The following is a 55,144-nucleotide window of genomic DNA, read 5'->3' on the forward strand; positions in this document are numbered from 1 at the left end:
CGGCTTGGTCGCGGAATCCGCTACCTTGAAGACCACGGCGTTGTGCTCGCTGAGCAGCGTCGCCTTTTCGGTGATGTGGGGAGCCACGATCACGTCATAGTGACGCGTGTCGATTGCGTCCTTAGCCATTGAAACGCGCCTCCAGCTTTTCGACCGCGGCGCGCGTCAGCACCAGCGTATCATGCTTCAGGATGTCGTAGACATTGGCGCCGACGGCGGGGAGCACGTTCACGCCGACCAGGTTGGCCGAAGCGCGGGCGAAACCTTCGTTCACCTGCTCACCGTCGATCACCAGCACCTTCTTGCCGAAGCCCGCCTTGGCGAGCTGGCCAGCCAGCGCCTTGGTCTTGGCGTCCTTCAGCTCCAGGCTGTCGACGACCACCAGACCCTGTTGGGCCTTGGCGGAGAGCGCCATCTTGAGGCCGAGCGCGCGAACCTTCTTGTTCAGCGAGATATTGAACTCGCGAACGCGCGGGCCGTGCGCCTTGCCGCCGCCGATGAACACGGGCGCCTTGCGGTCGCCGTGACGGGCGGTGCCGCCGCCCTTCTGGCGGCCGAACTTCTTGCCGGTGCGGGCGACGTCGGAACGTTCGCGCGCCTTGCGGGCGATGCCGCGACGGTTTTCAAGCTGCCACGTCACGACGCGATGCAGGATGTCGGTGCGCGGCGCGATGCCGAACACGTCATCCGAAAGCTCGACGTCGCCAGCGGCGCTACCGTCCAGATTGAGGACCTGAACCTTCACGACTTAGCCCTCCTGGCCTTCGGTCGACTCGACCGCCGCGACGTCTGCCGCAGGCGTGTCGGCCGGAGCCGCATCGTTGTTGTTGGCGACCTGCTTGAGGCCGGCGGGGTACGGGGCTTCCGCGTGGCGATCGACCTTCACGGCGTCGCGGACGAGCAGCCAGCCGTTCTTCGCGCCCGGGACCGAGCCCTTGACGAAGATCAGCCCGCGTTCGTCGTCGGTGCGGACGACTTCGAGGTTCTGCTGGGTGCGCTGACGGTCGCCCATGTGGCCGGCCATCTTCTTGTTCTTGAAGACGCGGCCCGGATCCTGGCGGTTACCGGTCGAACCGTGGGCACGGTGCGAGATCGAGACGCCGTGCGTCGCGCGCATACCGCCGAAACCCCAGCGCTTCATGGCGCCGGCAAAGCCCTTGCCCTGCGTGTGACCGGTGATGTCGACATACTGCCCGGCGACGAAGTGCGAAGCGGCGATGGTGGAGCCGACATCGAGCAGCGCGTCGTCAGCGACGCGGAACTCGGCGACCTGCATCTTCAGCTCGACTTCCGCCTTCGCGAAATGTTCGCGCTGCGGCTTGGCGACGTTCTTCTGCTTGGCCTGGCCTGCACCCAGCTGCAGCGCGACGTAACCGTCGCGGTCTGCGGTGCGGACCGAAACCACCTGGCAATTTTCAAGCGAAAGGACGGTGACCGGCACGTGCCGACCATCTTCCTGGAAAAGGCGGGTCATCCCGACCTTCTTCGCGATCACGCCGGTGCGCATGATCCAATACTCCATCACAGAGGCCTGCGAGGCCCATCCCCGCAGGCGTGTTCAGCCCGTATTGTGAAGCATGCCCCGTCCGGGCTGAGTGCCCCCGCATAACGGGAGCGAACGGGGGACGCTTGCCCGGCCAGTTGCCCCGAAGGACGAGTGCCGGAGGTATCCCAAGAATGAAAAGCTTCAGCTTTTCGTTCGCTGCCCTCGCGAAAGCGAGGACCTCGGGCCGGTTTGAAGAACCTGAGAGGTTCGATCCGGCCTCTTGAGACCCCCGCTTGCGCGGGGGCTGAAACGCAAGCTGGGTTACGCCAGCTTGATCTCGACGTTGACGCCGGCCGCGAGGTCCAGCTTCATCAGCGCGTCGACAGTGGCCGCGTTGGGCTGCACGATGTCGAGCAGGCGCTTGTAGGTGCGGACCTCGAACTGCTCACGCGACTTCTTGTCGATGTGCGGTCCACGGTTGACGCAGAACTTCTCGATGCGCGTCGGCAGCGGAATGGGACCCCGGATGAGAGCGCCGGTGCGGCGCGCGGTGTCCGCGATTTCTCCAGTGGCCTGGTCAAGTACGCGATGATCAAAGGCCTTGAGGCGAATGCGGATATTCTGGGCTTCCATGTCCGTTTACCGATGCGAAAGAGCAAAAACAAAACCGGCCATCCCACCCATCATCCCGAAGGAGAAAGCGGGCCGACCGATCAAAAAACCGGCCGGCGGGAGAGCGAATCTCCCGCCGGTGCGCGGCCTATATTACTTCGTGATCTTGCTGACAACCCCCGAACCGACGGTCCGGCCGCCTTCGCGGATGGCGAAGCGAAGACCTTCGTCCATGGCGATCGGCGCGATCAGCTTGACCGACAGCGTGATGTTGTCGCCCGGCATCACCATTTCGGTGCCTTCGGGAAGAACGACTTCACCCGTCACGTCGGTGGTGCGGAAGTAGAACTGCGGGCGGTAGTTGGCGAAGAACGGCGTGTGACGGCCACCTTCGTCCTTCGACAGCACGTAGACTTCGGCCGAGAATTCGGTGTGCGGCGTCACCGAACCGGGCTTGGCGAGAACCTGGCCACGCTCGACTTCTTCACGCTTGATACCACGGATCAGCGCACCGATGTTGTCGCCGGCTTCGCCCTGGTCGAGCAGCTTGCGGAACATTTCGACGCCGGTAACGGTGGTCTTCGCGGTGTCCTTGAGGCCGATGATCTCGACTTCTTCACCCACCTTGATGATGCCGGTTTCAATACGGCCGGTGACGACCGTACCACGACCCGAGATCGAGAACACGTCTTCGACGGGCATCAGGAAGGGCTTGTCGGTCGGGCGCGGCGGCTGCGGGATGTAGCTGTCGACAGCGGCCATCAGCTCGTTGATCGAGTTCTTGCCGATCTCGTCGTTGCGACCTTCGAGAGCGGCCAGAGCCGAACCCTTGATGATCGGAATATCGTCGCCCGGGAAATCGTACGACGACAGCAGTTCGCGCACTTCCAGCTCGACCAGCTCGAGGATTTCCTCGTCGTCGACCTGGTCGACCTTGTTCATGTACACGACCAGCGCCGGCACGCCGACCTGGCGGGCGAGCAGGATGTGTTCGCGGGTCTGCGGCATCGGGCCGTCAGCGGCGTTCACGACCAGGATCGCGCCGTCCATCTGGGCGGCACCGGTGATCATGTTCTTCACGTAGTCGGCGTGACCCGGGCAGTCGACGTGCGCGTAGTGACGGTTGGCCGTCTCGTACTCGACGTGGGCGGTCGAGATCGTGATGCCGCGCTCGCGCTCTTCCGGAGCCTTGTCGATGTTGGCATAGTCGGTGAACGTCGCGCCACCGGTTTCCGCGAGCACCTTGGTGATCGCGGCGGTCAGCGTGGTCTTGCCATGGTCGACGTGACCGATGGTGCCGATGTTGCAGTGCGGCTTGTTCCGCTCAAACTTAGCCTTGGCCATTGTTCAAACCTTCTTTTCACTAGCTGTTGATTGCTGTTGGAGACGGCACCCGCCAGACTCGCGCCAGAAAATCAGGCGCCGCCCCTAGCCTGATCCGCGGGATCAGGCAAGCTTTCCTATGTTCCCCCGATCGGACCCGATCAGGCGAGCTTCGACTTCAGTTCGGTCGCGACGTTCGCCGGCACTTCATCGTAGTGCGAGAACTGCATCGTGTACTGCGCGCGGCCCTGGGTGAAGGACCGCAGCTGGTTCACGTAGCCGAACATGTTGGCCAGCGGCACCATCGCCTCGACCACCTGGGCGTTGCCCCGGCTGTCGGTGCCCTGGATCTGGCCACGGCGGGAGTTGATGTCGCCGATCACGTCGCCCATGAACTCTTCCGGCGTCACGACCTCGACCTTCATGATCGGTTCGAGGACCTTGATGCCAGACTTCTGGGCCACTTCGCGCATCGCGCCACGGCCGGCGATTTCGAAGGCCAGGGCCGACGAGTCGACGTCGTGGTAGGCACCGTCGTAAAGCAGGATTTCGAAGTCGATGATCGGGAAGCCGATCAGCGATCCGGTCTCCGCCGTCTCACGCATGCCCTTCTCGATCGCGGGGATATATTCCTTCGGAATGTTACCGCCCTTGATCTCGTCCTTGAAGGTGATGCCCGAACCGCGCTCGCCCGGCGTGACCTTGACCTTCACGCGGCCGAACTGACCCGTACCGCCCGACTGCTTCTTGTGGGTGTAGTCGATGTCGACCGGCTTCGCGAGGTATTCGCGATAGGCCACCTGCGGAGCACCGACGTTGGCTTCCACCTTGAACTCGCGACGCATGCGGTCGACGAGGATTTCGAGGTGGAGTTCGCCCATGCCCTTGATGATGGTCTGGCCGGATTCGTGGTCGGTCGAAACGCGGAACGAAGGGTCTTCGGCCGAGAGACGGTTGAGCGCGATGCCCATCTTCTCCTGGTCGGCCTTGGTCTTCGGCTCCACCGAAAGCTCGATCACCGGCTCGGGGAATTCCATCCGCTCCAGAATGATCGGCGACTTTTCCGAACACAGCGTATCGCCCGTGGTGGTCTCCTTGAGACCGGCCAGCGCCACGATGTCGCCCGCATAGGCCGTATCGATGTCCTCGCGGTTGTTGGAGTGCATCAGCAGCATGCGGCCGACCTTCTCCTTCTTGTTCTTCACCGAATTCAGGTAGCTGCCCTTGGTCAGCGTGCCCGAATAGATGCGGGTGAAGGTCAGCGAACCGACGAAGGGATCGTTCATGATCTTGAACGCGAGCGCCGAGAACGGGGCATCGTCCGCGGTCGGACGGCTGTCCGGCTCGTCCGTGTCGGGGTTCACGCCCTGCACGTCGGGAATGTCGAGCGGCGAAGGCAGGTAATCGACGACGGCGTCGAGCAGGGGCTGCACGCCCTTGTTCTTGAACGCCGAGCCGCACAGCACCGGCACGAACGCCTGGCCCAGCGTGCCCTTGCGGATCAGCGCCTTGAGCGTCGCCACGTCGGGCTCGTTGCCTTCGAGGTAGGCTTCCATCGCGTCGTCGTCCTGTTCGACGGCGAGTTCGACCAGCTTCGAGCGGTATTCGGCGGCTTCGTCGGCCATGTCCGCCGGGATTTCTTCATAGAAGAACTCGGCGCCCAGCGATTCGTCCTTCCAGATGATCGCGCGGTTCTCGACCAGGTCGACGAGACCCTTGAAATCGCTTTCCGCGCCGATCGGCAGATAGAGCACGGCCGGGGTCGCGCCCAGGCGATCGATGATCGTCTGCACGCAGTACTTGAAGTTCGCGCCGGTGCGGTCGAGCTTGTTGATGAAGCACATGCGCGGCACGTTGTACTTGTCGGCCTGACGCCACACCGTTTCCGACTGCGGCTCAACGCCGGCAACGCCGTCGAACGCGGCAACCGCGCCGTCCAGCACGCGCAGCGAACGCTCGACTTCGATGGTGAAGTCGACGTGGCCGGGGGTGTCGATGATGTTCAGGCGATGGTCGTTCCAGAAGCAGGTCGTCGCGGCCGACGTGATCGTGATGCCGCGTTCCTGTTCCTGCTCCATCCAGTCCATGGTCGCGGCGCCGTCGTGCACTTCGCCGATCTTGTAGGACTTGCCGGTGTAGTAGAGGATGCGCTCGGTCGTCGTCGTCTTGCCGGCGTCGATGTGCGCCATGATGCCGAAGTTGCGATAGCGCTCGAGCGGATGGCTGCGGGCCATGGGGGTTTCCTTGGGTTCCGGAGGGGCCTGATGGATTCAGGCCCGCCCCATATGGTTACTTGCGTGACCGTTTAAAGACGGGCGGCCCTGCCAGCCGGTGACGGCGGCGGGGCTGCCGGCCTTTTTACCACCGGTAGTGGCTGAACGCGCGGTTCGCGTCGGCCATGCGGTGGGTGTCTTCGCGCTTCTTCACGGCGTTGCCGCGGTTGTTGGCGGCGTCGAGCAGCTCGGCCGAAAGGCGCGCCGACATCGTCGTTTCCGAACGGTTGCGCGCGGCCGTGATCAGCCAGCGGATCGCCAGCGCCTGGGCGCGTTCCGGACGGACTTCGACGGGGACCTGGTAGGTCGCACCGCCGACGCGGCGCGAACGCACTTCGATCTGCGGCTTCACGTTGTTCAGCGCATCGTGGAACAGCTGCACCGGATCCGCCTTGGCGCGGGTCTGCATGGTGTCGAGCGCACCGTAGACGATGCTTTCCGCGACCGACTTCTTGCCGTCGAGCATGAGGTTGTTCATGAACTTCGACAGGACCTGATCACCGAACTTGGGATCGGGCAGGATGACCCGCTTTTCGGGCCTACGACGACGAGACATCTTGAATTCCTTCTGATCGGGCCAGCGGCCCACATCCACCGACCGGCAGGGCGCGGCCCATCGGCGCGCGCCTGCCCGGGATTAGCTCACTTCGGACGCTTCGCGCCGTACTTCGAGCGGCTCTGCTTGCGGTCCTTCACGCCCTGCGTGTCGAGCACGCCGCGCAGCACGTGATAGCGCACGCCCGGAAGGTCGCGCACACGGCCGCCGCGGATCAGCACCACCGAGTGCTCCTGCAGGTTGTGGCCTTCGCCCGGGATGTAGGAAATGACTTCGCGCTGGTTGGTCAGGCGAATCTTGGCGACCTTGCGAAGCGCCGAGTTCGGCTTCTTCGGAGTCGTCGTGTAAACGCGGGTGCAGACGCCGCGCTTCTGCGGGTTCTGCTCCATGGCAGGGACCTTGCTCTTGGCCTTCTGCGGGACGCGACCCTTGCGGATCAGCTGGTTGATAGTGGGCATGAAGTACTCTTCACCTTGATTGTGGCACGGCCGGCAAAGGTGAAGGGTCAAAAGTCCGCCGGATGGAAGGCTGCGGGCAAATGCCCCGGCCCAACCCTGCATGCGCAGGGTCCTCGGCGAGCCTGAAACGCTCCACCCGGGCAAACAGCGCCGGGTTACTTTGACGGATTGCATGGCAGGCGGACACCACGATGATTCGCGCGCCCGGCCCAACGGCGAAAGCCCCAAGACCAACGGAAAACCGCCGCCCGAGGCTTGCATACGCACCGGCAATGTTCAGCTCTACAGACGATAGCAGGTCTTGCGACCCGATCGACCGAGCGCGCCATTACGAGGAAACCGCCGGAACGTCAAGGACAGGCCCCGCGCGGGCAGCGGCACGCAACAGCGAACAGGGCGTTCCGAACGGAACGACTCCGCCTCTTTAAATCCACTATTTTGGTAGAGATTTCACTTCGACGCGCGGTCGATCGATGGTATGTTGCATCATTACGATGATCGTCCCACCCCGGACGGCCGGGACAAACGGGACGACGCAAGCCGAGAGAGGTGTGCCGATGGTCCACGTTGATGAACACGGTAACTGGCGAACGGGCGCCGCCATGCGTCTGGTCGAAGGGAGACTAGGCGGAAAACTGGGCGGAAAACTGGGCGGAAGACTGGGCACGGCCGCCGCCGTGACGGCGCTGCATGTCGGCATCGGCATGGCGCTGCTGTCCACTTTCGCGGGCGGGGTGATCGCGGAAACGGTTCGCGATGCCTTGCCGACGATGTGGTTCGCCCCGCCTGCCCCTCCGCCCAAGCCATTGCCCACGCTCGAACCGAAAGCCGCGCGCGACAAGCAGGAGATCAAAGTTCCCGACAAGGGCATCGACCTCGACGCCGGCAAGGACCTGTTCCTGGGAGCCAATGACAAGGTAACTCCTGTCGATCCGGGAACCCTGACGATCAGCGGTGGCGATCTTGGCGGCGATGTCGGCGGCCTCGGACCGACACCGACGCCCTCGCCCATGTTCACGCCCAAGGCGGCCCGTCCTCGCGGCGATGCCGGCCTGTGGATCACCCGCAACGATTACCCCACCCGCGCGATCCGTGAAAACTGGGAAGGCCTCACCAGGTTGCGGCTGGGCATAGACGCCGACGGGCGGGTCACCGGCTGCGAAGTGATCGGCAGCAGCGGGCATGACGAACTCGACCGCGCGGCCTGCGCCAAAGTAAGCGCACGCGCCCGGTTCGATCCCGCCACCGACAAGGATGGCGCGAAAACCGCCGGCAGCTTTACCACAGCGATCCGCTGGCAGATCACCGACTGACCGCACGGGAAGGGGCGCCGCATCCGGGTCGGCGTCCCTTACCCGGCATCGGCGCTCCCGGGCACCGGCGTTCCCCGGCAACCTCGGCGTGCGCCATCACCGGGAACCGGTAAGGGTTCCGATCGTTGCGCCACCATATTCCAAGCCAATCGGGGGAAGCTTCATGACCTTTCGCATCAAATCCTCGCTGACCGCGGCCATTGCGGTCGCCGCCCTCGCCGCTACCTCGCCGGCGCAGGCGCGCGATTGCAGCAAGCGGATCAGCAAGACCGGCGGCGCGGTGATCGGCGCGGTCGGCGGTGCAGTGCTCGGCAAGGTCATCGCGGGCGGAACCGCCGGCACGCTGATCGGCGCGGCGGCGGGTGGCGTTGCAGGCCATGAAATCGCCCGCAAGAACAAGAACAAGTGCCGCTACGAACGCCGGCGCTGACCACGAACGGCATCAGATTCCGAGGCTGGACGCATTCACGCCATCGCCGATGTTGGCCAGCATCGCGTCGAGGAAATCATCCATCGCCGCATTTCCCCGGACGGTCAGCCGCACGAAGGTGCGTCGGCCGTCCTTGCCGTCGCTCTCGCGCTCCACGAAACCGCGGGCTTCCAGAATACGCAGCCATCGCAGCGCGGTGGTCGGGGGCACATGCGCCCCGATACAGGCGCTGGTGGTCGGCACACGCCGGCTTTCGCGCCCGGCAACGTAGAGATCCAGCAGTATGTCCCACGTCGGCTCGCCGAACAGGTCGGCGGGGAACAGGCGGCTTCGGCGCCGCCGCGCGGCGTAGAGTTCACGGGCGAGAGTGATCCGCGCGTCGTGCTGCGCATCGGCACCGCGCAAGGCGCTTCCCGCCTCCGCGGTCATGCCGCCAGCATAGACGGCATTGCCGTTCGCCACCGTGGTCTGTTCGCCGCTGGGCATCGCGCGGCCTTTCGCCGCGCGGATGTGAGGTACGGTCATGTAACGGGAATATCCCTAAAAATGGGGCGGTGGGCTGGCCTTCAGGCCCACCGCCAGCATTGATACGGGCCAATCCGGCGTTCCCGGTTCATGTGGGCCACGGTCCCGATCAACAGGACCATCAGCTGCAACAGGAATGGCATCTGCGTGAGCACCCAGTACGCACGCCGGGCCATCGTCAGATCCCACAGCTTGGCGACATGCCCTACCATCACGATCATCTGGCCGGCGCCAACGAGCAGGGGCCACCCGCGGTTGGCGTAGAGGGCGATCGACAGCAGCGCGCAGAACGCCCAGCTATCGATCACGACGTGGCCGGGATTGACCGCGTACCACACGGGGTCACCGAACACCGCGTGGTTGACGAGATCAAGGACGAACGTCGACAGCAGGACCGCAGCCGTCAGTCGCTCCGGCTCGCCGCCCTTGCGGGCGGCAACAAGCACGACAGCGAAGAGGAGGATGCGGGTCAGCCAGATGTAGGACATGCCTGTTCACATGAAACGGACGGATCGGCCACCGGAAAGCATCAGGCCGCGACCCCGGTCACGACCGCGGGTTCATCGAGGCTCGCATTGACCGGGGGGCAGCCATCGTTGCCACCGTTCGTCTCCACCGCAATCTCGCTGAGACGGCCGTGGACGCGGGCAAGTTCGCCGCCGGCCGTGAGCATCGATTGCTGGCTCTTCGCCAACCGCAGAAGCGCATCCTGCCCCATGAACGGCGCCGCACCGCTTTCGCGTCGTGCGCTGACCATCGTGGCGAAAAGCCGTGCCTGCCGGATCAGTGCCTCGTCAAGCGCACCTTCGGCATCGTGGAGATCCCGCGTGATACGCATCTGTGCAACCTGGGTATTCATCGTCATCGTCGTACCCTCCTCTCAGCGGCAAAGATCGCGCCGCTGCCATTGCAGCATCGTGGAGGAGATGCGACGGCGGGTCAGTGATCGATGATCGTCGAAAGCTGGGCGAACATGGTCAGCCCCCCCAGCACGATCAGAATCAGGAACAATGCGATCGCCACGATCGCGCCAAGCCGAAGCAGGGTTCCGTATGGCCCGTCGAACATCTCCGGGAGGACATGATAGGCCGTGTCGCCAGGCGCCTTTCCGGAGACGAAGGCCATTGCCTGGCCCGTCGCCGAAAACCTTGCCTGCATCGCCTCGGTCTCGCCCCCCGGGGGCTTGACCGTGGCGACGGTCTGAACCGCCTCACCGGCCGGCATCGTGACTTCCCGGACCGGATCGTGCGCTTCCTCGCCGTCACCGTCGATGTGGGAGAAATCATATACGGGCTGTTCGTATATCGTCTTGAGCCGCCGATAGGCCTGCGCCACCTCGTTGCGCGTGGCGACGCCCAGCTTACCGCGCGCCAGCAATATCCGCTGGTCCACGGTATGTGGCGAAATGCCGAGCAGGCGCGAAATTTCCTTCGAGGTCTTGTGCTGGATCAGCAGATCCAAAACTTCCCGCTGCTTCGACGTCAGCGCCGCCAAGGGGTTGCCCCCATTCTCTTCGGCACCGCTTGTCATCGCTTCAACGTCCATCCATTCGACCCGCCACAAACCTTCGCCCGATCGATCCGAGAACCAATTTGAACTAATCGGCGACTAAATCCAAACAAAGATTAACGATATTTTCGGAGGTATTGCACCGTCACGGAGCAAGCCTCCCGCCTGCGCGCCTGAGGACTTCCGCCGCATGCCCGTTGCGAAGCGCCTCTTTCCGCCGGTACATGGTCTTCGGCACGCAGGGGGAAAGACGTGGAGCGCCAGTTGTTTTCGCGACGACGGAGCCGATTGCTGGCGCTGAGCCGGCTGATGCTGGCCCTTATCTTCATCGCCGCGGTCTGGCTCGATCCAGTGCAACCGACACGTTCGGTCGCCGCCACCTACACCCTTCTGATCGCCTATGCTGCGTGGTGCGGGTTCGCCACCGTCATCGCCTTCCGCAGCTGGTGGTACGATTTCCGGCTGGCCCGGCTGATGCACGTCATCGATATCGCGATCTTCACGGCCGCGACCTACATGACCGAATCCGCCTTCAAGGAATTTTCCAGCCCGTTCATCGTCTTTGCATCGTTCATCCTGATTGGCGCCTCGCTGCGCTGGGGATGGCGCGGCGTGCTCTGGACGGCGCTGGCACTGGTGCTGCTGAATTTCGCGCTCGGCCTGCTGATGCATTCCCTTCACCTCAGCATCGATCCCTACCGTTTCAGCCGGCGGCAGGGCTACACGATCGGGCTGGCGATCATGATGCTCTGGCTGAGCACCGGCGGCGACCGGGCCAGCGCGCCGCGATTGCCGGAACCGCCGGGGCTGCCGGGCCTGCGCCACGACGCGATCATGACAACGATCCTCGACCACGCGCGCACCGTGCTGGGTGCCACGGGCGGCGCCATCGCGCTGGCGGACGGCGAGGAGCCGTGGGTGGAAATCATGATCGCCAGCGGAAGTGCCACACGGGCGCTGCGCGTCGGCCCCGGCCCGCTGCTGACCGAAATCGAGATTTCCTGCCGCCCCACCCTGTTCGACGGCCAGCGGCACCGCCAGTTGTGGCTGGACACCGATGGAATGGTCATCCACGCGAGCGAACGGCACGTCTGGCATCTCGCCACGCTGTGCGAGGTGAAAGAAGGCCTTGCCGCCTCGATCGGTGCGGCCCGCGGACCCGGCCAGCTTCTGCTGTGGGGCATCCGCGGCATCTCGCCCGATGACCTGCCGCTGCTGGCGCAAATGACGCGCGATGCCGAACAGGCGCTTGATCGCGAGGACGTGGCGATGCTGGCGCGCGCGCGGGAAGTTTCGAACCTGCGCAACGCCCTTGCCCGGGACTTGCACGATAGCGTCGCACAGTTTCTCGCCGGCACGCTGTTCCGGCTGGAGGCGTTGCGGCGCTGGATCCGCGAGGGCAACGATCCCGACACCGAAATTGTCGCGATCAAGGAAGCGCTGCGGCGCGAACAGGCGCAAATGCGCAGGATGATCGAGCGCCTGCGCCTTGGCGAAAAGGGGGATCGTCGGACCGATCTGACCGAGGAGCTTGGCACGCTGCTGGAAGAACTGGGGCATCACTGGGCCATCGAAACCCGGCTGGATGCGCCACCCGGTCCGTTGCTTGTCCCGATGGATCTGGCGCACGAGATACGCCAGATCACAAGAGAGGCCGTGGCGAATGCGGTTCGGCACGGTCGGTGTCGTCTTATAGGGGTTAACCTTATTCAAGACGATGGAACGCTCAAGATGATTGTCAGCGATGACGGCTCCGGTTTCCCCGCCGACAAGGCGCACGCCACCCCCCGTTCGATCAGCGAGCGGGTAGAGGCGCTGGGCGGCATGCTGGCCATCGACAACAGTGCGCGGGGCGTGACCCTGCGCATCGCGCTTCCGGAAAGGACGGGCGCATGATCCCGATTCTTGTGGCTGACGATCACGGCTTCATCCGCGCCGGCGTGGAAGCGGTTTTGCGCGGCACGCCCTTCCAGGTAGTCGCTACCGCCGCCAGCGGGGAGGAAGCGCTGGCCGCGATCGAGCAGCACAATCCCGCCGTGGTGCTGCTGGACATCAACATGCCCGGCCTGAATGGCGTGGCGGCATTGGAAGCGCTGCGCGAAAAAGGCGACGAACGTCCGGTCGTGCTGCTCACCGCCGAGATCACCGATCGGCAGCTCATGGCCGTCATGCGGGCGGGCGTGCAGGGCATCGTGTCCAAGGATGGCGCGGAAAGCGAGCTGGTCCAGGTGCTGGAACGGGTCCATGCCGGCGAAAAGGCAATCGCCCCGGCCTTCCTGCAACGCGCGCTCGATTTGTCGCTCAAGCCCGTCGTCAACCCTTTCGCCAAGCTCAACGCGCGCGAGCGCGACATTACCAGGCTCGTGGCCAAGGGCATGCGGAACCGGGAAATAGGGCAGCAGCTGAACATCGGCGAGGGGACCGTGAAGGTCTATCTCCATGCCATATATCAGAAGCTGAACATCGAGAACCGCACCGAACTGGCGCTGATGGTGGTCAACGACGAGATCGGTTGAAGCGCGCGTGCGGCGCGCCCTACAAATGCACCCCGACCAGTTGCGACCGGACTGACGGAATCGTTACGGCCACATTGTTCAGCAGCGTTCCGCGCTCCCCGATCTCCAGTATGGTGTTGCCGAACACACCACGCATGGCCTCGATCGCGATTTCATCGGCGGTCCGGTGCGCGAAGGCAAGTAACGCGGTGCCGCTGCGATGGCTGAAGCGGTAACGGTTGCCCCGCCGCTCGAAGTGCCACGCATCCGATGCCGGTCGCCATTCGCTGTCCTTCACGATCAGATCCGGTTCCTCGTCCACGGCGCCCAACACCAGGCTCATCACGATCGGTCCGCCGGGCACCGGCTGCGGCCGGAACGACAGCAATGGCCGGGCATCGACGGTGATCGGACAATAGGTACCCGTCATCCTCGCCCCGCCCGGAAAGACGATGTCCGGAATCTGCTCCTCGACGGTGAACAGCAGCGGGGAGCGATCCAGGCCTGCCTGGATCGCAACCGGCACGTCACGCAACCGCGCGATCGTTTCCGCCGGCACGCCGCCCCGCTCGATGATTGCCATGCAGTCCGGGCAAAGCAGGAACGCGGGCGAAGCCTCTTCCCCGCCCGCGCGGCAAAAACAGGCGATGGTGCAACCGCATCGTACGCACGCGCCACCGGATCGAGAGCGAGCCTCTGTCCGTTCGGCCTCGGAAATGGGCAATGCGATCGCAACCGGCATGACAGATCCCCCGTACGGCACGATTCCCTGCGCGCCGCCTTCGCCTGCCACCATCTTCCCCGATCAGGATCTTGCTGCCCTGGGCGCCGATTTGGCGGTGGGAACGGCCCGGAGTCAAGCCCGCCGCCCGCTTCCCTCGCCCGCGTCCGTCAGCCGTGGCGCGCCAGCAGCGGCCCCAGATATTGCCCGGTGAAGCTGCGCGGATTCTTCGCCACGTCTTCCGGTGTGCCTTCGGCCACGATCTCGCCGCCGCGCACGCCACCTTCCGGCCCCATGTCGATGATCCAGTCGGCGGTCTTGATCACGTCCAGGTTGTGTTCGATCACGACCACGCTGTTGCCCTGTTCGACCAGCCGGTGCAGCACTTCCAGCAGCTTGCGCACGTCCTCGAAGTGGAGGCCGGTGGTCGGTTCGTCGAGGATGTAGAGCGTCTGCCCGGTGGAGCGGCGCGACAGTTCCTTGGCCAATTTCACGCGCTGCGCCTCGCCGCCCGAGAGCGTTGTTGCCTGCTGGCCGACCTTGACGTAGCCGAGCCCCACTTCGTTCAGCATGTGCATCCGGTCGCGGATCGGCGGCACCGCCTTGAAGAATTCCTCGGCGTCCTCGATCGTCATGTCGAGCACGTCGGCGATCGAGTGCCCCTTGAACTTCACTTCCAGCGTTTCGCGGTTGTAGCGCTTGCCGCCGCATTCCTCGCACGTCACGTACACGTCGGGCAGGAAGTGCATCTCGATCTTGATCAGGCCATCGCCCTGGCAGGATTCGCACCGGCCGCCCTTCACGTTGAAGCTGAAGCGCCCGGCCTTGTAGCCGCGCGCCTCGGATTCCGGGAGCCCGGCGAACCAGTCGCGGATCAGGGTGAACGCGCCGGTATAAGTGGCGGGGTTTGACCGCGGCGTGCGGCCAATCGGCGACTGGTCGATCTCGATCACCTTGTCGCAGGCTTCGAGCCCCTTGATGGCGTCGTGCGGCCCGGCGATCACCCGCGCGCCATTGAGCACGCGCGCGGCGCCTGCCTGCAGCGTGTCGATCGTCAGCGACGACTTGCCCGAGCCGGAAACCCCGGTGATGCAGGTGAACGTGCCGAGCGGAATGCGCGCGGTGACGTTGCGCAGGTTGTTGGCCCGCGCGCCCTCCACCACCAGGTCCAGCCCGTTGCCCTTGCGGCGGTGCGCCGGCACGTCGATACGGCGCGCGCCCGTCAGGTACTGGCCGGTGAGGCTGGCCTTGCTCTTGAGAATGTCCTTGAGCGTGCCCTGCGCCACGATCTCGCCGCCATGGACGCCCGCGCCGGGGCCGAGATCGACGACCCAGTCGGCCGTGCGGATCGCGTCCTCGTCATGCTCCACCACGATCACCGTGTTGCCAAGGTCGCGCAGGCGCTTGAGCGTTTCGAGCAGGCGGTCGTTGTCGCGCTGGTGCAGCCCGATCGAGGGTTCGTCGAGCACATAGAGCACGCCCGAAAGGCCCGAACCGATCTGGCTGGCCAAGCGGATGCGCTGGCTTTCCCCGCCCGACAGCGTGCCCGACGTGCGATCGAGATTGAGGTAATCGAGGCCGACGTTGTTGAGGAAGCCCAGCCGCTCATTGATTTCCTTGAGGATCGCCTTGGCGATCTGGCGCTGCTGGTCGGTCAGTTTCTCCTCCAGCGTGGAGAACCACGCCAGCGCGTCGGCCACCGAACGGCGGGTGGACATCGAGATGTCCTCGCTCGCGATCTTCACCGCCAGCGCCTCGGGCTTGAGGCGCGCCCCGCCGCAGGTCTCGCACGGCTGCGCGGTCTGGAACTTGCCCAGTTCCTCGCGCATCCACGCGCTTTCGGTCTGGAGCATGCGGCGGTTGAGATTGCCGATCACCCCTTCGAACGCCTTGGTGACGGTGTAGCTCTTCTTGCCATCGACGAAGGTCAGCGGCACGGCCTTGCCGCCGGTGCCATAGAGGATCACCAGCCGCACCTCGCCGGGCAGCTTCTCCCACGGCGTTTCCAGGCTGAACCCGAAATGCGCGGCGAGGCTGGACAGCACCTGCATGTAATAGGGCGACGGCGGATTGGACTTGGCCCAGGGCACGACCGCGCCCTGCTTGAGGCTCAGCGCCTCGTTGGGCACGACCAGTTGCGGATCGAACAGCAGCTTCTCGCCCAGGCCATCGCAGGCCGGGCACGCGCCCTGCGGGGCGTTGAACGAGAACAGGCGCGGCTCGATCGATTCGATGGTGAAGCCGCTGACCGGGCAGGCGAACTTTTCGCTGAACACGATGCGGTTGGGCGGCAGGCCCGCGCCTTTCAGATTCTTGCCCTTGGCCTGCGCCTCCTCCTCGCGCCCCGGCACCACGCCATCCGCCAGATCGATATAGGCCAGCCCCTCGGCCAGCTTGAGCGCCTGTTCGAAGCTGTCGGCCAGCCGGGTCTGGATGCCATCCCGCACGGCGATGCGATCGACCACCACCTCGATATCGTGCTTGTACTTCTTGTCGAGCGCGGGGGCTTCCTCGATCGCGTAGAGCTCGCCGTCGATGCGGACACGGGTGTAGCCCGCCTTCTGCCATTCCAGCAGTTCCTTGCGGTATTCTCCCTTGCGGCCACGCACCACCGGCGCCAGCAGATAGGCGCGCGTGCCTTCGGGCAGGGCCATCACGCGATCGACCATCTGGCTGACCGTCTGCGCGCTGATCGGCAGGCCGGTGGCCGGAGAATAGGGCACGCCCACGCGCGCCCACAGCAGGCGCATGTAGTCGTAGATCTCGGTGACCGTCGCCACGGTCGAGCGCGGGTTGCGGCTGGTGGTCTTCTGCTCGATCGAGATCGCGGGGCTGAGGCCGTCGATGTGCTCGACATCCGGCTTCTGCATCATCTCGAGAAACTGGCGGGCATAGGCCGACAGCGATTCAACGTAGCGGCGCTGCCCTTCGGCATAGATCGTATCGAACGCCAGCGAGGATTTGCCCGAGCCGGAAAGCCCGGTGATGACGATCAGGCTGTCCCGCGGGAGATCGACATCGATACCCTTGAGGTTGTGTTCACGGGCGCCACGGACGGAAATCTTGCTGAGCGACATGGGCACCCGTGTTCCAGATTTGTTCACAGAGCGCAAGACGGCTCTTGGGGAGAAGCGCGCTATCTGGGAAGGGTATCGCGGAAGGGCAAGGGGCCAAGGAAAACGGTTGATGAGGAGAGCGTGTCCGCTGTCACGGACAGGGGACCAGGCCCATGCCATAGCGCTTTACGAAAGTGCTAACCGTGTCGTGTCGGTACAATTCAAATTTCATTTTGGATGTTACGGCCGGTAACGGATAAGAAACCATGAAACGAGCAAGGCCGGCCGCAGCACTGAAGCGGATCGGCGGGGATCTGCAAGACCGTGACGGACACAGACCACCATTGCAGGGCGCCAGCCACCCATCTGTTTGGTGGGGGAGAGCAGGCAAACCACCACACCCGGGCCATCTCGTTGAAAGCCCAGGACAATTTCACGCGGCATTTCGCGGAGAGCTTTGCTTCCGCGATGACCCAGACGCGCAACGATCGCACCAAGGTGCCATCGGACCGCTAGGCCAGAAGGCTCTTTTCGCACCGATTCGCCGGGTATGGTGTGCGCGGCGTCACAACCGGACAGACCGAAGCGCCTTGCGCGCCTGAAACCGCCGCCCCCAGCCACGAGGAGCAGGGAGCGGCGGCGAAACATCACGACCCGCGTGGTGCAGATGATGGCGATGCCCCGAAGCGGGCAACCACACCAAACGAACCCTCGACCGCCTCAGGCCGGCTCCAGCACCAGGCTGGCGGCGGCGGTATTGCTGATCGGAATGTGGTAGTTCCGGGTGACCTCGCTCAGCGGGCCATCGCCCAGGGCACCCCGCGCGGCGATCCAGTTGAGAATCTCCACCCCCTGCGTCCCGGCCAGTTCGGCCACGTCCTCGGCCGAATGGCGCGTCAGCGCATCGGGATCGGCCGCGAGATGGTCGAGGCAGAAGCGATCGTAGTCGGGGTTCATGAACCCGGCGCGCGGGCCGTCGAGCTGGTGCGAAAGGCCGCCCGTGCCCACCACCAGCACCCGCTCCGCCCCTGTCCACGAACGCAGCGCCTTGGCCACCGCGCGGCCCAGCGCCAGGCAGCGTTTCGGTGATGGCAGCGGATACTGCACGGTATTGATGGCGATCGGCACCAGCCGGATCGGCCAGGCCGGCGCATCGGGATAGACCAGCTCGAAGGGGATCGACAACGCATGGTCGACCAGCATCTTCTGGCAGGTGGTGATATCGAACTCGGACGCGACGAGTTCCTCGATGATGTGCCAGCTCAGCTCGGGGTGGCCGGTGAAGCTCTTGTACACCGGCAGGCCCCAGCCTTCGTCGGCGTTGTCGTAGGACGCCGCCGCGCCGACCGCGAACGTGGGCATCTTGTCGAGGAAGAAGTTCAGCCCGTGATCGTTGTAGAACACCACGGCCACGTCCGGCTGGGCTTCGGCAAGCCAGGCGCGGATCGGGGGGTAGCCATCGAAAAACGGTTTCCAGTAGGGCTGTTGCTGATCTCCGCGCACGATCGCGCCGCCGATGCCCGGCACGTGGCTGGTGAAATAGCCGCCGACGATGTCCGCCATCACGCGTTCTCCATACCGGTGGAAACGACCATGTCGGGCGCGATCTTGGCGCGTTGCGCCACGAGGTGCGCCTTGAAATCGTCAAGGCTCATGCCGGTCTGGAGCGAGCCGAGATCCTGCACGTTGAGGCCGAAGATGCCGGCCAGCTTGGCCAGATAATAGACGTTGCCGCCGGCTTCGATCATCGCCAGCACATCGCGGTCCGCAACCGCCTTGCGCTGTTCGGGCGTCAGCGCGAACTTGCGGCAATAGCCGTCCTCGTCGGCGCGGAACGCCTCGCGGTTGGCAGCGTCGTTGAACGAATAGCACATTGCATTCAGCGCGAAGCCGCGCCGCGCCATGCCGCCATCGAAAAGGGTGGTGCCGGGGATGGGCGGCCGCCGCCGCACTTCCGCACTCGCCATGGTCATTGTCCTGCTCTCCCGGATCTGGGTGTTGCTACCTTCCCGACAGATTCGGACCCTAAGGCGACAAGGCCGAATTGCTTTGACTCATATCAATCCCGTGAAACCGGCCCGGCGAAACCGAAGCGCGAACAAAGTTACGTAACATCCTTGCGCAAACGCGCCGCGCGTGGTTACTCTGCGCGCATGGCCATGACCAACGCCGAGCGCCAGCGGCGCTACCGACAGAAGCTGAAAGCCCGCGCCTCGGGCGATGCGGTGGCCGATCAGGTGCGCGGCGCGATGGACCGCGCCATCGATGCGCTGTGGGCCTATCACGAACGCCCGGCGCCCAGCGGGCTGCGCTGGTCCGATATCGACGGCTGCACGACGCTGGCGGAATACCGGCTGGAACTGGAAGACGCGCAGGGCGCGCTGCTCACCGCCTGCCGCGCGTTCCTGCCGGATTTCGACGGCCTGAGCCGCGAGGAAGCGATCGCCGTGTCCGCCGTGATCGAGATCGCCGAAATCATCGGCGCGATCCCCCCGCAGCCCCGGACCTTGCCGGAAGAACCGCTGCCCGAGGACTGACGCGCGCCCGAGGACTAACGCGCGAACGCCGGTCAGACGACCAGCCGGTAGCCCACGCCCGGTTCGTTGCGGATGAGCGAGGGCGCGCCCGATGCGCCGTCTTCCAGCTTGCGGCGGATGCCCCGCGCGGCCACGCGCAGGTATTCCACATCCTCCTCATGCCCCGGCCCCCAGACCGTGCGCAGCAGATGCGCGTGCGTCACCACCTTGCCGGCATGGACCGCCAGTTCGGCCAGCATCGCATATTCGCGCGGGGCAAGGTGCACTTCGTGGCCGTCCCGGCGCACGATCCGCGCCAGCAGGTCGATCTCCACCCCGCCCGCGCGCACGTTGCCGGTGACCGCGCCGGGCGCGGCGCGATGGCGCAGCGCGGTGCGCAGGCGGGCCAGCACCTCGTCGAGATCGAACGGCTTGGTCACGTAATCGTCCGCGCCCAGATCGAGCGCCGCCACCTTCTCCGCCGTGGCATCGCGCGCGGAGAGTATCACCACCGCCGCCCCCGCGCCGCGCAACAGCGGCACCAGTTCCAGCCCGTCGCGATCCGGCAGGCCCAGATCGAGCAGGACCGCCTGCGGCCCGACCTCGGCCAGCGCGGCCAGCGCCTCGCGCGCGGTTGCGGCCTCGAACGGCTGGTAACCGGCCGCGGCCAGAGCCGAGACGAGCAGCGCGCGGATCGGCGCATCGTCCTCCACGATCAGCAGCGGGACGGGATCGGTCATGCCATCTCCTCCTCCGGCGCCCCGGGCGCGCGCACGAGATGCGGGGGAATATGCAAGGCGAAGCGCGCGCCCTGCCCGTCGGCACGGTTGCCCGCGCGCACCATCAGACCCATCGCTTCGGCAAACCCTTTCACGATCGCCAGCCCCAGTCCCGATCCGCCGGTGCGATCAGACCCTTCCAGCCGCGTGAACATGGCGAACACGCGCTGCTCCTCGCCCGGCGGCAGGCCGGGGCCGCTATCCTGCACGGAAAGCACAAGGCCGCCATCCGCAGCCGTCTCCGCCGCCACCGTGATCGTGCCATCCGGCCCGCCATGCTTGGCCGCGTTATCGATCAGATTGATGAGGCAGTGATGGAAAAGCTGCGGATCGAGCAGCGCCAGCGGCAGGTCATCGGGCATGGCCACCGCGATCCGACGCGCGCCCAGCACCGGCCGCAAGTCCTCGATCGCGCTGCCCGCGGCCTCGGCCAGATCGACCAGCTGCACCATCCGGTCCAGCGCGCCGGTCTCGATCCGCACCATGTCGAGCAGATTGGCAACAAAGCGATTCAGCCGCTCCGCCTCGGTCCGCGCGGCGGCAAGCTGCGCTTCCTGTTCGGGCACCGCCGCGCGCATCGCGCGCAGGGTGGCGAGCACGGTGGTCAACGGAGTGCGCAGATCGTGGCTGACCGACGAGAGCAGCGCCGCGCGCAACCGGTCGCGCTCCTGCACCTCGCCCAGCGCGCGCGCCTCCTCCTCCGCCACGATGCGCGACAGCGCCAGCCCGCACTGGTCGAGCAGGCTGCGCAGCAGCAGCGCCTGGCCGGGGTGCAGCGGCTCCCCCGCGTCGGCGCGGCCCACGCCCATCACGGCCACCGCCCCGGCCGGGCCGATCACGGGATGGAACAGCCATTCGGACGCGGTCAGGGTTTCGGAGCCGGGACCGGCGGGCACGGCGTTGTCAAAGCACCACTGCGCCGCCGCCATCTCGATCAGTTCGATGCGGTGCTGCGGCGGCGATGAGGCGCACAGAACCAGGCCATGGTCGCCCGACTCGGCCGGAGCGCGCACCAGCACGATCGTCCGCACATCGAACAGGCGCGCCACCTCCTCCGCCGCCACGCTCCACACATCGTCGCGCCGGCTGAGCCCGGTGAGCCGGCGCGCGAAGCCGGCCAGCGCGGCGTTGCGATCGGCCCGCGCTTCCGCCAGCCTCGCCTGCTCCCGCACTTGTGCGGCAAGCTGGCTGCCGACCACCGCCACTCCCAGCAGGATCAGCAGCGTGATGAAATGCTCGGGATTATCGACCGACAGCGTGTGCGTGGGCGGGATGAAGAAGAAGTTGTACGCCAGCGAGGAGGCGAGGCCCACGACCACGCCCGTCGCCAGCCCGTGCCTCGTGCCCGCGTACATCACCGGAATCAGATAGAGCAGCCCGATGTCCGTGCTGTTCCCCCGCGCGAACAGCACGCCGCCGATCAACGTAACCAGCGCCACCAGCGCGAAGGACACGAGATAGCCGGTACCGCTGCCCCAGCGCCCCTCGCGCCGGTGGGGGTCGTGGCTTTCGGGGATGGACAGGTCGCTCACCCGCGCTGGATGCGCGGCTTCGGAGCGCTTGTCGAGTGCGCGAACGGCCCCACGCCGCAATTGACTTGGCCGGCGCATGATGACAGCGGTTGGCCATGCCCGGCGCGCATAACCGGGCGGGAGAGGCGATCATAGCGAGCACGCTCTTCGGCAAGGCAATGATCCGGCTGCGGTCGCACCGGCTGGTCGGCTATGCCATGGTCCTGCTGCTGGGCATCGCCGCAGTCCAGGCCGTGGCCAGCCTCGCCTTCTACGAAACGATCGACCGCGAAACGATCCGCGAGGACCACGCCCGCCGCGTGGCGGAGCTGCTGGTGGTCAGCGAACGGCTGCACGCGATCGATCGCGATGCGCCGGCCACGATCATGTCTACCAGCCACCTGCAGGCGGGCGTCGCCTCCTCACCCGCCGTCCAGCGCCAGGGCGAAGCGCGCGCGGCGGTGGACATCCGGCGGCTGGTGCTGGCGTGGGAGCCGGCGCTGGCCGGACGCACCCTGCTACTCGATGTGGTGAAGGGGCCGCGCGGGCAGCGCGATCTGGTGGGATCGATGCGGCTGGGCGACGGCGCCTGGCTCAATTTCCGATCGCCTGATGTCGCTTCGGGCTGGGCGGTGGCGCTGCGGGCCACGATCATGACCCTGCTCGCCACCGTGCTCTGCGTGGGGGCGGGGCTCTATGCCTTGCGCGCGCTGATGCGGCCGCTGGCGCAACTGGCGCGCGCGGCGGACGCCATGGCCCATGGCCAGCCCGCCGCGCTGCGCGAAAGCGGACCGGCGGAACTGCGCGATCTGGCCCGCTCGCTCAACGACATGCAGGCACGTATATCGGGGCTGGAAACCGATCAGGCCAAGTCGTTCGAGGCGATCAGCCACGATCTGCGCACCCCGCTCAGCCGGCTGAAGATCGCGTCCGATTTCGTCGACGACAGCGACATTTCGCGCATCGTCAGCTCCAGCACGGAGGAGATGGAGGCGATGCTGATGTCGCTCCAGTCGTTCCTGCGCGCGCAGCACATGACGGCGGACGCGGCGGAGGTCGATCTTGTCGCCATGGTGCGCGATCTGCTGGCATCGCTGCCGGGCGAAACCCACCTGGAAGCGCCGCCCGTGGCGCTCGCCCGCACCTATCGCGAACCGCTGCTGCTGGCGCTGACCCCGTTGATCGAGAACGCGCTCCAATATGGCGAACGCGCGCGCGTGACCATCGGAGGAAAGGATAGTCACTGGCGAATCGCGATCGCCGACGACGGCCCCGGTATTCCGGAAGACTGCTTCGATGCCGTGCTCGATCCCTTTTTCCGTCTCGACAGTTCCCGTGCGCGCAACACCGCCGGCTTCGGTCTGGGCATTCCCACCGCGTACCGCCTGCTCCAGCGCTTCGGCGGCCGGCTTTCGTTCCGCAACGGCGGGCCGGGGCTGATCGCCTGCGTCGATGTGCCGACCGCATAGCGCCGCGCGGATCGCCATAAAGAACCCGTAAAGTCCGTGGTATGCCTGCATCGACGCGACTAACGGGCCGACCCATGGACGAATCCGGAAATTCTTCGCAACACGGCGCGCATCCCAACGAGGGGCTGGCGACGCTGGCGGTGGGCGCCATTGGCGTGGTGTTCGGCGACATCGGCACCTCGCCGCTCTACGCGCTGAAGGAAAGCTTCATCGGCCATCATCCGCTGGCCGTGGACCGGGCGCACATCTTCGGCGTGCTGTCGCTGATCTTCTGGACGATGATGCTGATCGTCACGATCAAGTACGTGTTCGTGATCCTGAAGGCCGACAACAAGGGCGAAGGCGGCAGCCTGGCGCTGCTGGCGCTGATCGGCCGCAGCATGGAAGCCGGGCGCTGGAGCGTGGGGATGACCGTGCTGGGCCTGATCGCCACGGCGCTGTTCTATGGCGATGCGATCATCACGCCGGCGGTTTCGGTGCTGTCCGCCGTCGAAGGGCTGACGGTGGTCCACGAAGCCTTCGCCGAACTGGTGCTGCCGATCTCGATCGCGATCCTGATCGCGCTGTTCGCCATCCAGTCGCGCGGGACGGCGGTGGTCGCCCGCCTGTTCGGCCCGGTGATGCTGGTCTATTTCGCCGTGCTGGCGGTGCTGGGCGTGGCCAACATCGCGCAAGCGCCCGAAGTGCTGGGCGCGGTCAACCCGATCTATGCGCTGCGCTTCTTCCTGATCGATCCGGCGCTCGCGTTCCTCGCGCTCGGCTCGGTGGTGCTGGCCGTGACGGGGGCCGAAGCGCTCTATGCCGACATGGGCCACTTCGGCCGCAAGGCGATCATGGTGGCGTGGCTGTGGGTGGCCTTCCCCTGCCTGCTCATCAACTACCTCGGCCAGTCTGCGCTGCTGCTCAAGAACCCGGCCATGGTGGAAAACCCGTTCTTCCTGATGGCGCCGGACTGGGCGCGGCTGCCGCTGGTGATCCTGGCCACGCTGGCCACGATCATCGCCAGCCAGGCCGTGATTTCGGGCGCGTTCTCGATCTCGCAACAAGCGGTGCAACTGGGTTTCCTGCCGCGCATCCGCATCCGCCACACCAGCGCGAGCGCGGCCGGGCAGATCTACGTACCGCTGGTCAACTGGCTGCTGCTGGCGCTGGTCATCCTGCTGGTGCTGGGCTTCCGCACATCGAGCAACCTTGCCTCCGCCTATGGCATCGCGGTGACGGGCACCATGTTCATCACCGCCTGCATGCTGGGCGTGCTGACGTTCGCGGTATGGAAATGGCACCCGGCCATGGCCACGCTGGTCACCGGCGCGTTCCTGATCGTCGATGGCGCCTATTTCGCCTCCAACGTCACCAAGATTCCCGATGGCGGCTGGTTCCCGCTGCTGGTCGCGGCGATCACCTTCACGCTGCTGTCCACCTGGGCCACCGGGCGACGCATCGTGCGCGACCGGCTGGCCGAGGACACCATGCCGTTCGACCTGTTCGTTGGCTCGGTCGTGGCGAAAGTGAAGCGCGTGTCCGGCACCTCGGTCTTCCTTGCCTCCACCGCCGATGGCATTCCGCCCGCGCTGCTGCACAATCTCAAACACAACCACATCCTGCACGAACGCGTGGTGATCCTGACCGTCGTGACCGAGGGCGTGCCGCATGTCCCCGCGGAAAAGCGCCGCGAACTGGAAGACCTGGGCCACGGATTCTACCGCATGATCGTGCATATCGGCTTCATGGACGAAGCCGACCTGCCGGCGGAACTCGCCGTCGAGGATCGCGCCGGCGGTCCGTTCAAACCGATGGAGACAAGCTGGTTCCTGGCCCGGCAGACGCTGATCCCGTCATCGCGCCCCGGCATGGCGATCTGGCGCGAAAAGCTGTTCGCATGGATGGTGCGCAACGCCGAAAGCGCGATGCAGTTCTTCCGCCTGCCATCGAACCGCGTGATCGAACTGGGCAGCCAGCTCGAAATCTGACGCGCGCGCCTGCCGCCATGTAAAAACGTGTCACGCAAACCGCGTGGTCGTGCATCGAAACGGCGGTATTCCGGTATCCCCAAACCGACGATCCGGATGTAATCGGCATACATCCGTTCCCGGCCAATCGCCCGATTGATGCCCCCGGACCCGCCCCATAGAATCAGGGTCAATCACGGGAACCGGGGATCGTTACATGAAAAAAATAGTTGTCGTTCTTGCTGGCGTCGCTCTGCTGGCGGGCTGCTCCGAAGCCAAGAAGGACGCCACGGCTTCCAGCGCTGCCGGCGAGAGCGCAGCCGTGACCAAGCCCGCCGACGGCATGACCGGCGTTGCCGAATGCGATGACTATCTCAACAAGGTCATGGCCTGCATCAAGGACAAGGTGCCGGAAAGCCAGCGCGCGGCGATGGAGCAGGCGATCCAGCAGTCGAAAGCCTCGTGGGCTTCCATCCAGGACAAGGCGGCGCTCGCGCAATCGTGCAAGGCCGCTTCGGAACAGGCCAAAGCAACCTATTCCGCGATGGGCTGCAAACTCTGACCCCCCGACGCTGGACAACAGCGCACGCCTGACCCTGGAAGGCCCGGTGCTCCCCCGCACCGGGCCTTATTTTGCGGCCGTCTTAGAATGCGATCCGCACGCCCGCCATGACGCGGTTGCTGGGCACGCCGCCGATCTGCTGACCGTCGGTATGCACGTCCACTTTCACGCCCGGCGCGATCTCCTTCTCGGCAACGGGGGCGGGTCTTCGCGGAACGTGTCGGGCAGCGGCCGCACCCGATACTTTTCGCGATCGTTCGCGGCGCACACCACGATCTCGCCATTGCGGCCGGGGCGGCACGAACCACCTGGCTCCGCCGGCTTCACGGTGGCAAGATCGAAGACGTTCTCCCGCGTAGTCGCGGTGCGCTCGATCTGCACGGGCGGCGCATCGATGGCCGGCATGGGCACCCTTTCCGCGACGACGATCTGGCATAGACCAGCAGCGTGACCGGAATATGGCGCGCCACCAAGCGATAGCCTAAGCTCCCGTCCATGACCGGACTCGTCGCGCAGCTGGGCTTGGCCCATCCCATCATCCAGGCACCGATGGCGGGCGTCTCCACCCCGGCGATGGCGGCGGCGGTCAATGCCGCCGGAGGCCTCGGCTCGATCGCCGTCGGCGCAACCGACGCGGACGGCGCGCGGGCGATGATCGCGGACCTGAAGGCCCGCACCGACCGCCCGTTCAACGTCAATGTCTTCGTTCACACGCCGGCCGTGGCCGATCCCGCGCACGAGGCGGCATGGTGCGACGGGCTGGCGCCACTGTTCCGTGAATTCGGCGCGGAACCGCCGACCGCGCTGCGCGAGATTTACCGCAGCTTCGCCGAGGACGACGCCATGCTGGCCGCGTTGGTGGAGGCACGCCCCGCCGTGGCCAGCTTCCACTTCGGCCTGCCCGGAGCGGACCGCATCGCCGCGCTGAAACAGGCCGGATGCCTGCTGTTGGCCAGCGCCACCTCGCTGGCCGAAGCGGATGCGGCGCGCGTGGCGGGCATCGATGCGGTGGTGGCGCAGGGGTTCGAGGCCGGCGGGCATCGCGGCATGTTCGATCCCGACGCGCCGGACGAGCAACTGGGCACGCTGGCGCTGACCCGCCTGCTGGCACGGCGCGCGGGCCTGCCGGTAATCGCGGCTGGCGGCATCATGGACGGCGCCGGCATCCGCGCCGCGCTGGCGCTGGGCGCGGTGGCGGCGCAGCTGGGCACGGCCTTTGTCGGCTGCCCCGAAAGCGCGGCCGACGCCGGCTACCGCACGGCGCTGGCCGAAGGACGGCCGACCGTGATGACCCGCGCCATCTCCGGCCGCCCGGCGCGCGGTCTGGCCAACCGCTTCACCACCTGGGGGGAAAGCTGCGGCCTGACCGCTCCGGCCTATCCGATCGCGTACGATGCCGGCAAAGCGCTGAACACGGCTGCCAAGACAAGGGGCGAAGCCGGCTTCGGCGCGCAATGGGCCGGACAGGGCGCTCGCCTTGCGCGGTCCTTGCCGGCGGGCAAACTGGTCCACACACTGGCCGAAGAATTGCGGCAGGCGGGTTGACCGCGGAACGGACAAACGAGGGAGAGCAATGGTTCCGAAACTGACAGACGAACCCGGCGTAACGGCGCTGGCAGCCATGATCGCGCGCGGCGCCTTGTCACCGCTCGAAGCGGTGGACGCCGCGATCGCGCGGATCGAAGCGCTGGACGGGGCGATCAACGCGGTGGTCGTGCGCGATTTCGACCGCAGCCGGGACCGGGCGAAATCGCTGACCGCAACCGGCCCGCAAGGCGATCAGCCCCTGTTCGGCGTGCCGATGACGATCAAGGAAAGCTTCGACGTGGACGGCCTTCCCACCACCTGGGGCCTGCCCGCCTGCCGCGATTATGTTGCGCCGCGCGATGCCGCCGTGGTGCGGCGGCTGAAGCGCGCAGGCGCGGTTTTGCTGGGCAAGACTAACGTGCCGCCCTACCTCGCCGACTGGCAATCCGCCAACGAGGTCTATGGTCGCACCGTGAACCCGCACGATGCCGGGCGAACACCGGGCGGCTCCTCCGGCGGGGCCGCTGCGGCTCTGGCAACCGGCATGGTGCCAGCGGAATACGGCAGCGACATCGGCGGTTCGATTCGCGTGCCGTCGCACTTTTCGGGCGTCTGGGGTCACAAGACCACCTGGGGGGTGGTGACATCGCAGGGGCAGGAGTTTCCCGGCACCGACGGGCACGACATCGCCCTCGGCGTGGTTGGCCCCATGGCGCGGAACGGCGAGGATCTGGCGCTGCTGCTCGACGTGACGCTGGACCGGCCGCTGGTTCGACGCGAGCGCGCCATCGGCGGCGCGCGCTTCCTCTATCTGGAGGATCACCCGCTTTGCCCGGTGGACGACGCCGTGCGCGCGCCGATCGAGGCCGTGGTCGAAGCGCTGGAAGCGGCGGGCGCGGCAGTGGACCGGCGCAGCGCGCTGCTGCCCGATCTGGCCGAGCAGCACGACACCTACATGCGAATGCTGCAGATCGCGCTGTTCAAAGGCGCTCCGGGGCCACAAGGGCAGGTAGCAAGTGCGGCCGACTGGTTTGCGCTGTGCGATGCGCAGGCCCGCAACCAGCGGGCGTGGGCCGCCTTGTTCAACAGCTATGATTTCGTCCTGATGGCGCCCAGCGCCGTGCCCGCCTTCCGGCATGACGATACGCCGATGCCGCAAAGGACGCTGCTGGTGAACGGCGCGGCCGTTTCCGTCGATGCCGTGCTGGCCTATGCCGGGACGGCGACATTTCCCGGTCTGCCTGCCACCGTGCTGCCAGTAGGCGCTGCCGGGCACCTGCCGGTGGGGATGCAGGTAATCGGCCCGAGCCACGCGGACCGCGGCTGCATTGCCATGGCCATCGCGATCGGCCAGTTGCTGCGCTGATGCCTCTCCCCGCTGTTTCCACCATCGCCTCCCCGATCCTGGCCGCGCCCGCGCTGCCCGCGATTCTCGGCTTTCTCGATCTGGCCGGGATCGCAGTGTTCGCGCTGACCGGCGCGCTGCTTGCGGCGCGGTTGCGGCAGACCTTCGTCACCATGGCATTCTTCGCGCTGGTGACGGGAGTGGGCGGCGGATCGGTGCGCGACCTGCTGATCGGCGCGCCGGTGTTCTGGGTGCGCGATCCGTCGGTCGCCCCGGTGTGCTTCGTGGTGGCGCTGGTCGCGTGGTTCACCCCGCACCGCTGGTGGGAAGGGCGCGCGCTGGAATGGGCGGATGCCGCCGGACTGGGCGCCTATGCCGTGCTCGGCACCGTCAAGGCGCTGGCCTATGGCGTCTCGCCCGTGCCAGCGATGATGATGGGCGTTATCACCGGCTGCGTGGGCGGGATCATCCGTGACGTGCTGGCCGGCCGCCCTTCTATCCTGATGCGGCCCGAGCTCTATGTAACCGCGGCGGCGCTCGCCTCCGGCCTCTGCGTGCTGGGCCGGATCGCGAACCTGCCCGACGGGCTGGTCTGGCCGGTCGCCGCGCTGGCCGGTTTCGGCCTGCGCGGCGCGGCGATCCACTGGAAGCTGGGCATCCCGGCCTACGGAAGCCGGCGCTAGGGTCGGGAGCCTAGCAGGCCACGCTATTCCGTCGTCACCACGACCTTGCCCACGGCCTGCCGGTTTTCCAGCACGGCGATCGCTTCTCCACCCCTTTCCAGCGGGAAGCGCGCGGAAACGCGGGGATTGATCTTGCCCGCCTTGAGCATGGCGAAGAGTTCGGCCACCTGCTCCGCGAACTTCTTCGGCTCGCGCGCGGTGAACGCGCCCCAGAACACCCCGCACACGTCGCAGGACTTGAGCAGCGTCAGGTTCAGCGGCAGACGCGCGATGCCGGCGGGGAAGCCGACGACGAGGAAACGCCCTTCCCACGCGATCGAACGCAGCGCCGGTTCCGAATAATCGCCACCCACGATGTCGTAGATCACGTTGGCGCCATTGGGGCCGCAGGCCGCCTTGAACTTTTCGGCGAGGTCCTTCGACTGCGCCTTGTCGAACGGCGGGCGGCCATAGATCACCACATCGTCCGCACCCGCCTCGCGCGCGACGGCGGCCTTTTCCTCGCTCGAAACGGCCGCGACCACGCGCGCGCCGAACGCCTTGCCCAGCTCGATCGCGGAAAGGCCCACGCCCCCCGCCGCGCCCAGCACCAGCAGCGTATCGCCCGCCTTGATATGGCCGCGATCGACCAGGCCGTGATACGTCGTGCCATAGGTCATCAGCAGCGACGCGCCGGTGGCGAAATCGACGCCATCGGGCAGCGGGAACAGCCGGCCGACCTCAACCCGGACCTTCTCGGCCAGGCCGCCGTTGCCAACCATGGCGATCACGCGGTCGCCCACCTTCCAGCCGGTCACGCCTTCGCCCACCGCGTCGATCACCCCGGCCAGTTCCCCGCCCGGCGCAAAGGGCCGTTCCGGCTTGAACTGGTAGAGATCACGAATCATCAGCGTATCGGGGAAGTTGATCGAGCAGGCCTTCATCGCCACCACGACCTGCCCCGCGCCCGGCACGGGATCGGACACATCGTCCAGCGTCAGCGTTTCGGGACCGCCAACGGCGTGGGTGCGCAAGGCCTTCATCGGTATCTCCCAATTCCATTCGTTGCCGGATGCGGAAAGGCCGTCCGGTTCTCGCCCGCGCATGCAAGCAAGTTTCACCAGTGAAGGGAAGAGGGTTTAAGCGATCCGTTAAACGAACCCGCCGTCCAGCCGCAAATCAGGCCGCGACGCCGGTTCCCCGCGCCAGAAACGGACGTTCAGCCTGCACGGCGCTCTCGAACGCCGAAATCGCGGTATCGCGCGCCAGCGTCAGCCCCACTTCGTCCAACCCGTTGAGCAGACAATGCTTGCGGAACGGATCGATCTCGAAGCGGAAACGGTCCTGGAACGGCGTGGTCACCGTCTGCGCTTCCAGATCGATGTGGATCGGATCGGTCTTCGCCACGTCCAGCAGGCGATCGACCTGTTCCTGTGGCAGCACCACGGTGAGGATGCCGTTCTTGAAAGCGTTGCCCGAGAAGATATCGGAGAACGATGGCGCGATCACCGCCTTGATGCCGAGGTCGAGCAACGCCCAGGCCGCGTGTTCGCGGCTGGAACCGCAGCCGAAGTTGTCACCGGCGATCAGGATCGGCGAGCCGGCGAACTCGGCGCTGTCGAACAGGTTGTCCGGGTCTTGCCGCAGCGCTTCGAACGCACCCCGGCCCAGCCCGTCCCGGCTGATGGTCTTCAGCCAGTGGGCGGGAATGATGATGTCGGTATCGACGTTCTTGCGGCCGAACGGGATCGCCCGTCCGTCAATCTGGCTGACCGGTTCCATAGTGCCGCTATACCTGCGCGGGCGCGCCCCGCAAGACCCGAAACGTCAGTCGGTTTCGACGGGGTCCGCCGGGGGCGTCGGCTTCGCCTTGCCCGCCTCGGCGCTTTCCTTGCGCCGCGAGGCATAGAGCAAAGCCGCCGCCAGCGCCGCCGATCCGATCGCCGCGCCCGCCATGGCCGCCTTGCCGGTCCAGTCCGTCTTCTTCGTCGTCACGAAACCAAACTCCTTGATGCGCGGCCAATGTGACGGACCGTCATCGATTTGCAACCTCACCCCGGCGGATTTTCCGCCAGAAAATCCCGCAGCTTCAACCATTCGGCCTGCTTCTGCGCGAAGGTGACACTGCAATAGGCCGGGCTGCTGGACGGAAGCTGAACGAGCGCCACGCGGTCAAGTTCCGCCAGCGCGCGCCGGCCGATCCGCGCGGACATCGCGCCGTTGAAGGCCACGCAGCGCAGGTTCGGCAGACCGGCAATCAGCGCGGCCAGCGGGTTGGCCTCCGCATCGCGGATCGCACCGTCCAGGCTGCCGCTGCGCCGGGCCGAACCGATCGTGTCCCACAGCCCCACGCCGGCCGCCAGCAGAGCGGCCAGCCGCGCGTCGTAATCGAGCGCGGCAATGTCCTGCCCGATCGCGCCGCCGATCAGGCGCCAGAACTGGTTGAGCGGATGCGCGTAATAGCGCCCGGCAGCCAGCGAGGCCTCGCCCGGCAGGCTGCCCAGCACCAGCACCCGCGTGGCGGGGGACGCGACGGGCGGGAACGACGCCTTGCGGCTCATTCCCCCGCCCCGTCAGACGAGTTCGCGAACGTCCGTGAGATGGCCGGTCACCGCCGCCGCCGCCGCCATCGCCGGGCTGACGAGGTGCGTGCGCGCGCCCGGCCCCTGGCGGCCGACGAAATTGCGGTTCGAGGTGGAGGCGCAGCGTTCGCCGGCCGGCACCTTGTCCGGGTTCATGGCAAGGCACGCCGAACAGCCCGGCTCGCGCCATTCGAAACCGGCATCGATGAAGATGCGGTCCAGCCCTTCGTCCTCGGCCTGCTTCTTGACCAGGCCGGAGCCGGGCACGACGATCGCCCAGCGCACATTATCCGCCTTTTTCCGGCCCTTGAGCACGGCAGCGGCGGCGCGCATGTCCTCGATCCGGCTGTTGGTGCACGAACCGATGAACACGTTCTCCACGGGGATCGAATCGAGCCGCTGGCCGGGTTCGAGGCCCATGTAGGCCAGGCTCGCGCGCACCGCGTCCTGCTTGGACGGGTCATCGAAGCTTTCCGGTGCGGGAACAATGCCGCTGATCGGCAGCACGTCCTCGGGCGAGGTGCCCCAGGTCACGCTGGGCGCAATGTCGGCCGCGTCGATCACCACGACCTTGTCGTACTGCGCGCCGGGATCGGTGGCGAGGCTTTGCCACCAGGCCACGGCCTTGTCCCAGTCCGCGCCCTGCGGCGCATAGGGGCGGCCCTTGATGTAGGCGAAGGTCTTTTCGTCGGGCGCGATCAGCCCGGCGCGCGCACCGTGCTCGATCGCCATGTTGGACACGGTAAGCCGGCCCTCGATCGACAGGCTGCGGATCGCCGATCCGGTATATTCGATGACATAGCCGGTGCCGCCCGCCGCGCGCAGCACGCCGGTGATGTGCAGCACCACGTCCTTGGCCGAAACGCCGGGACGCAGATCGCCGTCCACGCGCACTTCCATCGACTTCGACTGCTTGAGCAGCAGCGTCTGCGTGGCGAGAACGTGCTCGACTTCCGACGTGCCGATGCCGAAGGCCAGCGCGCCCAGCCCGCCGTGGCAGGCGGTGTGGCTGTCCCCGCACACGATCGTCGCGCCTGGCAGGGAAAAGCCCTGCTCCGGCCCGACGACGTGGACGATGCCCTGCTCGATATCGGCGTCCCCGATCAGGCGGATGCCGAATTCGGGCGCATTGCGCTCCAGCGCGGCCAGCTGCGAGGCGCTTTCGGGATCGGCGATGGGAATGCGCCGCCCCTGCGCATCACGGCGCGCGGTGGTGGGGAGGTTGTGATCGGGCACCGCCAGCGTCAGGTCGGGACGGCGCACCGTGCGGCCCGATACGCGCAGCGCCTCGAACGCCTGCGGGCTGGTCACTTCGTGCACGAGATGACGGTCGATGTAGATCAGGCTGGTGCCGTCGTCGCGGCTCTCGACGACGTGGGCGTCCCAGATTTTCTGGTAAAGCGTGCGCGGATTGCTGGTCATGCAAGGCGGTTAGGCGCGCCCCTGCCGCATTTCAAGCGGGAAGAGGCGCGCCGGAAGGTTAGATTACGAAATTTTCTTGCGCGGTGGAAAGTCGATCAATCAGCCGCGACGGCCGTCCCAGTCGCGCCGTTCCATGCGCAAGTGCGCGCGGACGTCGTTCACGCGGTCCTGCAACCTGCGCACCTCGTTGCGGTCCAGCCCGCCGCGCGCGAACGCGGCATACTGGCGCTGGATATCGGCGGCCTGGCGGCGCAACCCGCTGGCCTCGCGCGGCGAGATGGTGCGGCGGGCCTGGGCGCGATCGATGTCGGCGCGCAAACGCTGGATGTCGGAGCGGATTTCGGCATTGCGCGCCGGCGTCAGCGCCCAGGCATCGTTGTGCCGCGGCGGCATCGGCTGCGCGAGCGCGGGCGCGGCCGCACCGGCCAGCGCGGCGGGGATGAGGGCGGCGAGAATGAACTTCTTCATGGCTTCGGTCCTTTCAGTCTGCGGTCTCTTCCGCACAACGCCGTTCCTGCCCCCAAGTGCCTGAATGGCCGGAAAATGCGCGTCGCAGCACTGCAAGAAAGTGTCGCGAACTGTCGCGTCGGGCGGTATGGAAACGGTCATGACCACGCTTGCCGCCACGCTGATCGTCCTTGCCACCGTGATCGCCATGGAAGGCCTTGCGTGGAGCAGCCACAAGTATGTGATGCACGGCTTCGGCTGGGGCTGGCACCGCGATCATCACGAGCCGCACGACGGTTTTTTCGAACGCAATGACCTCTACGCGCTGGTCGGCGCGGCGATCTCGATCACCTTTTTCGCCCTGGGCAGCCCGCTGGTGCGCGGGTCTGCGGCGTGGGCGCCGGCCACCTGGATCGGCATCGGCGTGCTGGTCTATGGCGTGATCTACACGCTGGTGCACGATGGCCTGGTCCACCAGCGCTGGTTCCGCTGGGTGCCCCGGCGCGGCTATGCCCGGCGGCTGGTGCAGGCCCACAAGCTGCACCACGCGACGATCGGCAAGCACGGCGGCGTCAGCTTCGGCTTCGTCTTCGCGCGCGACCCGGCGGTGCTGAAGCGCGAGTTGAAAGCGCAAAGGGAGCAAGGCATCGCGGTCCTGCGCGAGGCGGTTGAGTGAGGCAGAGGAGTTGCGCGAACAGCGCTGGACGATGAAATGGTGCCGACTGAGGGATTCGAACCCCCGACCTTCGGTTTACAAAACCGCTGCACTACCACTGTGCTAAGCCGGCGCGCCTGAGCGTCGCGGTCTCCCTAGCCTCAAGGACAGCCGAAGGTCCAGCCCTCCGTTCGCGCGATGGCATCGGTCAGCAGAGCGGGCGCCCAGAGTTCGGCGCGGCCGGCATTCGCGCGCAGCCAGGCGGCGGTGAGCAAGGCATCGCTGCGATGGTCGTCGATCGCGCCCCGATGCCCGGCGGGTGCGCTGCCAAGCGCGGCGAGCGCGGTGTCGAGGTCCGCTCCGTCGCGGATCTTTGAACGGGCGGCGCTGCGGCCGGCGGCGATGGCGGCGATCGTGGTGTAGATTTCGACCAGCACCGATCCGCCGGCGGGCAGCGGGTCGACCGGCCAGACCGGCAAGCGCCCCTCCATCCGGTGCAGCAGGCGCATCCCCGAAAGGCTCGACTTGCCCACCTGCGCCGCACCGACGAGGTTGAAATTGCTATAGGGCTTGCACCCCAGCCGTGCCTGTTCTTGCTCGGTCACGCGGAAGCGGCCACGCCCGTCCGCCGCGCCGGGCAGGCGGAAGCGATCGCCTTCGCGCCCGCCGTGGCGGCGGAAATGCCGCGCCAGTTCCGGGTGATCGACAAAGGCACCGACCGCGAGGTGCGGTTCCTCCGTGCAGAGCCGATCGACAAGCCGCCAGAGATCGCGCGCAAAGACGGGGCTTTCCGCCCAGCCGGGAAAGAACGCGCCGGCATCCGCGAACGCCAGCGACATGCCCAAGTCCATGCCAACGAGCGTATCGGATGGCAGATCATCCAGCAGCCAGCCCAGCACCTCCGCGCGCGACCAGCGATGGCCTTCGCGCACGAGCACCGGCGCCGCGCTGCCTTCACGACACAGCGCCACGGCGATGCCCTTGTGGCGCTCACCCGCCGCACCGGACCAGTCGATCGCGGCGAAATGGCGGAAACGCCCTTTCACGCCCTGCCGTGTCGCGTCCTGCCGTGGCCTGTCCTGCTCTTGCCGGCCGGTTTGTGGACGCCCGTCTTGCCGGGGCGGGCCTCGTCTTCCTCTTCGGGCGGGGCGCAGCCGGCGTGGCCGGGTTCGATCTCGGTGAACGCGAAATCGTTCTTCAGCAGGCGCAGTTCCATCCGTCGGCGCGGGCCGACATCGCGGTCGAACGGCATCATCGACAGCACCAGGCACGAATCGTCGGCCCAGCGCAGCAGGCGCCAGGAATTGCCGTAAAGCCCGCCCTTGTTGCTGACATCGGCAACGCGCACCACCTGCCGCTTGCCCACTTCCCACACGCGCACGCCTTCGATGCCGCCGAAGCTGGCATCGCTGAACTGGATCGCGGCGAAGCGCTTGTGCCCCGGCGAAAGCAGCGGGCGCGAGACGGTTTCGATCACCCGGCCATGGCCGATGCGATCGATCACCTTGTAGCCGTCGGCCTCGTAACCAGTCCACCAGAAGCCCAGAAGCCGCAGGTCCTCGCTGATGCGGAAGTCGCGCGCTTGCGCCATGCCGTACATGTTGACGCACAGCGTGCGGCCCGAAAGCGTCTTCACGCTGAGCCGGGTGGTCCCGCCGATCACCAGCGCATGCAGCGCGCCCGGAATCATCACCGGCTTGTCCGGGAAGTACCGGCCCCGCCGCGGCACTTCGGCGCAGGGCGGGAATGCGGGCGCGGGCGTGGCCGAAGCAGACGGCGCGGAAGCGGGCTGCGCGGGCGTGCTCTCGGGCGACGGCGATGCTGACGGAGCCGGTGACGGCGTGGCGGAGGCCATCATCGCCGGCGCACCAGTCGCGGCGGGCGTGGCGCTCTGCGTGGGCCGCGGGGCTGGCGTCGCGTCCTGCCCGCAGCCGGCAAGCGTCACCACCGTCCCTGCCATCACCAGAAGGATGCTAGCCTTCCCGACGTTCACGCCTTTTCCTTTCCCACCAATCCATCCGTTCGCGCACCTGTCTTTCAAAACCGCGCTCCACCGGGCGGTAATAGTGCTGCGCCCCCATGCCTTCCGGCCAGTAGTCGGCGCCGGAGAAGCCGTCTTCCGCGTCATGGTCATAGGCATAGCCCTTGCCATAGCCGATGTCCTTCATCAGCCGGGTCGGCGCGTTGAGGATATTGGCCGGCGGCATCAGCGATCCCGTTTCCTTCGCGCTTTTCCAGGCTTCCTTTTGCGCGACATAGGCCGCGTTCGATTTGGGCGCCGTGGCGCAATAGAGGCAGGCCTGGACGATGGCCAGTTCGCCTTCGGGGCTGCCGAGAAAATCGTAGGCGTCCTTGGCGGCAAGGCACTGGACCAGCGCCTGCGGGTCGGCCAGGCCGATATCCTCGCTGGCGAAGCGGACCAGCCGGCGCAGCACGTAGAGCGGCTCCTCGCCCGCCGTCAGCATCCGCGCGAGGTAATAGAGCGCCGCCTGCGCGTCCGATCCGCGCAGCGCCTTGTGCAGCGCGGAGATCAGGTTGTAATGCCCGTCGCGGTCCTTGTCGTAGACCGCCACGCGGCGCATCAGGAACTTCGACAGCGCATCGGGATCGAGCGGTTCGGTCAGCGAAACGTCAAACAGCGTTTCCGCCTGGTTGAGCAGGAAGCGCCCGTCGCCATCGGCCGAGGCGACCAGCGCCTCGCGCGCGGGGCCGGTCAGGGGCAGGCGCAGCCCGGTGATCTCTTCGGCGCGCCGCAGCAATTCGCCGAGCGCGGCAGCATCCAGCCGGTGCAGGATCAGCACTTGCGCGCGGCTGAGCAGCGCGGCGTTGAGCGCGAAACTGGGATTCTCCGTAGTCGCGCCGACCAGCGTGACCGTGCCCTTCTCCACGAAGGGCAGGAAGCCGTCCTGCTGGGCGCGGTTGAAGCGGTGGATCTCGTCCACGAACAGCAGGGTGCGCCGGCCGGTAAGCGCCATCGCCTCGGCCTCGGCGAAGGCCTTCTTCAGGTCGGCCACCCCCGAAAAGACCGCGCTGATCGCCACGAAGCGCATGTTCACGGCATCCGCCAGCAGGCGCGCGGTACTGGTCTTGCCGGTGCCCGGCGGCCCCCACAGGATCATCGAGGAAAGCTTGCCCGCCGCCACCATCCGCCCGATCGCGCCTTCCGGCCCGGTCAGGTGTTCCTGCCCGATCACGTCGGCCAGCGTGCGCGGGCGCAGGCGGTCGGCCAGCGGCCCGTCGTCGCGCGGCTCCGATGGTGGCGTATCGGCCGGGGGAGAGGCGAACAGGTCGGTCATCTGCGTTCGTGATAGGGCGTAACCCGCATGGGGGGCAGATAGCGCGCCGCAAAAATTTTTCATCCCCGCTCTTGCGTAACATTCAATAAGATATATCTTAGACGCATCGTGATATACGGAGTAAAGACATTGCGACACGAACAACACCGCTGCGGCCTCGATCACGGCCGCAACCACGGACGCGGTTTCGCCGCGCGTGGCATGATGAAGATGATGATGGGCGGACGCGGTCCGTTCGGCCGGGGTTTCGGCGATTTCGGCGGCGGCTTTGGCGGCTGGGATGACGAATCGGGCGGCCGGGGCGGTCGCGGCGGCGGCAGGGGACGCGGGCGGATGTTCGCCGGCGGCGAACTGCGGCTGGTGCTGCTGCGCCTCGTGGCCGAACAGGATCGCCACGGCTATGAACTGATCAAGGCGATCGAGGAACTGACCGGCGGCGAATACGCCCCCAGCCCCGGCGTGGTCTATCCCACGCTCAGCCTGCTGGTGGACGAAGGCCTTCTCGCCGAAGTGGCCGGCGAAGGATCGCGCAAGGCCTTCACCGTGACCGAGGGCGGGCGCGCGGAACTGGCGGAAAAGGCGGCCGAAGCCGATGCGCTGGTCGAACGGCTCAAGGCGTTCGGCGAACAGCGCCAGCGGCACAGCAGCCCGCCGGTGCGCCGGGCGATGCACAACCTCAAGGTGGCGCTCGGCCAGCGCCTGATGGGCGGCCTCGACGATGGGATGGCCCACCAGATCGCCGACATCCTCGACGAGGCGGCGCGCCGGATCGAACGGCTCTGATGCTGCCGGACTCGCGCTTGGACGGATGGTTCGATGATGGTATCATGCGCCAGCAGCCTTATGGGGAGAGGCGCATGGTATCTGTCGAAGAACGGCAACCGCTCGAAGAAAGACGTCTGGGCGCGCCATGGCACCTGTGGGTGGTGGGCGTCATCAGCCTGCTGTGGAACAGCTTCGGCTGTCTCGATTACATTCGCACGGTCACGCGCGATCCGGTGGCAATGGCGCAGCTGACGCCGGATACGCTGGCCTATCTCGATGCCATGCCCGCCTGGCTCACCGGCTTCTGGGCGCTGGGCGTGTGGGGTTCGCTGGCGGGTTCGCTGTTGCTGATCGCACGATCGCGCCACGCCGTGCCGGCGTTCGGGCTGTCCTTGCTGGGGCTGGCCGTGAGTCAAGGCTACCAGATAATGACCGAGCGGCCGCCGGAAATGAGCGGCACCGCGATGGCGATCTTCACCGCCCTGATCTGGGGCGTGCTGCTGTTGCTGCTGTGGTATGCATCGTCCATGAAACGGACCGGCGTGCTGCACTGAGAGTAGCGATCACCGATGGCAGGAAGCGTCACGCATCAGGGGCTGGTGCGCGGCGAACAATCCTGCCATAGGAACAAACCATGATCGCCAAGCTCACCGGCACCCTGGATGACACCGGCCCCGACTGGGCCGTGATCGACGTGAACGGCGTCGGCTATCTCGTCCACTGCTCGGCCAAGACGCTCACCCATCTCGGCATCCGGGGCGACAAGGTCGTGGTCCATACCGAGATGCAGGTGAGCGAAACCGACCAGCGGCTGATCGGCTTCACCAGCGCGGGCGAACGGGCGTGGTTCCGCCTGCTGACGGCCGTGCAGGGCGTTGGCAGCAAGGTCGCGCTGGCGATCCTGTCCGCCCTGTCGGTCGAGGAATTGCAGCGTGCCTGCGCCAATGGCGACAGCGCCATGGTCGCGCGGGCCAACGGCGTGGGGCCGAAGCTCGCCGGGCGCATCGTCAACGAACTGAAGGACAAGGCGGGCGGTCTGGCCGGCTATGCCTCGCCCCTTGGCCCTGGCGGAGAGGCCGTGCCCCTGCCCGCCGGCTCCGCCAGCGCCGACGCCATTTCCGCGCTCCAGAACCTGGGCTTCAAACCCGCCGTCGCCAGCACCGCCGTCGCCGCCGCGCTGAAGGAACTGGGCGAGGACGCCGGCCTGAACGACCTCGTGCGCGTCGCGCTGAAGCGGGCGGCGGGGTGACCGCGATGAACACCCGTCTCGCGATGTGGCAGTCGAGCACATGACCGATAACCCCCTCCTCTCCGCCGCGCGGCAGGACGAAGACCCGGACGCCGCGTTGCGGCCCAAGTCGCTCGCCGAATTTACCGGGCAGGAAGCCGCGCGCGAGAACCTGCGCGTGTTCATCGAATCCGCCAAGATGCGGCGCGAGGCGATGGACCATGTGCTGTTCTTCGGCCCGCCGGGCCTGGGCAAGACCACGCTGGCGCAGATCGTCGCGCGCGAACTCGGCGTGAACTTCCGCGCCACCTCCGGCCCGGTCATCGCCAAGGCCGGCGATCTCGCCGCGCTGCTGACCAATCTGGAACACGGCGACGTCCTGTTCATCGACGAGATCCACCGCCTCAATCCCGTGGTCGAGGAAGTGCTCTATCCGGCGATGGAGGACCGCGCGCTCGATCTCATCATCGGCGAAGGACCGTCCGCCCGGTCGGTGCGGATCGACCTGCCGCCCTTCACCCTGATCGGCGCGACCACGCGGCAGGGCCTGTTGCAGACCCCGCTGCGCGATCGCTTTGGCATCCCGGTGCGCCTGCAGTTCTATACCGTGGCCGAACTGGAACGCGTGGTGACGCGCGGCGCCGGACTGCTCGGCATCGGCATCGACCGGGACGGCGCCGCCGAGATTGCCCGCCGCGCGCGCGGCACGCCCCGCGTCGCCGGCCGCCTGCTGCGCCGGGTGCGCGATTTCGCGCAAGTGGCGGGCGCCGACACGATCACGCGCGCCATGGCCGATTCGGCGCTCACCCGGCTGGAAGTCGATTCGCTGGGGCTGGACGCGCAGGACCGCCGCTACCTCACCATGATCGCCGACATCTACAAGGGCGGGCCGGTGGGCGTGGAAACGCTGGCCGCCGGCCTTTCCGAACCGCGCGACACGATCGAGGAAGTGATCGAGCCGTACCTGATCCAGCTCGGCCTCGTCGCGCGCACCGCACGCGGGCGCTGCCTCAACGATCGCGGTTGGCAGCACCTGGGATTGACGCCCCCCACCGGTTCGCTTCCCGACCTGTTCGACAGCGGCAAGTAAACGCGCACGTCCGATCGGGGTAACGGCCTGCCGGGATTCGGTTCCAGTTTGGGACAGAGTTAACCGCGGCGTCGGAAACGGGACATCTTTGGGCATTTTTCATGCCCGAAACCCGGTTAACGCCATTGTCGCGGGGCGATTCATCTGCGTTGTTCGACACGTCAGGAAGGGCGAAGCAGGCTGTTAACGCCGTCATGCTATCGGGCTTCCTCGGGGAACAAGTGAGAGCAACGATCATGTCGGTTCGGATGGCCTTGGCGAAACTTGCAGCCTGCGCGGCGGGCGGCGCCATTCTTGGTGGCGGCGCAGTGCACGTTTCAGAAGCCCCCTCCTCGGGCGAAATTCACCACGTCAAGCTGGTGAAGGTGAAACAGGCCAAGCGCGCGCCGCGCCAGATCGCGCACCGTGCCCCGCGCGAAGTGCATCGCGCCCGCAAGATCGTGCGGACCACCACCACGCGGACCTGCGAGGCGCCCGCGCAGCAGATGGCCATGGTGCCCGTGCCCTATATGCCGCCGATGCCGCCCCAGCCGGTCAGCGGTGGCGGCGGCGTGCCGGTGGTGATCGGCGGCGGCCCGATCGGCGGCTTCGGCGGCGGCTTCTTTGGGGGCTTCTTCGGCGGCGGCGGTGGCGGCGGCAGCGTGGTCGTCTCGTCCACCAGCACCGGATCGTCGTCCACGTCGGGCGGGTCCACCTCCACTTCGGGTGGCTCTACCTCCACCTCGGGCGGGTCCACGTCTTCGACGTCGGGTGGCGTCTCGACCTCCACCGGCGGCGTCTCCACCTCGACGTCGACCTCGAGCGGCAACGTCTCGACATCGACCGGCGGTGTCAGCACCAGCTCGGGCAACGTTTCCACCTCGTCGGGCAATGTCTCGACCAGTTCCGGCAACGTCAGCACCAGTTCGTCGACCTCGACCTCGTCTGGCAACGTCTCGACCAGCTCGGGCAACGTCAGCACCAGCTCTTCGACCTCGACCTCGTCGGGCAACGTCTCGACCAGCTCGTCGACCTCGTCTTCGACCTCCAGTTCGACGAGTTCCTCGACGTCGTCGTCCACGTCCACGTCGACCGGCTCGTCGACGTCTTCGTCGACCTCCAGCTCCACCTCGTCGTCCTCGAACGGCAGCACCTCATCCTCGACGTCCAGCGGCACCGAAGTGCCCGAACCGTCGATGGTCCTGCTGTTCGGCGCGGCCGCGGCCGCGCTGGTCGCGCGCCGGCGCTTCGCCAGGCCCAAGGCCGCCTGACACCATTGTTACGTCACGGGAACTTTTCCCGTAGCCTCCACACGGTCCAGGAAAAGGGAAGGGCGGCCTCCGCGAGGAGAGCCGCCCTTCTTCTTGTTACATAACGTTAGTGCAGCGCAGCCCCGGCCTCGCAAGGAGGCCGGGAACAGCCGGCGCGGCGGTCAGGCCGCCAGCTTGCGCAGCACGTAGTGCAGGATGCCGCCGTTCATGAAGTATTCGACTTCGTTGGCGGTATCGATGCGGCACAGCGCGGTGAAGCTGAAGGTCGATCCGTCGGGCCGGGTCACTTCCACTTCCACGTCCTGCCGCGGCTGGAGGTTGGCCACGCCCTTGATCGTGTAGGTATCGTCACCGGTGAGGCCCAGCGACTGGCGGGTGGCGCCATCCTTGAACTGCAGCGGCAGCACGCCCATGCCGACGAGGTTCGAACGGTGGATGCGCTCGAAGCTTTCGACGATCACCGCGCGCACGCCCAGCAGGTTGGTGCCCTTGGCCGCCCAGTCGCGGCTGGAACCGGTGCCGTATTCCTTGCCCGCGATCACGACCATCGGCGTACCGGCGGCCTTGTACTTCATCGCCACGTCATAGACCGGCAGCACTTCGCCATTGAACTTCGAGAAGCCGCCTTCGACGCCCGGCACCATTTCGTTCTTGATGCGGATGTTGGCGAAGGTGCCGCGCATCATCACTTCGTGATGGCCACGGCGCGCGCCATAGCTGTTGAAGTCCGCCTTCGAGACCTGGTGCTCCAGCAGCCACTGGCCGGCGGGGCTATCGGCCTTGATGTTGCCGGCGGGGCTGATGTGGTCGGTGGTGATCGAATCGCCGAGCACCAGCAACGGCTTGGCCTCGATGATGTCCTGCACCGGAGCCGGCGTCATCGACATGCCCTCAAAGTAGGGCGGGTTGGCGACATAGGTCGAACCGGCGCGCCACTGGTAGGTTTCCGAACCCGTGACGTTGATCGCCTGCCAGTGCTTGTCGCCCTTGTAGACGTCGGCGTAGCGGGCCTGGAACATGGCGCGGTCCATGCAGCCGGCCATCGTCGAATAGACTTCCTCGTTGGTCGGCCAGATGTCCTTGAGGAACACGTCCTGCCCGTCCTTGCCGGTGCCGATCGGGGTGGTGACGAAGTCCTCGATCACCGTGCCCTTCAGCGCATAGGCCACGACCAGGGGCGGCGAGGCGAGGAAGTTGGCGCGCACGTCGGGGCTGACGCGGCCTTCGAAGTTGCGGTTGCCCGAGATCACCGCGCTGGCGACAAGGCCGTTCTCGTTGATCGCCTTGCTGATCGGATCGGCCAGCGGGCCGGAGTTGCCGATGCAGGTGGTGCAACCATAGCCGACGAGGTTGAAGCCGACGTTGTCGAGGTGCGGCTGCAGCCCGGCGCGTTCGAGGTAGTCGGTGACGACCTGCGATCCGGGGGCGAGGCTGGTCTTGACCCACGGCTTCGGCTTGAGGCCCAGTTCGTCGGCCTTCTTGGCGACGAGACCGGCGGCCACTAGCACGCCCGGGTTCGAGGTGTTGGTGCAGCTCGTGATCGCGGCGATCACCACGTCGCCGTCACCCAGATCGAAGTCCTTGCCTTCGACCGGCACGCGCGCGTGAGCCTTCTTGTAGGTTTCGGCCATGTCCTTGTTGAACACGTCGTCCACGTCGGGCAGCGAAACACGGTCCTGCGGGCGCTTGGGGCCGGCGAGCGAGGGCACCACGGTCGACAGGTCGAGTTCGAGCGTGGAGGAGAAGATCGGCTCGACCGACGGATCGATCCAGAAACCCTGCTCCTTGGCATAGGCTTCGATCAGCGCGATCTGCGCTTCCTCGCGGCCGGTCAGGCGCAGGTAGTCCAGCGTCTTTTCGTCGATGCCGAAGAAGCCACAGGTCGCGCCGTATTCGGGCGCCATGTTGGCCAGCGTGGCGCGATCGGCCAGCGTCAGGCCGGCGAGGCCCGGACCGTAATATTCGACGAAGCGGCCGACCACGCCGTGCTTGCGCAGCATGTTGGTGGCGGTCAGCACGAGGTCGGTGGCGGTCACGCCTTCCTGCAACTGGCCGGTGAACTTGAAACCGACCACTTCGGGAATGAGCATGGAAACCGGCTGACCCAGCATCGCCGCTTCGGCCTCGATGCCGCCGACGCCCCAGCCCAGCACGCCCAGGCCGTTGATCATCGTGGTGTGGCTGTCGGTGCCGACGCAGGTGTCGGGATAGGCCACCGTCGCGCCGTTCTGGTCGGTGCTGGTCCACACCGTCTGCGCGATGTTCTCAAGGTTGACCTGATGGCAGATGCCGGTGCCCGGGGGCACGGCGTAGAAGTTGTTGAGCGACTTGGAACCCCACTTGAGGAAGTCATAGCGTTCCATGTTGCGGTGATATTCGATCTCGACGTTCTCCTCGAACGCCTTGGGGTGGCCGAATTCGTCGACCATGACCGAGTGGTCGATCACCAGGTTGACCGGCACCAGCGGGTTGATCTTGCTGGTATCGCCGCCCAGCGTGGCGATCGCATCGCGCATCGCGGCAAGGTCAACCACGCAGGGCACGCCGGTGAAATCCTGCAGCAGCACGCGCGCCGGGCGGTACTGGATCTCGTTCGACGATTCGCTGGGGTTCTTCTGCCAGTCCACCACCGCCTTCACGTCGTCGGTGGAAACGGTGAAGCCGCCGTCCTCGAAGCGCAGCAGGTTTTCCAGCAGCACCTTCATCGAGAAGGGCAGGCGGGAAATGTCCCCGAACTTCGCCGCTGCCTTGCGGAGCGAATAGTAGGCATAGTCCTTGCCGCCCACGCTCAGCGTGCTGCGGGTTCCGAGCGTATCCTGTCCGACCTGGGTCATGGCTAAGTGTCGTACCTCCTGCCGTTGGCCAAGAGCCATCCATCGGGGCATTCCCGCGACGACGCGATCGTTGCATAATCGGCGCGAAAGTGCGGTTCCGGATGACCCGAAATCGAGTGCGCGATGCGCGCTAACCGCCGCGCCGTCAAGGGTAGCCAAGGTCTAATTCGGCCAAAGCCCAACATTACATCGGCTAATGCTTCGCAACAGCAATTCAGATTGGAACGAAGCGGGATCAAGCCGCTGGTTCCGGCACTTTCCCGGCGCTCGCCGCATCCGCCTTCCCGGCCCGCACGGCGATCAGGCAGCCCGCCACGATCAGGGCAACGCCTGCCAGCGTGCGCAGCGTCAGCGCTTCGCCGAACATCAGCCAGCCGACGATCGCCGCCCAGATGAACGCGGTATATTCCAGCGGCACCAGCACCCGCGTTTCGGCGCGGGCATAAGCCCACGTCATCAGCATCAGCGAGGCGGCGGACAACGCCGCCGAGGTCACGATCCAGCCCAGCGCGGCCGGCGTCGGCGCCGGAGCCACCCACAACAGGCCGGGCAAGAGCACCAGCGCGGTTACCGCGTTCTGGAAGAAGGCCACCTCTTCCGGCCCAGCTAACAGCGCCTGGCGCCGCTGCAGCACGAGATTCCAGGCGTAGAGCACGGCGGAAACAAGGATGGCGCAAAGCCCTTTCACCCCTTCGGCGGAATAATGCCCGCCAAGCTTGCCCGCCACGATCACACCCACGCCCATCAGCGCCAGCAGCGATCCGCCCACCGCGCGCCGCCCCACGGGCTCGCCCAACCAAATGGCGGCGAGATAGAGCGCGATCAGCGGCGCGATGAACGACAGCGCGATGCCTTCGGCCAGCGGTGTGCGCACCACTCCGTAGAAGAACAGGACCGCCATCACGCCCGCAACCACCGCGCGCAGCGCATGAAGCCGTATCGTGGACGCCGCCGGCCAGCGTCCGCGCCGGCCAAGCCAGACCGGCAGCATCAGCGCCGTTCCCGTCACGCTGCGCAAGGCCATCGCGGCATAGGCGCCGACAAGAATCGACGCCTCCTTCATGAATCCGTCCATCACGCTGAACGTGGCAAGCCCCGTCAGCGCGATCAGGATGGGAACGGCATGTGCGTGGCGGGCCATGCCCCAGGCTCCTAGGGATTCCGGCGCCGAATGGAAACGCCATTCGGTCGCCTGCCCGACGGCCAGCGTTTCCGGAACAAAGCGGCAAGTGAATGATTCAGGCTATGGTCAGACGCCGGGCTTGATGGAAGGGCCAAGTGCGGTGCATGAAACATCCAAGGCCACGTCGGCATCCCGGCGGCGGCATCACCCGACGAAAGACAGGGGCTTGTACAGAATGCGTGCAAAGGGTCGGCCGATGGCTCGAACGATGATTTCCGGAACGCTGGCGGTCGCACTGCTGGCGCAAGCCGGCGTGGTCTCCGCCGCGCAGAACGGCCCTGTTGACCTGACCGCGCAGGCTCCCGCGCCCCGGCCCAGCGCGACATCTACACCGAATCCCGCGCCCGCGCCCGCCGCTTCGCCATCCGCGCCGGCAACCGCGCCGGGGGCTCCCGTCGTTCAGCCCACGCCGGCGCCGCTGCCGCCGCCGCTGGCGGAATGGTCCGTTGCCGACGCGCAGGCGCTGCTCGCCGCGATCCGCGGCATCGGGGCCGAAGGGCTATTTTCCCGCGATTACGAGCCAACCGCGCTTGCCGCCGCCATCGCCAAGGGGCCCGGGCCTGATCTCAACGCCCTTGCCAGCCGCCTGTTCGTCTGGCTGGCCGAAGACCTGCGCGATGGCCGCACCCCGATGACCGCGCGCATCCAGTGGTTCGCGGTCGACCCCGACCAGGACGTGCGCCCGTCGTCGGCGCTGCTGGCCGAAGCGATGGAAAAGCACGACGTGCCGGGGGTGCTCGCTTCGCTCAACCCCACACACCCGGACTACGCCGAACTCAAGTCCATGCTGACCAAGGCCAAGGACCCGACGCAGATCGCGATGATCCGCGCCAACATGGACCGCTGGCGCTGGCTGGCGCACGACCTCGGCCTGCAATACCTGATCATCAACGTGCCCGAGCAGGAACTGCGGCTGACCGTGAACAACAAGGTCATCCGCAGCTATCGCGCCATTGTCGGCAAGCCGGGCAAGACCGCCACGCCGCAGCTGGCCGAACAGGTCCGCAACGTGGTGTTCAACCCGACGTGGACGGTGCCGCAGTCGATCGTGAAAGGTGAAGGGCTGGGCGCCAGGCTGATCGGCAACCCGGCCTCCGCCCGCCGCCAGGGCTATGCCGTCAGCAAATCCGCCGATGGCACGATCACCGTGGTGCAGCAGCCCGGGGCGAACAATTCGCTGGGGCTGATGAAGCTCGACATGCCCAACGAACATGCGATCTATATCCACGATACGCCTAACCGCGCGCTGTTCAACCTGCCCAGCCGCGCGCTGTCGCACGGTTGCATACGCGCCGAACGCGCCAGCGAACTGGCGATGACGATGGCCATTCTCGGCGCCGACATCACGCCGGACCAGGGTGTCGAATACACGCTCTCGGGCAAGTACACCAAGGTGCCGATGACCAAGACCTTCCCGGTCTACATCACCTATTTCACCGTCGCGCGCGACGTTAACGGGCTGATGCGCAGCTTTTCCGACCTCTATGGCCGCGATGCCCCAGTCATCGCCAGCTTCGCCCAGCCGCGCCAGCTCCACACCAGCCAGCGCAAGAGCAACGAGGCCGTGATCAAGCTCGATAATCCGCTGTAAGGCATCGGCACCGCAAGGCGCGATCCGGCGGGGTTCTATCCGATCCCCAGCCGGTCCGCATAGAGCAGACGGCCGCCGGAGAGGTGCCACAGCGCCTCGTTGAAGTCCGCCTCGCCCATCGCGAAGCAACCGTCGCTGCGGCCGAGCTTGCCCCATTTCGCCAGCATGTCGGTATTGGCGTACCACGCCGGGTGCATCACGATCGCCCGGTCGAGCGCGTTGGTGTTGTCCGGGTCCACCCCGCCCAGCCGGATCGAGGTGCCGTACTTGCCCTTGTACCATTCGTAGGTGATGAACGCCCCGCGCGAGGTGGCGAGGCTGTTCAGCTCGTTGGAAAAGCGCTTGAGGAAGCCGTCGTGCTCCGGGTCCGATCCCTTGCCGTGGGCGACCAGGAACGAGCGCACCTCGCCCTTTTCGAGATCGGCGAAGTGCAGGCGCGGCAGCGAGGAGGGCAGCGCGAAATCGGCCACGCCCACCACGTCGGTCCGCCACAGCTGCGCGCGCACGCGCTCCATCTGCTCCTTCGCAACGTCCAGGATGCGGCGATGCTGCTCGGTTGGCGAATAGGGCTGCGCGAAAACCTTCGCCGGCGCGACCGCGGACACGGCCGCCAGGCCCACGCCTTTCAGCACCGCGCGCCGGTCGATTCCGGCTTCGTTACCACCAGTCTTCATACCACTACCCTGCCACACCGCGCCCTGCCCTAAGCTTAACGGCGCGAATCGTGTCCCCGTGTCAGGAATCTGACGCCTTTGCCCCGAGTCGCGCAAGCGCTTCTCCATCCACGCGCATCACGGTCCATTCGTCCATCGGCCGCGCGCCCAGCGCCTTGTAGAACCCGATGGCCGGTTCGTTCCAGTCGAGAACCCACCATTCCAGACGGGCGCAGTCGCGCTCGATCGCCAACGCGGCGAGGTGCGCCAGCAGCGCCTTGCCCAGCCCCGCCCCGCGCGCGGCGGGCCGCACGAACAGGTCTTCCAGATAGACGCCCGGTCGCCCTTCGAAGGTTGAGAAGTTATGGAAAAACAGCGCGAAGCCCTGCGCCGCGCCGTCCACTTCGCCGATCACCACTTCGGCATAGGGGCGCGGGCCGAACAGCTTGGCGCCCAGCACCGCCTCGTCGAAGCGCACCTCGTGCGCCAGTTTCTCGTATTCCGCCAGTTCGCGGATGAAGGCGCCGATCAGCGGCAGGTCAGCGGGCGTGGCGGACCGGATGGAAATGCTCATGCCCGCGCGGTTAGCGCGACGAATGCAAAAATGGAATCGTCATTGCGAGGAGGCGACAGCCGACGAAGCAATCCAGGGGCAGATCGCGGAACGCTCTGGATTGCTTCGGCCGATGGCCTCGCAATGACGATGGCTGGCATCGTCTTGGCAAACTTGTCAGCTCGCCGAAATCACCAGCCGGTCGCCTTCCAGCGTCACCTTGCCCAGCCGCTTCAGCGCCGACTGCCCCAGCAGGTTGACCGAAAGATCGCGCACCACCACCGCCTCGATTCCGCCGATCTCGCGCCCGTCCACGGCCAGCCGGTCGATCCGCACCACCGCGCCATAGCCCTGCCCCGAAGCCGTGCGCAGGATCGGCTGGTAAGCCGACGACGGGGGATCGATGCCCAGCCGCCGCGCGTCATCCACAGTCAGCGCCACCATGTCCGCCCCGGTATCGACCAGGAAGCGCACCTCGCCACCATCGACCCGGCCATATACGTGGAATTGCCCGTCCGCCCCGCGATCGAGCACGGTCGATCCGCCACGCACGCCACTTTGGAGGGGATTGCCGCGATCCGGGCCATCCGCATCGCGCGCGGCATCCAGATCGGCGACCGTCACCGAAGCCGCATCCGTCGCACCGCTTTCCGGCCCGGCCAGATTGAACACGCCGCCGCTCTGCGCCAGCATCAGCAGCAGCGCGGTCATCCCGACAACAAGAGCCAGCAGGCGATTCATCGCCCGCCTGTCTAACCGCAAGAGGTTGACGATTGGGAAACCGGCCCCCGGGAAACAGGCCGCCCCGGACGGCGGATATTACTCTGCCGCTTCGCTGACCTTGTTGCTCGCGGCCTCGATCTCCGCCGCCTTGGCTTCCACCAGCGCCACGATGTGATCGAGCATGTCCTCGCTCTGCACATGGTGGTCGGTCACGCCCGAAAGATAGACCATGTGCTTGCCGTTGCCGCCACCGGTCAGGCCGATGTCGGTCTCGCGCGCCTCGCCGGGCCCATTGACCACGCAGCCCAGCACCGAGAGCGAAAGCGGCGTCTTGATGTGCGAGAGCCGCGCTTCCAGCGCTTCCACGGTGCGGATCACATCGAAGCCCTGCCGCGCGCACGAAGGGCACGAGACGACGCGGACGCCGCGCGTGCGCAGGCCCAGCGATTTCAGGATTTCGAAGCCGACGCGCACTTCCTCTTCCGGCTCGGCCGAAAGCGAGACACGCAGGGTGTCGCCGATCCCGGCCCACAGCAGATTGCCGATGCCGATCGAGGACTTGACCGTGCCGCCGATCAGCCCGCCCGCCTCGGTGATGCCCAGGTGCAGCGGGCAATCGACCGCTTCGGCCAGCCCCATGTAGGCGGCCACGGCCAGGAACACGTCGCTGGCCTTCACCGCCACCTTGTATTCGTGGAAATCGTGGTCCTGCAGCAGCTTGATGTGATCCAGCGCGGATTCGACCAGCGCTTCGGGGCAGGGTTCGCCGTACTTTTCGAGCAGGTCCTTCTCCAGGCTGCCCGCATTCACGCCGATGCGGATGGCGCAGCCGTTGGCCTTCGCCGCGCGCACCACTTCGGCCACGCGTTCGGACGAACCGATGTTGCCGGGGTTGATGCGCAGGCAGGCCGCGCCCGCGTCGGCCGCTTCCAGCGCGCGCTTGTAGTGGAAATGGATGTCCGCGATGATCGGGATGCGCGCCGCCTTCACGATCTTGCCGAGCGCGGCGGTGCTTTCCACATCGGGACACGACACGCGGATCAGGTCAGCGCCAGCATCCTCGCAACGGCGAATCTGGTTGATCGTCGCCACCGGGTCGGAGGTCAGCGTGTTGGTCATGGTCTGGACCGTGATCGGCGCATCGCCACCGACGGGGACCGTGCCGACCATGATCTGGCGGCTCTTGCGACGCGCGATATCGCGCCATGGACGTACGGAAGACATGCGCGCCCTATACCGCCGCCAGCGCGCGGGCAAAAGCCCGCATGTGGGCCCAGTCACGAAATGGGTGATGAAAGTGAGGTGTGAACCCTACAGCTTCAGCGCGAACAGCCAGTCCTCGTCGCGCTGCTCGCCCACCATGAAGTCCACCTCGCCCACCTTGACGAAGCCGTAGCGCCCGTAGAACCGCTGCGCGCCGGGGTTTTCGCTCCACACCGAAAGCTGCACCTCGTCCGCGCGGCGCCTGCGCGCCTCGTCCAGCGCCCAGTCCATCAGCCGCGCGCCAAGGCCTTGCCCCAGCACGTCAGGATCGCCGTAAAGCTGCTTCAATTCCAGCGGACGGGCCGCATCGGTCACGCGCGGCAGGCTGCTTTCCAGCAGCAGCTTGCAGAACGCGAGCAGCCGCCCAGCCCCGTCCTCCACCACCGCTGTCACCATGCCCGGATCGGTCAGTTCGGCATGAAGCTTCTGCTCGGTGTGGCTGACATCGAGGAATGCGGCGAGGTCTTCGGGGCGGTAGAGATGCCCGAACTTGGCCACGAAAGCGCGACAGCCGAGATCGGCCAGCACGGCGGCATCGGCGGGCGTGGCAAGGCGGACGGTCAGCGAATGTGTGGCCATGCCCCGGCCATAGAGGCAGGAGCCACGCCTTTCCAGCCTTGCCGGTTCGCGATCAATTGCCCGCGGCGGCGACCTTGGGCGGCTTGGTGTAAGGCACGAACTTGTCCAGGCCCACGAAGCCGCGCTGGAAGTGACTGGTGCGGTCGACCAGATGCACCGTGTCGATGCTGCACAGCTGCGAACTGGTCAGCCGGGTGACGAGGACGTCGTCGTTGTCGAGCGATTCGGCGCCCACGCGCGGCTTCTGCACATAGAGCGTGCCGCCCGCGTCATAGACGATCGCGATCTTGTCGTAGATCTGGGTCGAACGGACGGTCGGCATGTAGATGCAGTCCACCGGCGCGCCCGCCACGCGCCCTTCCAGGGCCTTGGCAAGCTGCTGTTCGGGCGTCAGTTTCGGCTTGGCGGCATCGGCCGCCGCAGCGGTCAGCACCATCGCTGCTGCGGCCAGAGCGAAACCCGTCCTGCGCGCAATTCTGTTCATGGCCTGCACGTCCTTTTCCCGGAAAAATCGATCTTTGATCGATGGCACAATTCCCCTGAACAGGCGCTGACCGGCGCAGCGTTCAGGCGGGCAAGACCAATGCCATCCATTCTTCGCGCGTTGCGGGCTGGGTTTCCAGTTGCGGCACGTCGTCCGGCAGCGCGATCCACGGCTGCTTGCGCGATGTCCACACGTGGAACACGGGCACAAGGTCCGGGCTGTCATCGCGGGTGCCGGTGCGGATCGTGGCGATCTCGGGCCGTTCGTGGTTTATCGTGTAGAGCCGGGTCATGCAGGAAGGGCACGCGACGTGCGTCACCGTCGCGCTATGGCTGCCGGTGCAGGTGCCCTCGATCGGCGCGCCTTCGGTCACCAGGTCAGCCACCAGCACCTGCTGGTTCAGGGCAAAGGCGCTGCCCTGCCGCGTCTGGCATCCCTTGCAATGGCAGGCATAGGGGCGGAAGCCTCGGTCCACCGCCCGCCAGCGCACCGCGCCGCAGGCGCAGCCGCCGGTTACCACGTCGCCGATCGCCATCGCCGCTCCCCGCGTCAGCCCGTGCCGCCCACGGTCAGGCCTTCGACCAGCAGCGTCGGCTGACCGACGCCGGCCGGCACGCTCTGCCCGCCCTTGCCGCACACGCCCACGCCCTCGTCGAGCGCCAGATCGTTGCCGATGCCTACAACCTTGGTCAGGCAGGTGGGGCCATCGCCGATCAGCGTGGCGCCCTTGATCGGCGCGCCCAGCCTGCCGTTCTCGATGCGATAGGCCTCGGTGCACGAAAACACGAACTTGCCGCTGGTGATATCGACCTGCCCGCCACCGAAGCTCTTGGCGAAAATGCCGTTCTTCACGCGCGACAGCAGTTCGGCGGGATCGTCGTTGCCGCTGCGCATGAAGGTGTTGGTCATGCGCGGCATCGGCGCGTGGGCATAGGATTCGCGGCGGCCGTTGCCGGTGGGGGCCACGCCCATCAGCCGGGCGTTGAGCCGGTCCTGGATATAGCCCTTGAGGATACCGTCCTCGATCAGCACGTTTTCCTGCGTGGGCGTGCCTTCGTCATCGATGCTGAGCGAGCCGCGCCGGCCGGCGCCGCCCACGCCCAGCAGCGTGCCATCGTCGATCACCGTCACGCCGGGCGCGGCCACGCGCTGGCCGATCCGGCCGGAAAAAGCGCTGGTGCCCTTGCGGTTGAAATCGCCTTCGAGGCCGTGGCCCACCGCTTCGTGCAGCAGCACGCCGGGCCAGCCGGGGCCGAGCAGCACGGTCATTTCACCCGCCGGCGCGGCGACCGATTCGAGGTTGGTCAGCGCCTGCGCCAGCGCGCTGTCGATCGCGCGGTTCCACGTCTCGGGCGCGAACAGGTCGTCGTAGAGCCGTCGTCCGCCGATGCCGAAGCTGCCGGTTTCGCGCCGCCCGTCCTGCTCGGCCACGATCGAGACGTTGAGCCGCACCAGCGGCCGTACGTCATGCGCGACGAAGCCATCCGCGCGGACGATCTCCACCACCGACCAGCTTCCGGCGAGCGAAGCCGAAACCTGCGCCACGCGCGGATCGCGGGCGCGGGCCGCGGCATCGATCTGTTCGAGCAGCCGCACCTTGGCCTCGAACGGCACGGCATCGAGCGGCGAAGCGTCGGTGTAGAGGTGGCGGTTGCTGCTGCGCGGCGGCGCGGCCGCGCTGCCTTTCGCCGGATCGAGCAGCTTCAGCGTTTCGCCCGCGCGGGCAATGGCGGCGGCGGAAATTTCGTTGGCGTGGGCAAAACCCGTCATCTCGCCCGAAACGCCGCGCAGGCCGAAGCCCGCATCGCGCGAATAGTCGGCCGTTTTCAGCCGCCCGTCATCGAAGCCGAAGCTCTCGCTGGCGATGAACTGGAGATAGAGTTCCCCATCGTCACACGCGGCCAGCGCATCGCGCGTCAGGCGCAGGGCATCGTCGGGCGTCAGCGCGCCGGAACGGTAAAGGAGCGAGCGGGTGTCGGAAAAATCGGTCATCGCCTCCCGATATAGGAGGCGAAACGCGCCCGCGCTACTCGGGAAAGATCAGGCCGCCTGCGCGGCGTCAGAGCTAGCAGTATCCGCCGGGCCGCCCTTCAGCACGAAGCGCTTGTCGCAATAACCGCAATCGACATAGCCGCGCTCGTCGATTTCCAGCCACACGCGCGGATGGCCGAGCGCCGAGGGCTTGAACGCGGCGCCGCCGCGAATGTCGCCCGCACCGTCGCAGCTGACGCGGTGGGACGTGGTGAAAACGGTTTCGGGGGCCTTGCTCATGGTCGCGCTATAGCGGGGAAGCGGCGGCGATTCCAGAGCGAGCGTGGACAAGGGCGGGCATCCTTTGGTCCGGGGTCGCGGTGCATTGGCCCTTTACCCGGCGCGGTTCGTGCCTAAATAGCATAGCCTATGGATTCCACACCCACGGTTCCGCCCGCGATCCGCATCCGCGACCTCGTCAAGCAATACGCCACCTCAGGCAAGGCTCCGGGCAAGCTGGCCCTGCAGGGCGTGAGCTTCGACGTGCCGCAGGGCCAGATCTTCGGCCTGCTCGGCCCCAACGGCGCGGGCAAGTCCACGCTGATCAACACGCTTGCCGGGCTGGTGATGAAGACCTCGGGCAGCGTCGAGATCTGGGGCCACGACATCGATCGCGACCGGCGCAACGCCAAGGCATCGATCGGCATCGTGCCGCAGGAAATCGTGTTCGACCCGTTTTTCACCCCGATCGAGGTGCTGGAGAATCAGGCCGGGCTCTATGGCGTGCCCAAGGCGCTGCGCCGGTCGATGGACCTGCTGCGCGCGGTGCATCTGGAAGACAAGGCCAAGGCCTATGCCCGCACGCTTTCGGGGGGGATGAAGCGTCGCCTGCTGATCGCCAAGGCCCTGGTCCACAATCCTCCGATCATCGTGCTCGACGAGCCGACCGCCGGCGTGGACGTGGAACTGCGCCGCCAGCTCTGGGAACTGGTCTCGCACCTCAACAAGGAAGAAGGCGTTACCGTCGTCCTGACCACGCACTATCTCGAAGAGGCCGAGGAACTGTGCGAGCGCATCGCCATCATCAACCACGGCCAGCTCATCGCCAACAAGCCGACGCGCGAACTGGTCGACATGGCACGCGAGAAGATCGTGGTGCTGACGCTCGACCGGGACGTTCCCGCCGCACCGCAGCATCCGGCCTTCCGCAAGAGCGTGATTTCGGGTGAACGACAAGTCGAGGTCACGTACGACAAGGACCAGATGAATGCCGGCGAAGTGCTCGCGCTGGTGCAGGGACAGGGCTACGCAATCGTCGACGTCTCCACGCGCGAAGCCGATCTCGAGGACGTGTTCGTCTCGCTCACCAGCGAACCCGCGCAGGCTGCCTGAACGTCCGCAAGCGAAGCCATCCCGGATTTTGCACTTGCGAAATTGAACAAACGCGGCCCTCCCTGCCTCGCCGCGCCCGCCAGTTCGCGCTTTTCAAACGGCTTCG

At 66.6% G+C, this 55,144-nt stretch carries 59 protein-coding genes and 1 tRNA gene (1 of these 60 only partly in view); 19 read left to right on the top strand and 41 right to left on the bottom strand.

Annotated features, from left to right (window positions below; translation table 11 throughout):
* The 8 genes from F1640_RS08035 to rpsL form a co-directional block, all read right to left on the bottom strand.
* A protein-coding gene (locus F1640_RS08035) for a 50S ribosomal protein L23 (protein ID WP_124809399.1) crosses the window boundary here: on the bottom strand, positions 1-129 show its beginning. It extends 177 nt beyond the left edge of the window; only the first 129 of its 306 coding nucleotides appear in the window; it begins with the start codon at positions 127-129; the stop codon falls past the left edge of the window.
* Positions 122-745, bottom strand: coding sequence for a 50S ribosomal protein L4 (rplD, locus tag F1640_RS08040; protein WP_124809400.1), 624 nt, complete (start codon positions 743-745; stop codon positions 122-124). The genes F1640_RS08035 and rplD overlap by 8 nt, the downstream gene beginning before the upstream one ends.
* 3 nt (positions 746-748) lie before the next feature.
* Positions 749-1,507: a 50S ribosomal protein L3 gene (gene rplC / locus F1640_RS08045; protein WP_124809401.1), complete on the bottom strand. Its 759-nt coding sequence runs from the start codon at positions 1,505-1,507 to the stop codon at positions 749-751.
* Positions 1,508-1,807: 300 nt separating this feature from the next.
* Complete coding sequence (gene rpsJ, locus F1640_RS08050) at positions 1,808-2,119, bottom strand: 30S ribosomal protein S10 (protein ID WP_011444906.1); 312 nt, start codon at positions 2,117-2,119, stop codon at positions 1,808-1,810.
* A 132-nt stretch (positions 2,120-2,251) separates the two neighbouring features.
* Positions 2,252-3,442 carry an elongation factor Tu gene (gene tuf / locus F1640_RS08055; RefSeq protein ID WP_124809402.1) on the bottom strand — a complete coding sequence of 397 codons (1,191 nt, stop codon included), beginning with the start codon at positions 3,440-3,442 and terminating at the stop codon, positions 2,252-2,254.
* A 140-nt stretch (positions 3,443-3,582) separates the two neighbouring features.
* On the bottom strand, positions 3,583-5,655 hold the full coding sequence (gene fusA / locus F1640_RS08060; protein WP_124809403.1) for an elongation factor G: 2,073 nt from the start codon (positions 5,653-5,655) through the stop codon (positions 3,583-3,585).
* Between the two features lie 124 nt (positions 5,656-5,779).
* Positions 5,780-6,250 (bottom strand): 30S ribosomal protein S7, encoded by a 471-nt coding sequence (rpsG, locus tag F1640_RS08065; protein WP_124809404.1) that lies wholly within the window; start codon positions 6,248-6,250, stop codon positions 5,780-5,782.
* Between the two features lie 86 nt (positions 6,251-6,336).
* Positions 6,337-6,708, bottom strand: a complete 372-nt coding sequence (rpsL, locus tag F1640_RS08070; protein WP_124809405.1) for a 30S ribosomal protein S12 — start codon at positions 6,706-6,708, stop codon at positions 6,337-6,339.
* Between the two features lie 557 nt (positions 6,709-7,265).
* On the opposite strand from rpsL, the gene F1640_RS08075 reads away from it, so the two are divergent.
* Positions 7,266-8,021, top strand: a complete 756-nt coding sequence (locus F1640_RS08075) for an energy transducer TonB (RefSeq protein ID WP_194918618.1) — start codon at positions 7,266-7,268, stop codon at positions 8,019-8,021.
* Positions 8,022-8,184: 163 nt separating this feature from the next.
* Positions 8,185-8,451 (top strand): glycine zipper 2TM domain-containing protein, encoded by a 267-nt coding sequence (locus F1640_RS08080; RefSeq protein ID WP_125953992.1) that lies wholly within the window; start codon positions 8,185-8,187, stop codon positions 8,449-8,451.
* Between the two features lie 12 nt (positions 8,452-8,463).
* Here the strand turns inward: F1640_RS08080 and F1640_RS08085 are convergent, their stop codons facing one another.
* The 4 genes from F1640_RS08085 to F1640_RS25700 form a co-directional block, all read right to left on the bottom strand.
* Entirely contained in the window at positions 8,464-8,976 is a 513-nt protein-coding gene (locus F1640_RS08085) for a winged helix DNA-binding protein (RefSeq protein WP_233497371.1), read from the bottom strand.
* 41 nt (positions 8,977-9,017) lie between these two features.
* Positions 9,018-9,464 (bottom strand): hypothetical protein, encoded by a 447-nt coding sequence (locus F1640_RS08090; RefSeq protein WP_124809408.1) that lies wholly within the window; start codon positions 9,462-9,464, stop codon positions 9,018-9,020.
* A 41-nt stretch (positions 9,465-9,505) separates the two neighbouring features.
* Complete coding sequence (locus tag F1640_RS08095) at positions 9,506-9,841, bottom strand: hypothetical protein (protein WP_255530312.1); 336 nt, start codon at positions 9,839-9,841, stop codon at positions 9,506-9,508.
* A 74-nt stretch (positions 9,842-9,915) separates the two neighbouring features.
* Positions 9,916-10,506, bottom strand: coding sequence for a helix-turn-helix transcriptional regulator (locus tag F1640_RS25700; RefSeq protein WP_194918619.1), 591 nt, complete (start codon positions 10,504-10,506; stop codon positions 9,916-9,918).
* Positions 10,507-10,773: 267 nt separating this feature from the next.
* Between F1640_RS25700 and F1640_RS08105 the strand changes: the two genes are divergently transcribed.
* Positions 10,774-12,381, top strand: coding sequence for a sensor histidine kinase (locus F1640_RS08105; protein ID WP_206694655.1), 1,608 nt, complete (start codon positions 10,774-10,776; stop codon positions 12,379-12,381).
* Positions 12,378-13,001 (top strand): response regulator transcription factor, encoded by a 624-nt coding sequence (locus F1640_RS08110; RefSeq protein ID WP_194918623.1) that lies wholly within the window; start codon positions 12,378-12,380, stop codon positions 12,999-13,001. The genes F1640_RS08105 and F1640_RS08110 overlap by 4 nt, the downstream gene beginning before the upstream one ends.
* Before the next feature lie 19 nt (positions 13,002-13,020).
* Here the strand turns inward: F1640_RS08110 and F1640_RS08115 are convergent, their stop codons facing one another.
* From F1640_RS08115 to F1640_RS08130, 4 genes are all read right to left on the bottom strand, one after another.
* The gene (locus tag F1640_RS08115; RefSeq protein ID WP_194918624.1) at positions 13,021-13,776 is read right to left on the bottom strand and encodes a hypothetical protein; all 756 of its coding nucleotides are present in this window, start codon (positions 13,774-13,776) and stop codon (positions 13,021-13,023) included.
* 95 nt (positions 13,777-13,871) lie between these two features.
* Positions 13,872-16,778 carry an excinuclease ABC subunit UvrA gene (gene uvrA, locus F1640_RS08120; RefSeq protein ID WP_194918626.1) on the bottom strand — a complete coding sequence of 969 codons (2,907 nt, stop codon included), beginning with the start codon at positions 16,776-16,778 and terminating at the stop codon, positions 13,872-13,874.
* Positions 16,779-17,477: 699 nt separating this feature from the next.
* Complete coding sequence (locus F1640_RS08125; protein WP_124808222.1) at positions 17,478-18,320, bottom strand: class III extradiol dioxygenase family protein; 843 nt, start codon at positions 18,318-18,320, stop codon at positions 17,478-17,480.
* Positions 18,320-18,730: a protocatechuate 4,5-dioxygenase subunit alpha gene (locus F1640_RS08130; RefSeq protein WP_124808221.1), complete on the bottom strand. Its 411-nt coding sequence runs from the start codon at positions 18,728-18,730 to the stop codon at positions 18,320-18,322. The genes F1640_RS08125 and F1640_RS08130 overlap by 1 nt, the downstream gene beginning before the upstream one ends.
* Positions 18,731-18,910: 180 nt before the next feature.
* Between F1640_RS08130 and F1640_RS08135 the strand changes: the two genes are divergently transcribed.
* Complete coding sequence (locus F1640_RS08135) at positions 18,911-19,294, top strand: hypothetical protein (RefSeq protein WP_124808220.1); 384 nt, start codon at positions 18,911-18,913, stop codon at positions 19,292-19,294.
* 32 nt (positions 19,295-19,326) lie between these two features.
* On the opposite strand, the gene F1640_RS08140 is transcribed toward F1640_RS08135, so the two are convergent.
* Together F1640_RS08140 and F1640_RS08145 are read right to left on the bottom strand one after the other, a co-directional pair.
* On the bottom strand, positions 19,327-20,013 hold the full coding sequence (locus tag F1640_RS08140; protein WP_194918628.1) for a response regulator: 687 nt from the start codon (positions 20,011-20,013) through the stop codon (positions 19,327-19,329).
* A complete protein-coding gene (locus F1640_RS08145) occupies positions 20,010-21,584 on the bottom strand; it encodes a DUF4118 domain-containing protein (RefSeq protein WP_309229223.1) in 1,575 nt (524 codons plus the stop codon). The genes F1640_RS08140 and F1640_RS08145 overlap by 4 nt, the downstream gene beginning before the upstream one ends.
* A gap of 95 nt (positions 21,585-21,679) precedes the next feature.
* Between F1640_RS08145 and F1640_RS08150 the strand changes: the two genes are divergently transcribed.
* The 3 genes from F1640_RS08150 to F1640_RS08160 all read left to right on the top strand — a co-directional run bounded on the left by F1640_RS08150 (position 21,680) and on the right by F1640_RS08160 (position 25,543).
* Positions 21,680-23,032 (top strand): HAMP domain-containing sensor histidine kinase, encoded by a 1,353-nt coding sequence (locus tag F1640_RS08150; protein WP_255530313.1) that lies wholly within the window; start codon positions 21,680-21,682, stop codon positions 23,030-23,032.
* Between the two features lie 74 nt (positions 23,033-23,106).
* The gene (locus F1640_RS08155; RefSeq protein WP_194918632.1) at positions 23,107-25,002 is read left to right on the top strand and encodes a potassium transporter Kup; all 1,896 of its coding nucleotides are present in this window, start codon (positions 23,107-23,109) and stop codon (positions 25,000-25,002) included.
* A 196-nt stretch (positions 25,003-25,198) separates the two neighbouring features.
* Entirely contained in the window at positions 25,199-25,543 is a 345-nt protein-coding gene (locus tag F1640_RS08160; protein WP_194918634.1) for a hypothetical protein, read from the top strand.
* A gap of 165 nt (positions 25,544-25,708) precedes the next feature.
* Here F1640_RS08160 and F1640_RS08165 read toward each other — a convergent pair whose 3' ends face one another.
* The gene (locus tag F1640_RS08165) at positions 25,709-25,948 is read right to left on the bottom strand and encodes a hypothetical protein (protein WP_194918636.1); all 240 of its coding nucleotides are present in this window, start codon (positions 25,946-25,948) and stop codon (positions 25,709-25,711) included.
* Positions 25,949-26,038: 90 nt separating this feature from the next.
* Between F1640_RS08165 and F1640_RS08170 the strand changes: the two genes are divergently transcribed.
* The 3 genes from F1640_RS08170 to F1640_RS08180 are packed head-to-tail and all read left to right on the top strand — an operon-like array spanning position 26,039 to position 29,098.
* On the top strand, positions 26,039-27,088 hold the full coding sequence (locus F1640_RS08170; RefSeq protein ID WP_194918638.1) for a nitronate monooxygenase family protein: 1,050 nt from the start codon (positions 26,039-26,041) through the stop codon (positions 27,086-27,088).
* A 28-nt stretch (positions 27,089-27,116) separates the two neighbouring features.
* Entirely contained in the window at positions 27,117-28,436 is a 1,320-nt protein-coding gene (locus tag F1640_RS08175; protein WP_194918639.1) for an amidase family protein, read from the top strand.
* On the top strand, positions 28,436-29,098 hold the full coding sequence (locus F1640_RS08180) for a trimeric intracellular cation channel family protein (RefSeq protein ID WP_125954005.1): 663 nt from the start codon (positions 28,436-28,438) through the stop codon (positions 29,096-29,098). Before F1640_RS08175 ends, F1640_RS08180 begins: the two co-directional genes overlap by 1 nt.
* A gap of 23 nt (positions 29,099-29,121) precedes the next feature.
* Here F1640_RS08180 and F1640_RS08185 read toward each other — a convergent pair whose 3' ends face one another.
* The 6 genes from F1640_RS08185 to F1640_RS08210 form a co-directional block, all read right to left on the bottom strand.
* Positions 29,122-30,120, bottom strand: coding sequence for an NADPH:quinone oxidoreductase family protein (locus F1640_RS08185; RefSeq protein ID WP_125954006.1), 999 nt, complete (start codon positions 30,118-30,120; stop codon positions 29,122-29,124).
* Between the two features lie 136 nt (positions 30,121-30,256).
* Entirely contained in the window at positions 30,257-30,859 is a 603-nt protein-coding gene (gene leuD / locus F1640_RS08190; protein ID WP_194918641.1) for a 3-isopropylmalate dehydratase small subunit, read from the bottom strand.
* A 45-nt stretch (positions 30,860-30,904) separates the two neighbouring features.
* Entirely contained in the window at positions 30,905-31,072 is a 168-nt protein-coding gene (locus tag F1640_RS08195; protein ID WP_124808209.1) for an LPXTG cell wall anchor domain-containing protein, read from the bottom strand.
* Between the two features lie 56 nt (positions 31,073-31,128).
* Positions 31,129-31,638 carry a DNA-deoxyinosine glycosylase gene (locus tag F1640_RS08200; protein ID WP_125954008.1) on the bottom strand — a complete coding sequence of 170 codons (510 nt, stop codon included), beginning with the start codon at positions 31,636-31,638 and terminating at the stop codon, positions 31,129-31,131.
* A 12-nt stretch (positions 31,639-31,650) separates the two neighbouring features.
* Complete coding sequence (leuC, locus tag F1640_RS08205) at positions 31,651-33,081, bottom strand: 3-isopropylmalate dehydratase large subunit (RefSeq protein WP_124808207.1); 1,431 nt, start codon at positions 33,079-33,081, stop codon at positions 31,651-31,653.
* 99 nt (positions 33,082-33,180) lie between these two features.
* Complete coding sequence (locus F1640_RS08210; RefSeq protein WP_124808206.1) at positions 33,181-33,549, bottom strand: hypothetical protein; 369 nt, start codon at positions 33,547-33,549, stop codon at positions 33,181-33,183.
* Between the two features lie 139 nt (positions 33,550-33,688).
* Here F1640_RS08210 and F1640_RS08215 point away from each other — a divergent pair, with 139 nt between their 5' ends.
* Positions 33,689-34,204, top strand: a complete 516-nt coding sequence (locus F1640_RS08215) for a sterol desaturase family protein (RefSeq protein WP_194918643.1) — start codon at positions 33,689-33,691, stop codon at positions 34,202-34,204.
* 37 nt (positions 34,205-34,241) lie between these two features.
* Here the strand turns inward: F1640_RS08215 and F1640_RS08220 are convergent.
* From F1640_RS08220 to F1640_RS08235, 4 genes are all read right to left on the bottom strand, one after another.
* Positions 34,242-34,316, bottom strand: a tRNA-Thr gene (locus F1640_RS08220).
* A gap of 28 nt (positions 34,317-34,344) precedes the next feature.
* Complete coding sequence (locus F1640_RS08225) at positions 34,345-35,229, bottom strand: hypothetical protein (RefSeq protein ID WP_194918645.1); 885 nt, start codon at positions 35,227-35,229, stop codon at positions 34,345-34,347.
* Positions 35,226-36,176 carry a hypothetical protein gene (locus tag F1640_RS08230; protein WP_194918647.1) on the bottom strand — a complete coding sequence of 317 codons (951 nt, stop codon included), beginning with the start codon at positions 36,174-36,176 and terminating at the stop codon, positions 35,226-35,228. The genes F1640_RS08225 and F1640_RS08230 overlap by 4 nt, the downstream gene beginning before the upstream one ends.
* A complete protein-coding gene (locus F1640_RS08235) occupies positions 36,157-37,479 on the bottom strand; it encodes a replication-associated recombination protein A (protein WP_136956507.1) in 1,323 nt (440 codons plus the stop codon). The genes F1640_RS08230 and F1640_RS08235 overlap by 20 nt, the downstream gene beginning before the upstream one ends.
* Positions 37,480-37,608: 129 nt before the next feature.
* Here F1640_RS08235 and F1640_RS08240 point away from each other — a divergent pair, with 129 nt between their 5' ends.
* From F1640_RS08240 to ruvB, 4 genes are all read left to right on the top strand, one after another.
* The gene (locus F1640_RS08240; RefSeq protein WP_309229224.1) at positions 37,609-38,262 is read left to right on the top strand and encodes a PadR family transcriptional regulator; all 654 of its coding nucleotides are present in this window, start codon (positions 37,609-37,611) and stop codon (positions 38,260-38,262) included.
* 74 nt (positions 38,263-38,336) lie between these two features.
* Positions 38,337-38,798 carry a hypothetical protein gene (locus tag F1640_RS08245; protein ID WP_124808200.1) on the top strand — a complete coding sequence of 154 codons (462 nt, stop codon included), beginning with the start codon at positions 38,337-38,339 and terminating at the stop codon, positions 38,796-38,798.
* A gap of 80 nt (positions 38,799-38,878) precedes the next feature.
* Complete coding sequence (gene ruvA / locus F1640_RS08250; protein WP_125954010.1) at positions 38,879-39,493, top strand: Holliday junction branch migration protein RuvA; 615 nt, start codon at positions 38,879-38,881, stop codon at positions 39,491-39,493.
* Positions 39,494-39,533: 40 nt separating this feature from the next.
* Positions 39,534-40,562 carry a Holliday junction branch migration DNA helicase RuvB gene (gene ruvB / locus F1640_RS08255; protein ID WP_194918649.1) on the top strand — a complete coding sequence of 343 codons (1,029 nt, stop codon included), beginning with the start codon at positions 39,534-39,536 and terminating at the stop codon, positions 40,560-40,562.
* A 505-nt stretch (positions 40,563-41,067) separates the two neighbouring features.
* Here the strand turns inward: ruvB and F1640_RS25160 are convergent.
* Entirely contained in the window at positions 41,068-41,718 is a 651-nt protein-coding gene (locus F1640_RS25160) for a hypothetical protein (RefSeq protein WP_255530314.1), read from the bottom strand.
* A gap of 19 nt (positions 41,719-41,737) precedes the next feature.
* Between F1640_RS25160 and F1640_RS25165 the strand changes: the two genes are divergently transcribed.
* Positions 41,738-41,812, top strand: a complete 75-nt coding sequence (locus F1640_RS25165) for a hypothetical protein (protein ID WP_255530490.1) — start codon at positions 41,738-41,740, stop codon at positions 41,810-41,812.
* Between the two features lie 161 nt (positions 41,813-41,973).
* Here F1640_RS25165 and acnA read toward each other — a convergent pair whose 3' ends face one another.
* The gene (acnA, locus tag F1640_RS08265) at positions 41,974-44,646 is read right to left on the bottom strand and encodes an aconitate hydratase AcnA (RefSeq protein ID WP_125954012.1); all 2,673 of its coding nucleotides are present in this window, start codon (positions 44,644-44,646) and stop codon (positions 41,974-41,976) included.
* Between the two features lie 235 nt (positions 44,647-44,881).
* Complete coding sequence (locus F1640_RS08270) at positions 44,882-45,787, bottom strand: DMT family transporter (protein WP_194918651.1); 906 nt, start codon at positions 45,785-45,787, stop codon at positions 44,882-44,884.
* A gap of 238 nt (positions 45,788-46,025) precedes the next feature.
* Between F1640_RS08270 and F1640_RS08275 the strand changes: the two genes are divergently transcribed.
* Positions 46,026-47,420: a L,D-transpeptidase family protein gene (locus F1640_RS08275; protein ID WP_194918652.1), complete on the top strand. Its 1,395-nt coding sequence runs from the start codon at positions 46,026-46,028 to the stop codon at positions 47,418-47,420.
* 35 nt (positions 47,421-47,455) lie between these two features.
* Here the strand turns inward: F1640_RS08275 and F1640_RS08280 are convergent, their stop codons facing one another.
* The 9 genes from F1640_RS08280 to F1640_RS08320 all read right to left on the bottom strand — a co-directional run bounded on the left by F1640_RS08280 (position 47,456) and on the right by F1640_RS08320 (position 53,946).
* Positions 47,456-48,094, bottom strand: coding sequence for a murein L,D-transpeptidase catalytic domain-containing protein (locus tag F1640_RS08280; RefSeq protein WP_194918653.1), 639 nt, complete (start codon positions 48,092-48,094; stop codon positions 47,456-47,458).
* 61 nt (positions 48,095-48,155) lie between these two features.
* On the bottom strand, positions 48,156-48,647 hold the full coding sequence (locus F1640_RS08285; RefSeq protein WP_194918654.1) for a GNAT family N-acetyltransferase: 492 nt from the start codon (positions 48,645-48,647) through the stop codon (positions 48,156-48,158).
* A 156-nt stretch (positions 48,648-48,803) separates the two neighbouring features.
* Complete coding sequence (locus tag F1640_RS08290; RefSeq protein ID WP_194918655.1) at positions 48,804-49,367, bottom strand: TIGR02281 family clan AA aspartic protease; 564 nt, start codon at positions 49,365-49,367, stop codon at positions 48,804-48,806.
* A 78-nt stretch (positions 49,368-49,445) separates the two neighbouring features.
* On the bottom strand, positions 49,446-50,573 hold the full coding sequence (gene ispG, locus F1640_RS08295; protein ID WP_194918656.1) for a flavodoxin-dependent (E)-4-hydroxy-3-methylbut-2-enyl-diphosphate synthase: 1,128 nt from the start codon (positions 50,571-50,573) through the stop codon (positions 49,446-49,448).
* 87 nt (positions 50,574-50,660) lie between these two features.
* Positions 50,661-51,191 carry a GNAT family N-acetyltransferase gene (locus F1640_RS08300; protein ID WP_255530316.1) on the bottom strand — a complete coding sequence of 177 codons (531 nt, stop codon included), beginning with the start codon at positions 51,189-51,191 and terminating at the stop codon, positions 50,661-50,663.
* Positions 51,192-51,243: 52 nt separating this feature from the next.
* The gene (locus tag F1640_RS08305) at positions 51,244-51,675 is read right to left on the bottom strand and encodes a hypothetical protein (protein WP_124808189.1); all 432 of its coding nucleotides are present in this window, start codon (positions 51,673-51,675) and stop codon (positions 51,244-51,246) included.
* An 82-nt stretch (positions 51,676-51,757) separates the two neighbouring features.
* Positions 51,758-52,210, bottom strand: coding sequence for a GFA family protein (locus tag F1640_RS08310; RefSeq protein ID WP_194918657.1), 453 nt, complete (start codon positions 52,208-52,210; stop codon positions 51,758-51,760).
* Positions 52,211-52,224: 14 nt separating this feature from the next.
* Complete coding sequence (gene tldD / locus F1640_RS08315; protein WP_124808187.1) at positions 52,225-53,667, bottom strand: metalloprotease TldD; 1,443 nt, start codon at positions 53,665-53,667, stop codon at positions 52,225-52,227.
* A gap of 48 nt (positions 53,668-53,715) precedes the next feature.
* Positions 53,716-53,946 (bottom strand): zinc-finger domain-containing protein, encoded by a 231-nt coding sequence (locus tag F1640_RS08320; protein WP_124808246.1) that lies wholly within the window; start codon positions 53,944-53,946, stop codon positions 53,716-53,718.
* Between the two features lie 129 nt (positions 53,947-54,075).
* Here F1640_RS08320 and F1640_RS08325 point away from each other — a divergent pair, with 129 nt between their 5' ends.
* Entirely contained in the window at positions 54,076-55,038 is a 963-nt protein-coding gene (locus tag F1640_RS08325) for an ABC transporter ATP-binding protein (protein ID WP_194918658.1), read from the top strand.
* Positions 55,039-55,144 lie beyond the last annotated feature (106 nt).

This window comes from Novosphingobium sp. NBM11, from assembly GCF_015390225.1.
In the GTDB taxonomy this organism is placed as follows: domain Bacteria; phylum Pseudomonadota; class Alphaproteobacteria; order Sphingomonadales; family Sphingomonadaceae; genus Novosphingobium.

Excerpts from the sequence above, each read along its gene's own strand:
- F1640_RS08200 (WP_125954008.1), bottom strand. The coding sequence starts at position 31,638 with ATGAGCCGCAAGGCGTCGTTCCCGCCCGTCGCGTCCCCCGCCACGCGG.
- F1640_RS08150 (WP_255530313.1), top strand. The coding sequence starts at position 21,680 with ATGCCCGGCGCGCATAACCGGGCGGGAGAGGCGATCATAGCGAGCACG.
- fusA (WP_124809403.1), bottom strand. The coding sequence starts at position 5,655 with ATGGCCCGCAGCCATCCGCTCGAGCGCTATCGCAACTTCGGCATCATG.
- F1640_RS08115 (WP_194918624.1), bottom strand. The coding sequence starts at position 13,776 with ATGGTGGCAGGCGAAGGCGGCGCGCAGGGAATCGTGCCGTACGGGGGA.
- F1640_RS08290 (WP_194918655.1), bottom strand. The coding sequence starts at position 49,367 with ATGAATCGCCTGCTGGCTCTTGTTGTCGGGATGACCGCGCTGCTGCTG.
- F1640_RS08110 (WP_194918623.1), top strand. The coding sequence starts at position 12,378 with ATGATCCCGATTCTTGTGGCTGACGATCACGGCTTCATCCGCGCCGGC.
- F1640_RS08165 (WP_194918636.1), bottom strand. The coding sequence starts at position 25,948 with ATGCCGGCCATCGATGCGCCGCCCGTGCAGATCGAGCGCACCGCGACT.
- F1640_RS08125 (WP_124808222.1), bottom strand. The coding sequence starts at position 18,320 with ATGGCGGACATCGTCGGCGGCTATTTCACCAGCCACGTGCCGGGCATC.
- F1640_RS08155 (WP_194918632.1), top strand. The coding sequence starts at position 23,107 with ATGGACGAATCCGGAAATTCTTCGCAACACGGCGCGCATCCCAACGAG.
- ruvB (WP_194918649.1), top strand. The coding sequence starts at position 39,534 with ATGACCGATAACCCCCTCCTCTCCGCCGCGCGGCAGGACGAAGACCCG.
- F1640_RS08305 (WP_124808189.1), bottom strand. The coding sequence starts at position 51,675 with ATGAACAGAATTGCGCGCAGGACGGGTTTCGCTCTGGCCGCAGCAGCG.
- F1640_RS08275 (WP_194918652.1), top strand. The coding sequence starts at position 46,026 with ATGGCTCGAACGATGATTTCCGGAACGCTGGCGGTCGCACTGCTGGCG.
- F1640_RS08175 (WP_194918639.1), top strand. The coding sequence starts at position 27,117 with ATGGTTCCGAAACTGACAGACGAACCCGGCGTAACGGCGCTGGCAGCC.
- F1640_RS08085 (WP_233497371.1), bottom strand. The coding sequence starts at position 8,976 with ATGACCGTACCTCACATCCGCGCGGCGAAAGGCCGCGCGATGCCCAGC.
- tuf (WP_124809402.1), bottom strand. The coding sequence starts at position 3,442 with ATGGCCAAGGCTAAGTTTGAGCGGAACAAGCCGCACTGCAACATCGGC.
- F1640_RS08170 (WP_194918638.1), top strand. The coding sequence starts at position 26,039 with ATGACCGGACTCGTCGCGCAGCTGGGCTTGGCCCATCCCATCATCCAG.
- F1640_RS08080 (WP_125953992.1), top strand. The coding sequence starts at position 8,185 with ATGACCTTTCGCATCAAATCCTCGCTGACCGCGGCCATTGCGGTCGCC.
- F1640_RS08210 (WP_124808206.1), bottom strand. The coding sequence starts at position 33,549 with ATGAAGAAGTTCATTCTCGCCGCCCTCATCCCCGCCGCGCTGGCCGGT.
- F1640_RS08280 (WP_194918653.1), bottom strand. The coding sequence starts at position 48,094 with ATGAAGACTGGTGGTAACGAAGCCGGAATCGACCGGCGCGCGGTGCTG.
- ruvA (WP_125954010.1), top strand. The coding sequence starts at position 38,879 with ATGATCGCCAAGCTCACCGGCACCCTGGATGACACCGGCCCCGACTGG.
- F1640_RS08075 (WP_194918618.1), top strand. The coding sequence starts at position 7,266 with ATGGTCCACGTTGATGAACACGGTAACTGGCGAACGGGCGCCGCCATG.
- tldD (WP_124808187.1), bottom strand. The coding sequence starts at position 53,667 with ATGACCGATTTTTCCGACACCCGCTCGCTCCTTTACCGTTCCGGCGCG.
- F1640_RS08270 (WP_194918651.1), bottom strand. The coding sequence starts at position 45,787 with ATGGCCCGCCACGCACATGCCGTTCCCATCCTGATCGCGCTGACGGGG.
- leuC (WP_124808207.1), bottom strand. The coding sequence starts at position 33,081 with ATGACCAGCAATCCGCGCACGCTTTACCAGAAAATCTGGGACGCCCAC.
- F1640_RS08140 (WP_194918628.1), bottom strand. The coding sequence starts at position 20,013 with ATGACCGATCCCGTCCCGCTGCTGATCGTGGAGGACGATGCGCCGATC.
- F1640_RS08180 (WP_125954005.1), top strand. The coding sequence starts at position 28,436 with ATGCCTCTCCCCGCTGTTTCCACCATCGCCTCCCCGATCCTGGCCGCG.
- rpsL (WP_124809405.1), bottom strand. The coding sequence starts at position 6,708 with ATGCCCACTATCAACCAGCTGATCCGCAAGGGTCGCGTCCCGCAGAAG.
- rplC (WP_124809401.1), bottom strand. The coding sequence starts at position 1,507 with ATGCGCACCGGCGTGATCGCGAAGAAGGTCGGGATGACCCGCCTTTTC.
- leuD (WP_194918641.1), bottom strand. The coding sequence starts at position 30,859 with ATGGAACCGGTCAGCCAGATTGACGGACGGGCGATCCCGTTCGGCCGC.
- F1640_RS08130 (WP_124808221.1), bottom strand. The coding sequence starts at position 18,730 with ATGACCATGGCGAGTGCGGAAGTGCGGCGGCGGCCGCCCATCCCCGGC.
- F1640_RS08325 (WP_194918658.1), top strand. The coding sequence starts at position 54,076 with ATGGATTCCACACCCACGGTTCCGCCCGCGATCCGCATCCGCGACCTC.
- F1640_RS08300 (WP_255530316.1), bottom strand. The coding sequence starts at position 51,191 with ATGGCCACACATTCGCTGACCGTCCGCCTTGCCACGCCCGCCGATGCC.
- F1640_RS08160 (WP_194918634.1), top strand. The coding sequence starts at position 25,199 with ATGAAAAAAATAGTTGTCGTTCTTGCTGGCGTCGCTCTGCTGGCGGGC.
- F1640_RS08185 (WP_125954006.1), bottom strand. The coding sequence starts at position 30,120 with ATGAAGGCCTTGCGCACCCACGCCGTTGGCGGTCCCGAAACGCTGACG.
- F1640_RS08095 (WP_255530312.1), bottom strand. The coding sequence starts at position 9,841 with ATGACGATGAATACCCAGGTTGCACAGATGCGTATCACGCGGGATCTC.
- F1640_RS08285 (WP_194918654.1), bottom strand. The coding sequence starts at position 48,647 with ATGAGCATTTCCATCCGGTCCGCCACGCCCGCTGACCTGCCGCTGATC.
- rpsJ (WP_011444906.1), bottom strand. The coding sequence starts at position 2,119 with ATGGAAGCCCAGAATATCCGCATTCGCCTCAAGGCCTTTGATCATCGC.
- rpsG (WP_124809404.1), bottom strand. The coding sequence starts at position 6,250 with ATGTCTCGTCGTCGTAGGCCCGAAAAGCGGGTCATCCTGCCCGATCCC.
- acnA (WP_125954012.1), bottom strand. The coding sequence starts at position 44,646 with ATGACCCAGGTCGGACAGGATACGCTCGGAACCCGCAGCACGCTGAGC.
- F1640_RS08245 (WP_124808200.1), top strand. The coding sequence starts at position 38,337 with ATGGTATCTGTCGAAGAACGGCAACCGCTCGAAGAAAGACGTCTGGGC.
- F1640_RS08320 (WP_124808246.1), bottom strand. The coding sequence starts at position 53,946 with ATGAGCAAGGCCCCCGAAACCGTTTTCACCACGTCCCACCGCGTCAGC.
- ispG (WP_194918656.1), bottom strand. The coding sequence starts at position 50,573 with ATGTCTTCCGTACGTCCATGGCGCGATATCGCGCGTCGCAAGAGCCGC.
- F1640_RS08090 (WP_124809408.1), bottom strand. The coding sequence starts at position 9,464 with ATGTCCTACATCTGGCTGACCCGCATCCTCCTCTTCGCTGTCGTGCTT.
- F1640_RS08215 (WP_194918643.1), top strand. The coding sequence starts at position 33,689 with ATGACCACGCTTGCCGCCACGCTGATCGTCCTTGCCACCGTGATCGCC.
- F1640_RS25700 (WP_194918619.1), bottom strand. The coding sequence starts at position 10,506 with ATGACAAGCGGTGCCGAAGAGAATGGGGGCAACCCCTTGGCGGCGCTG.
- F1640_RS08310 (WP_194918657.1), bottom strand. The coding sequence starts at position 52,210 with ATGGCGATCGGCGACGTGGTAACCGGCGGCTGCGCCTGCGGCGCGGTG.
- uvrA (WP_194918626.1), bottom strand. The coding sequence starts at position 16,778 with ATGTCGCTCAGCAAGATTTCCGTCCGTGGCGCCCGTGAACACAACCTC.
- F1640_RS08235 (WP_136956507.1), bottom strand. The coding sequence starts at position 37,479 with ATGACCGACCTGTTCGCCTCTCCCCCGGCCGATACGCCACCATCGGAG.
- F1640_RS08135 (WP_124808220.1), top strand. The coding sequence starts at position 18,911 with ATGGCCATGACCAACGCCGAGCGCCAGCGGCGCTACCGACAGAAGCTG.